The 43,782-nt window shown below is 54.8% G+C and carries 45 protein-coding genes; 3 read left to right on the top strand and 42 right to left on the bottom strand.

The features are described from left to right. Nucleotides 1-86: 86 nt before the first annotated feature. From CCE92_RS11405 to ccpN, 9 genes are all read right to left on the bottom strand, one after another. Nucleotides 87-1,190, bottom strand: a complete 1,104-nt coding sequence (locus CCE92_RS11405) for a Nif3-like dinuclear metal center hexameric protein (RefSeq protein WP_088007986.1) — start codon at nt 1,188-1,190, stop codon at nt 87-89. Then, entirely contained in the window at nt 1,168-1,887 is a 720-nt protein-coding gene (locus tag CCE92_RS11410) for a tRNA (adenine(22)-N(1))-methyltransferase (RefSeq protein WP_088007988.1), read from the bottom strand. Before CCE92_RS11410 ends, CCE92_RS11405 begins: the two co-directional genes overlap by 23 nt. A 67-nt stretch (nt 1,888-1,954) precedes the next feature. Then, entirely contained in the window at nt 1,955-2,347 is a 393-nt protein-coding gene (locus CCE92_RS11415; protein ID WP_241536008.1) for a c-type cytochrome, read from the bottom strand. Between the two features lie 126 nt (nt 2,348-2,473). Further along, complete coding sequence (locus CCE92_RS11420; RefSeq protein WP_088007990.1) at nt 2,474-3,613, bottom strand: acyl-CoA dehydrogenase family protein; 1,140 nt, start codon at nt 3,611-3,613, stop codon at nt 2,474-2,476. A gap of 79 nt (nt 3,614-3,692) precedes the next feature. Beyond that, nucleotides 3,693-4,094 (bottom strand): hypothetical protein, encoded by a 402-nt coding sequence (locus CCE92_RS11425; protein ID WP_088007992.1) that lies wholly within the window; start codon nt 4,092-4,094, stop codon nt 3,693-3,695. Between the two features lie 68 nt (nt 4,095-4,162). After that, nucleotides 4,163-5,389: an RNA polymerase sigma factor RpoD gene (gene rpoD / locus CCE92_RS11430; protein WP_088007994.1), complete on the bottom strand. Its 1,227-nt coding sequence runs from the start codon at nt 5,387-5,389 to the stop codon at nt 4,163-4,165. A 27-nt stretch (nt 5,390-5,416) separates the two neighbouring features. After that, nucleotides 5,417-7,237 (bottom strand): DNA primase, encoded by a 1,821-nt coding sequence (gene dnaG, locus CCE92_RS11435; RefSeq protein WP_088007996.1) that lies wholly within the window; start codon nt 7,235-7,237, stop codon nt 5,417-5,419. 215 nt (nt 7,238-7,452) lie between these two features. Continuing rightward, entirely contained in the window at nt 7,453-8,256 is an 804-nt protein-coding gene (locus CCE92_RS11440) for a pyruvate, water dikinase regulatory protein (protein ID WP_088008064.1), read from the bottom strand. A gap of 15 nt (nt 8,257-8,271) precedes the next feature. Then, on the bottom strand, nt 8,272-8,910 hold the full coding sequence (gene ccpN, locus CCE92_RS11445) for a transcriptional regulator CcpN (RefSeq protein WP_088008065.1): 639 nt from the start codon (nt 8,908-8,910) through the stop codon (nt 8,272-8,274). A gap of 492 nt (nt 8,911-9,402) precedes the next feature. Here ccpN and CCE92_RS11450 point away from each other — a divergent pair, with 492 nt between their 5' ends. Beyond that, nucleotides 9,403-10,785, top strand: a complete 1,383-nt coding sequence (locus CCE92_RS11450) for a glycine--tRNA ligase (RefSeq protein WP_088007998.1) — start codon at nt 9,403-9,405, stop codon at nt 10,783-10,785. Nucleotides 10,786-10,898: 113 nt separating this feature from the next. Here the strand turns inward: CCE92_RS11450 and recO are convergent, their stop codons facing one another. The 21 genes from recO to lepA all read right to left on the bottom strand — a co-directional run bounded on the left by recO (nt 10,899) and on the right by lepA (nt 32,266). Further along, nucleotides 10,899-11,726 carry a DNA repair protein RecO gene (recO, locus tag CCE92_RS11455; protein ID WP_088008000.1) on the bottom strand — a complete coding sequence of 276 codons (828 nt, stop codon included), beginning with the start codon at nt 11,724-11,726 and terminating at the stop codon, nt 10,899-10,901. 9 nt (nt 11,727-11,735) lie between these two features. Further along, complete coding sequence (gene era / locus CCE92_RS11460; protein ID WP_088008002.1) at nt 11,736-12,650, bottom strand: GTPase Era; 915 nt, start codon at nt 12,648-12,650, stop codon at nt 11,736-11,738. Then, entirely contained in the window at nt 12,634-13,044 is a 411-nt protein-coding gene (locus tag CCE92_RS11465; protein WP_088008004.1) for a cytidine deaminase, read from the bottom strand. The genes era and CCE92_RS11465 overlap by 17 nt, the downstream gene beginning before the upstream one ends. Before the next feature lie 15 nt (nt 13,045-13,059). Continuing rightward, nucleotides 13,060-13,419: a diacylglycerol kinase family protein gene (locus CCE92_RS11470; protein ID WP_088008006.1), complete on the bottom strand. Its 360-nt coding sequence runs from the start codon at nt 13,417-13,419 to the stop codon at nt 13,060-13,062. After that, nucleotides 13,406-13,888: an rRNA maturation RNase YbeY gene (ybeY, locus tag CCE92_RS11475; protein ID WP_088008008.1), complete on the bottom strand. Its 483-nt coding sequence runs from the start codon at nt 13,886-13,888 to the stop codon at nt 13,406-13,408. The genes CCE92_RS11470 and ybeY overlap by 14 nt, the downstream gene beginning before the upstream one ends. Nucleotides 13,889-13,904: 16 nt before the next feature. Continuing rightward, the gene (locus tag CCE92_RS11480) at nt 13,905-16,022 is read right to left on the bottom strand and encodes an HD family phosphohydrolase (protein WP_088008010.1); all 2,118 of its coding nucleotides are present in this window, start codon (nt 16,020-16,022) and stop codon (nt 13,905-13,907) included. A gap of 186 nt (nt 16,023-16,208) precedes the next feature. After that, a complete protein-coding gene (locus CCE92_RS11485; protein ID WP_088008012.1) occupies nt 16,209-17,165 on the bottom strand; it encodes a PhoH family protein in 957 nt (318 codons plus the stop codon). Nucleotides 17,166-17,338: 173 nt separating this feature from the next. After that, the gene (locus CCE92_RS11490) at nt 17,339-17,746 is read right to left on the bottom strand and encodes a hypothetical protein (protein WP_088008014.1); all 408 of its coding nucleotides are present in this window, start codon (nt 17,744-17,746) and stop codon (nt 17,339-17,341) included. A 28-nt stretch (nt 17,747-17,774) separates the two neighbouring features. Beyond that, the gene (gene floA, locus CCE92_RS11495; protein WP_088008016.1) at nt 17,775-18,782 is read right to left on the bottom strand and encodes a flotillin-like protein FloA; all 1,008 of its coding nucleotides are present in this window, start codon (nt 18,780-18,782) and stop codon (nt 17,775-17,777) included. After that, on the bottom strand, nt 18,783-19,484 hold the full coding sequence (locus CCE92_RS11500; protein WP_088008018.1) for an NfeD family protein: 702 nt from the start codon (nt 19,482-19,484) through the stop codon (nt 18,783-18,785). Between the two features lie 215 nt (nt 19,485-19,699). Next, nucleotides 19,700-19,873 (bottom strand): 30S ribosomal protein S21, encoded by a 174-nt coding sequence (gene rpsU / locus CCE92_RS11505; RefSeq protein WP_077588846.1) that lies wholly within the window; start codon nt 19,871-19,873, stop codon nt 19,700-19,702. A gap of 99 nt (nt 19,874-19,972) precedes the next feature. Next, nucleotides 19,973-20,641, bottom strand: coding sequence for a deoxyribose-phosphate aldolase (deoC, locus tag CCE92_RS11510; RefSeq protein WP_088008020.1), 669 nt, complete (start codon nt 20,639-20,641; stop codon nt 19,973-19,975). A gap of 29 nt (nt 20,642-20,670) precedes the next feature. Beyond that, entirely contained in the window at nt 20,671-22,005 is a 1,335-nt protein-coding gene (gene mtaB / locus CCE92_RS11515) for a tRNA (N(6)-L-threonylcarbamoyladenosine(37)-C(2))-methylthiotransferase MtaB (RefSeq protein WP_088008022.1), read from the bottom strand. Nucleotides 22,006-22,019: 14 nt separating this feature from the next. Further along, complete coding sequence (locus tag CCE92_RS11520) at nt 22,020-22,757, bottom strand: 16S rRNA (uracil(1498)-N(3))-methyltransferase (RefSeq protein ID WP_088008024.1); 738 nt, start codon at nt 22,755-22,757, stop codon at nt 22,020-22,022. 13 nt (nt 22,758-22,770) lie between these two features. After that, nucleotides 22,771-23,712: a 50S ribosomal protein L11 methyltransferase gene (prmA, locus tag CCE92_RS11525; protein WP_088008026.1), complete on the bottom strand. Its 942-nt coding sequence runs from the start codon at nt 23,710-23,712 to the stop codon at nt 22,771-22,773. Between the two features lie 15 nt (nt 23,713-23,727). Continuing rightward, on the bottom strand, nt 23,728-24,843 hold the full coding sequence (gene dnaJ / locus CCE92_RS11530; protein WP_088008028.1) for a molecular chaperone DnaJ: 1,116 nt from the start codon (nt 24,841-24,843) through the stop codon (nt 23,728-23,730). Between the two features lie 771 nt (nt 24,844-25,614). Then, nucleotides 25,615-27,438 (bottom strand): molecular chaperone DnaK, encoded by a 1,824-nt coding sequence (gene dnaK / locus CCE92_RS11540; protein WP_088008032.1) that lies wholly within the window; start codon nt 27,436-27,438, stop codon nt 25,615-25,617. A 22-nt stretch (nt 27,439-27,460) separates the two neighbouring features. After that, nucleotides 27,461-28,093 (bottom strand): nucleotide exchange factor GrpE, encoded by a 633-nt coding sequence (gene grpE / locus CCE92_RS11545; protein ID WP_088008034.1) that lies wholly within the window; start codon nt 28,091-28,093, stop codon nt 27,461-27,463. 15 nt (nt 28,094-28,108) lie between these two features. Beyond that, nucleotides 28,109-29,143 (bottom strand): heat-inducible transcriptional repressor HrcA, encoded by a 1,035-nt coding sequence (gene hrcA, locus CCE92_RS11550; RefSeq protein ID WP_088008036.1) that lies wholly within the window; start codon nt 29,141-29,143, stop codon nt 28,109-28,111. 90 nt (nt 29,144-29,233) lie between these two features. After that, entirely contained in the window at nt 29,234-30,376 is a 1,143-nt protein-coding gene (gene hemW / locus CCE92_RS11555) for a radical SAM family heme chaperone HemW (RefSeq protein WP_088008038.1), read from the bottom strand. A 60-nt stretch (nt 30,377-30,436) separates the two neighbouring features. Continuing rightward, entirely contained in the window at nt 30,437-32,266 is a 1,830-nt protein-coding gene (gene lepA / locus CCE92_RS11560) for a translation elongation factor 4 (protein WP_088008040.1), read from the bottom strand. Nucleotides 32,267-32,462: 196 nt separating this feature from the next. On the opposite strand from lepA, the gene rpsT reads away from it, so the two are divergent. After that, nucleotides 32,463-32,717 carry a 30S ribosomal protein S20 gene (gene rpsT, locus CCE92_RS11565; RefSeq protein ID WP_088008041.1) on the top strand — a complete coding sequence of 85 codons (255 nt, stop codon included), beginning with the start codon at nt 32,463-32,465 and terminating at the stop codon, nt 32,715-32,717. A gap of 300 nt (nt 32,718-33,017) precedes the next feature. Here rpsT and holA read toward each other — a convergent pair whose 3' ends face one another. Then, nucleotides 33,018-34,034, bottom strand: a complete 1,017-nt coding sequence (gene holA, locus CCE92_RS11570) for a DNA polymerase III subunit delta (RefSeq protein ID WP_088008044.1) — start codon at nt 34,032-34,034, stop codon at nt 33,018-33,020. A 210-nt stretch (nt 34,035-34,244) separates the two neighbouring features. Here holA and CCE92_RS11575 point away from each other — a divergent pair, with 210 nt between their 5' ends. Then, entirely contained in the window at nt 34,245-34,379 is a 135-nt protein-coding gene (locus tag CCE92_RS11575) for a YqzM family protein (RefSeq protein WP_088008046.1), read from the top strand. Nucleotides 34,380-34,409: 30 nt separating this feature from the next. Here CCE92_RS11575 and CCE92_RS11580 read toward each other — a convergent pair whose 3' ends face one another. From CCE92_RS11580 to CCE92_RS11630, 11 genes are all read right to left on the bottom strand, one after another. Then, nucleotides 34,410-36,674 carry a DNA internalization-related competence protein ComEC/Rec2 gene (locus tag CCE92_RS11580; RefSeq protein WP_088008048.1) on the bottom strand — a complete coding sequence of 755 codons (2,265 nt, stop codon included), beginning with the start codon at nt 36,672-36,674 and terminating at the stop codon, nt 34,410-34,412. A gap of 26 nt (nt 36,675-36,700) precedes the next feature. Continuing rightward, complete coding sequence (locus CCE92_RS11585) at nt 36,701-37,261, bottom strand: ComE operon protein 2 (protein WP_088008050.1); 561 nt, start codon at nt 37,259-37,261, stop codon at nt 36,701-36,703. Nucleotides 37,262-37,390: 129 nt separating this feature from the next. After that, the gene (locus CCE92_RS11590) at nt 37,391-38,005 is read right to left on the bottom strand and encodes a ComEA family DNA-binding protein (RefSeq protein ID WP_088008052.1); all 615 of its coding nucleotides are present in this window, start codon (nt 38,003-38,005) and stop codon (nt 37,391-37,393) included. A 73-nt stretch (nt 38,006-38,078) separates the two neighbouring features. Further along, complete coding sequence (locus CCE92_RS11595; protein WP_088008054.1) at nt 38,079-38,801, bottom strand: class I SAM-dependent DNA methyltransferase; 723 nt, start codon at nt 38,799-38,801, stop codon at nt 38,079-38,081. Continuing rightward, a complete protein-coding gene (rsfS, locus tag CCE92_RS11600; protein ID WP_088008056.1) occupies nt 38,798-39,136 on the bottom strand; it encodes a ribosome silencing factor in 339 nt (112 codons plus the stop codon). Before rsfS ends, CCE92_RS11595 begins: the two co-directional genes overlap by 4 nt. Continuing rightward, nucleotides 39,133-39,708 carry a bis(5'-nucleosyl)-tetraphosphatase (symmetrical) YqeK gene (yqeK, locus tag CCE92_RS11605; protein WP_088008057.1) on the bottom strand — a complete coding sequence of 192 codons (576 nt, stop codon included), beginning with the start codon at nt 39,706-39,708 and terminating at the stop codon, nt 39,133-39,135. The genes rsfS and yqeK overlap by 4 nt, the downstream gene beginning before the upstream one ends. Then, a complete protein-coding gene (locus CCE92_RS11610; RefSeq protein WP_088008058.1) occupies nt 39,698-40,264 on the bottom strand; it encodes a nicotinate-nucleotide adenylyltransferase in 567 nt (188 codons plus the stop codon). The genes yqeK and CCE92_RS11610 overlap by 11 nt, the downstream gene beginning before the upstream one ends. Further along, entirely contained in the window at nt 40,261-40,560 is a 300-nt protein-coding gene (gene yhbY, locus CCE92_RS11615) for a ribosome assembly RNA-binding protein YhbY (protein ID WP_088008059.1), read from the bottom strand. The genes CCE92_RS11610 and yhbY overlap by 4 nt, the downstream gene beginning before the upstream one ends. Further along, nucleotides 40,547-41,365 carry a shikimate dehydrogenase gene (locus tag CCE92_RS11620; RefSeq protein ID WP_088008060.1) on the bottom strand — a complete coding sequence of 273 codons (819 nt, stop codon included), beginning with the start codon at nt 41,363-41,365 and terminating at the stop codon, nt 40,547-40,549. Before CCE92_RS11620 ends, yhbY begins: the two co-directional genes overlap by 14 nt. Nucleotides 41,366-41,375: 10 nt before the next feature. Next, a complete protein-coding gene (gene yqeH, locus CCE92_RS11625) occupies nt 41,376-42,479 on the bottom strand; it encodes a ribosome biogenesis GTPase YqeH (RefSeq protein ID WP_088008061.1) in 1,104 nt (367 codons plus the stop codon). Then, nucleotides 42,472-42,996: a YqeG family HAD IIIA-type phosphatase gene (locus tag CCE92_RS11630; protein WP_088008062.1), complete on the bottom strand. Its 525-nt coding sequence runs from the start codon at nt 42,994-42,996 to the stop codon at nt 42,472-42,474. The genes yqeH and CCE92_RS11630 overlap by 8 nt, the downstream gene beginning before the upstream one ends. Between the last annotated feature and the right edge of the window lie 786 nt (nt 42,997-43,782).

Here is a 43,782-nt window from a genome sequence, read left to right on the forward strand (position 1 = left end):
CCGCAGAGTCGAAATGCGGCGCCGCAGAGTCGAAATACAGCTCTAAAGACACCAAAAGCCCGCACTCGAGGCGCGGGCTTTTTCCGTTATCTGAATTGAAATGGTTCTGTACTGATTCCAGATGGGATGAATTCACAGTCCCATATGCCGTTCATCCGGTCGGCGACTCCCTTCTTCATGATCTGCTCGATGTGATGCCCCGGATCCACCACAGACAAACCGAGCGCCTGTGCATCCTGCGCGGTATGGAAATAAAGGTCGCCCGTCACATAGACATCCGCCCCGGCGAATTTAGCAGCGCTGACGAATTTATTGCCATCACCGCCGGAAACAGCCACTTTCCGCACCTTGGCGGAAAGATCGCCGACCACCCGGGCAGCCGGAACATCGAGCTGCCGCTTGACGTGATCCGTAAATTCTCCGAGTGTCATTTCTTTATCCAGCACACCGATCCGTCCGATGCCCATGAATTTCTCCCGGTTGGCCAATGTGAAGATATCATAAGCGGGTTCTTCGTACGGATGAGCAGCGATCATCGCTTTGACGACGCGGTCGGTATCATGCTTCCGAAGGACGACTTCGACTTTCGACTCATGGGTCACTTCAAGCTTTCCAGCTTCTCCGAGATACGGATCGGCTTCTTCCGTAGGCCGGAAGCGTCCGGTGCCGGACAAGGTGTAGCTGCAGAATTCGTAATCGCCGATCGTGCCGGCACCCGCTTTACCGAGCGCTTCCCTCAGCGTTTCCTCGTGGCTTTCCGGCACGAAGACGCCGAGCTTCACGAGTTCTTCTTCGTACGTCGGGACGAGCACTTCCGTTTCTTGCAGCCCAAGGGCATCCGCCAGCAGGTCGTTGACACCGCCTTCCGCTACATCGAGATTCGTATGCGCGGCGTATACAGCGATGTCATGTTTGATCAGTTTTTCCAGCAGTGCGCCTTGCGGCTGGTCGGTCCTGATCGTTTTCGCCGGGCGGAATAAAGGCGGATGGTGACAGATAATCAAATTCGCCCCTTTTTCAATCGCTTCGTCCGCGACCGCCTCATTCACATCAAGCGTCACGAGCACACGCGCCACTTTTTTATTCAGCGTGCCGATCTGCAGGCCGATCGGGTCGTCTTCAAGCGCTAAATATTTCGGCGCCCACTTTTCGAATTGCTCAATGATCTCAAAGCCGTTCGGTGTCTTCATCGTTCAGCACTCCTTCCGCCATACTGATTTTATTTTCGAGCTCACCGCGCCTTCCTTTCAATTCTTCCGTTTCTTCTGCCTTTTCCATAGATTCGAGAATCCGGCGCCACTGCACCAGCTCGTTTTCCCATTTTTTAAAGAACGTTTCATTGCGATTCTTCAGGAGGACCGGCCCGAAAAGCTTCTCGGCCGGTGACAGCGGCTGCTGTGCGCCCCGCTTCAATACAAGGATCTCGTAGATTTTCCCATTCTCATCCAAGATGGCTTCTTCGTCAATGTGCCAGCCATTTTCCTCTGCCCACTCCCGGATCGTCACGGCATGGATATTCGGCTGGAGGATCAGTGTCTCCACGCCGCTCAGACGCGCTGCGCCTTTTTCGAGGATCGTACGGATCAGCGCTCCGCCCATGCCGGCGATCGTCACTGTATCCACCCCGTCGGATGGCTCGATGGCAAAAAGCCCATCCGCCAGCCGGACGGTCACGCGGTCTTCGAGTCCTTCCTCCCGCACTTGTTTCAGCGCCGATTCATACGGCCCTTTCACTACTTCACCTGCTATGGCTTTTTCCGCTTTGTCTGCAGAGACAAGGAAACACGGAAGATAGGCATGATCGCTTCCGATGTCCGCTACCGCTGCACCCGGCGGAACGAACGAAGCCACGGTCTCGAGCCGCTTCGATAATTGTTTTGCATTCATTTTTTATTCCCTCCCAATACAACGGAAAAACCCCCAGTTCCGTCAGAACCGGGGGCGTATACTGTTCCTATTCGAGATTTGCGACCCATTCAGCCATAGCATCGATATGCTCTTCAGGCACGAGTCCGCCAGGCATGATGCCGCGTCCTTCAGCGATGACTTGCGCGATCTCTTCCGGTGCCAATTCAGTCGTGATCAGGTTCGGGCCTGCTCCGCCTGTGTAGTCACCGCCGTGGCAGGATGCACAGTTCGCTTCATAGACTGCGACCGGATCGAAGTCGCCGGCAGCCGCCGGTTCTTCACCTTCAGGTGCTTCTTCTCCTTCAGGCGCTCCTTCTTCCGTGCCTTCTTCTTCAGCTGCCAGCTCTTCCTGAGCTGTATTGCCTTCCAGAGACAGGAAGAAAATGAGACCGATTCCGAATGCCATAATCAGGATATAAGGAATTACTGCATTTTTCAAACGTTATCCCTCCCTCGCTGTTTTCTGCATAAAAAGTACCGTAACCATTCTCAATTGTACTGCATTCCGCAGAAAACGAAAAGGCGTACGGAATAACTTTTACCCGTTTGTGACAAATTGCGGAACTCAGACGCCGATCTGGCGGGCGATGACCATGCGCTGGACTTCAGAGGTCCCCTCGCCGATTTCGAGCAGCTTCGTATCGCGCAAATAGCGTTCCACCTCATACTCTTTCATATAACCGTAGCCGCCGTGGATCTGGATCGCCTGGTTGGCGATATCGGTCGCGATTTCAGACGCGTACAGCTTCGCCATCGACGCCTCTTTCGTGAACGGACGGCCCTGGTCTTTCAGCCACGCCGCTTTGTAGACCATATTACGGGCGAGTTCGATCTTCATCGCCATATCGGCGAGCTTGAACTGCGTGACCTGGAATTCCGACAGCGACTTGCCGAACTGCTTACGCTCTTTCGAATACTGGAGCGCCCGGTTGAAAGCAGCCTGTGCGATACCGACCGCCATAGCTGCGATGCCGATCCGGCCGCCATCGAGCGTGACCAGGAACTGCCGGAAGCCTTCCCCCCGCTTGCCGAGCAGATTCTCCTTCGGCACTCGCACATTTTCCAGCACGAGTTCCGTTGTATTCGACGCGTTGAGTCCCATCTTCTCGTAATTATCGATGATGGTGAACCCTTCCGCGTCGGTCGGCACGATGATCGCTGAGATTTCCTTCTTGCCGTCCTTCATGTCCGTGATCGCTGTCAGAGCCAGGTGTTTCGCATAGCTCGCATTTGTGATGTATACTTTCGAGCCATTGATCACCCAGTCGTCCCCGTCCTCCACGGCACGGGTCTGTGTGCCGCCCGCGTCACTGCCGGCATTCGGTTCCGTCAGACCGAACGCGCCGAACGACTCGCCTGTCGCGATGGGGACGAGGTACTTTTCCTTCTGTTCTTCTGTCCCGAATAAATTCAGCGGCGCGCCGCCGAGGGAAATATGCGCGGAATACGTGATGCCGGTCGAGGCGCATGCACGGCTCAGTTCCTCCGTCACTATCGCGAAACTTGTCGTGTCCGCGCCGGCACCGCCGTATTTTTCCTCGAACGGCAGTCCCATCATCCCCATGTCGGCGAGCTGCCGGAAAATCTCTATCGGGAATTCCTTCGTGCGGTCCCGCTCAATCGCCCCCGGCGCGACCACTTCGTCCGCAAATTCCCGGATCGTCTTTTTGATCATTTCCTGTTCCTGTGTCAAATCGAAATTCATTTGTTCCATCCCCTTAAATTTGAATGCGCTTTCAAATTTTATTATATCGATTATTCTGTCAGAAACTCAACCTAAAACTTCAAAGAAGCCGGCTAATGGCATTTATGGCGATGAGGATAAGCGCCGCTGCGCCGGAAAGCGACAAATACGGCAATCTGAATTTCCTGCCGACTCCGAGCCACAGCAGCGCATTCCCGACAAGGACGGTGACAATCACAAAACCGCTCTCCGTGACAGCAGCTGTCCCGAAGACGCTGACCGCAAGCAGCAAAAGCGCCAGCAAAATAAAACCGGCGTGGCGGATCAGCTGTGCCGGCGATTTCCTTCGGTTCTGCAGCTCCGCTTTTTCCGGATGAAGCGTCCCTGCCTCCCCCTGCTGGTAAAGGGTGATGAGGAAGTCGCAATAATGCGCCGGCAGCAGCTGGTGTTCTTTCCAGAACTGGATTTCATTCAGTATCATCTCTTTCCGCTGTTTCTCCATGCGATCCCCGCTTCCGTTCAGCTAGAACAAAAAAACGCTCTCCCTTCATTTTGGGGAGAGCGCTGTTATCAGTCAAGGAAATCTTTCAGACGCTTGCTTCGGGAAGGATGGCGCAGTTTCCGGAGCGCTTTCGCTTCGATCTGGCGGATGCGTTCGCGCGTCACGCCGAACACTTTGCCCACTTCCTCGAGTGTGCGGGTCCGGCCGTCATCCAGTCCGAAGCGGAGACGGAGTACGTTCTCTTCCCGGTCGGTCAGCGTATCGAGCACATCTTCCAGCTGTTCTTTCAGCAGCTCGTACGCCGCATGGTCCGATGGCGACTGCGCATCCGAATCTTCGATGAAGTCACCGAGATGGGAATCGTCCTCTTCTCCGATCGGTGTTTCAAGTGATACCGGTTCCTGGGCGATCTTCAGGATCTCGCGCACTTTTTCCGCCGGAAGATCCATTTCTTCGCCGATTTCTTCAGGGGAAGGCTCACGCCCGAGGTCCTGCAGCAGCTGCCGCTGGACACGGATCAGTTTGTTGATCGTTTCCACCATGTGCACCGGGATCCGGATGGTCCGGGCCTGGTCGGCGATTGCCCGCGTAATGGCCTGACGGATCCACCATGTGGCGTAGGTACTGAACTTGAATCCTTTCGAATAATCGAATTTCTCGACCGCTTTGATAAGTCCCATATTTCCTTCCTGGATCAGGTCAAGGAACAGCATGCCGCGCCCGACATAGCGCTTGGCGATACTGACAACGAGACGGAGGTTCGCTTCCGCAAGTTTTTTCTTCGCGTTCTCGCCCTGGAAGATGATATCGAGCAGCTCATCTGTCTCTGCTTCGCCTTCATCGATGCGCTTCTGGGCTTCCACACCTTTTTCAATATTCTGCGCGAGCTTGATCTCTTCTTTTGCCGACAAAAGATCCACCCGTCCGATTTCCTTCAAGTACATGCGGACAGGGTCATTGATTTTAACACCCGGCGGCACACTGAGGTCATTCAGATCGAATTTGTCCTCGTCCTGCTTCATCAGCCGGTCGAGGTGCTCTTCGTCGTCCGCTTTCCGCTCCAAGTCGATTCCATGCCCTTCGAGCTGGTCGATGAATTCTTCCACCTGGTCGGATTCCATATCGAAAATGGCAAGTTTTTCAGCGATCTGCTCGTAGCTGAGCTCCCCATTCTTCTTGCCCAGTTCAATCAGTTCTTTTTTCGCCTCGTCCATGTTGGGCTCTGCAAGGTCAGCCCCCTGCTTGGCACCGTTCACTTGGATTTCAGTAGTGGGATTTTCAGATTTCTCAGGCATTGCGCCTTCCTCCTTTAAAAACCGGATTTATGATAAAGATTTCCTAAGCGCAATCACTTCTTGTGCCAGAATCAGCGCCCGCTGGATATCATGCTGTTTTTCAGCTTCTTTCGACTGCTGGATCTTCGTTTTGATTTCCAGTTCGATGCGGTGTTTTTCAAGATGGCGCAGACAGTCGGCCAGCTCCGCCTCCGCTGATTCCGGGTTTATTTCACAGACCGCCGCATCCATGACGAGCTTGCGCAAGTCCGGATCCCCGAGCGTTTCAAGGAACGGGTGGAACCCATTCCCGCTATGGCCGTTCCCCTCCTGGAATCCGCTGAGAAGGACATACAGTGTCCGGTATTCCTCGCTGATGAAGGGGATGGACCGGCCGTCTTCCGTGAAACGGTCCAGCGCTGTTCCATCGGATAGGAGATGGGCCAGCAGCAGCCGTTCCGCACGGCTTAATGAATCCACCTGCCTCTTCGCTCCTGCAGGAGCCTGCTGCCGTGAAGGCGGCGATTGGGGCTTCTGTTTTTGAGGCCCTTGCCGGGTCTCCGTCTTCCGGTACTGCTGAAGGATCGCTTCCTCAGACAGTCCCGTCTCCTGTGAAAGCTGCCGGATATACAAGTCCCGCTCGATCGGTGAGGATCGTCCGGATAAAAGCTGGAGAACTTCATGGATATACTGCAGCAGGTCATTTTCATACTGGAAATTTTTATTGCGTCGCGCGTGCATCATAATGAATGCCAGAAACGCATGGGGTTTGCCGATGATTTGCGTCCGGAAAGCTTCTTCGCCTTGTTCATTTATAAAGTCATCCGGGTCGGTATCCCCCGGAAGGACTGCCACTTCAACTTCGAAATTTTCATCATTCAATAGGACGGCCGCTTTTTTCGCGGCTTCCCAACCTGCACTGTCGCCGTCGAAACAGACGGTCACACTTTTGGCGAACCGCTTCATTTCCCTTACATGGGAGGCTGTCAGCGAAGTCCCCATCGTGGCGACCGCGTTCGGCACTCCGGCTTTCCCGGCGGCGATGACGTCCATGAATCCTTCCAAGAGGACGATGCGCCGATTTTTCCGGATGGCGCCTTTTGCCCGATGGATGTTATAGAGGACTTCGCTTTTCTTGAATATCGGTGATTCCGGACTGTTCAGGTACTTGGCCTCTTCCTTCGAGGAAACGAGCACCCGTCCGGAAAATCCGATGACTTTGCCGGTTTCGTTCTGGAGCGGAAACATGATCCGGCCCCTGAACCTGTCGAATACCGAGTCGCTGCCTTCTTTCCGGATGGCAAGGCCGCTGTCGGAAAGCTCTTCAAGCGTGTAGCCTTTCCGCTGGAGCAGTTTCGATAAGTGCTGCCATTCCGGAACCGCCCAGCCGATCCGGTATTCTGTGATCATTTCCCGCGTAAAGCCACGCTTCTGAAGATAGTCGAGGGCTTCTTCGCCCTGTTCTGTGTTCAGCAGGATATGGTGATAGAGCTCAGCGGCGAATTCGTGCATATCCACCAGCCGCTGGTTTGGCTGTTCCTTCCGGGCGTGGTGGCCGTTTTCGGAATGGCCGGTCTCGATCTCGATTCCGGCTTTTTCGCCGACTTTCGCGACCGCTTCCTGGAACGACAAGTTCTCCAGGTCCATGAGGAACGTAAAGACATTCCCTCCTGCGCCGCAGCCGAAGCAGTGAAAAATCTGCTTGTCGGATGTGACGGAAAATGAAGGTGTGCTTTCTCCGTGGAACGGACAGAGGCCGAACCAGTTGCGCCCCCGTTTTGTCAGCTGTACATACTCCCCGACCACATCCACGATGTCCGTACTCGTACGGACGAGCTCGACTGTCTCTTCAGGAATACGGCTCGACATTTCATCACCATCTTTTTTTCATACTGTATTTTATTTAATTCGAGATAACCGAATAAAACCCTTCTATAACAATTTGTAAATTTGACTGTCGCTGAAGATATCCCGCAAAAACAGTCTATTCTATTCGTTTGCCGCAATGTACCATTATAAAACATCTTTCGGGTGAAAGCCATAAAAAAACACAAGCCCTGCCCGGAAGCAAGGTTGTGCAGCCGTTATTTCCGTTTTGCAAGTATAAGGTTCGCGGTCTCTTCCACAGCCCGGTTGGTTACGTCGATCACTTCGCAGCCGATCCGGTTCGCGACTTGCTCGAAATAATCGATTTCCTCCTGGATCCGCCCGAGCTGTGCGTAATTGGCGTCGTCGCTCAGTCCGAGCGCGATGAGCCGTTCTTTCCGGATATGGTTCAGTTTTTCCGGGGAGATGATCAGCCCGAAACACTTTTCCGGATCCACTTGGAACAGCTCATCCGGCGGCACCACTTCCGGGACGATCGGCACGTTCGCCACTTTCAGCCGCTTGTGCGCCAAGTATTGGGACAGCGGGGTTTTAGATGTCCGCGAGACGCCGACAAGCACGATGTCCGCCATCATGATTCCCCGCGGGTCCCGGCCGTCGTCGTATTTCACCGCGAATTCGATCGCTTCGACCTTTTTGAAGTAATCATCGTCCAGTTTCCGGACCAGCCCCGCTTCCTGCAGCGGCGGGCTTCCGAGCTCATGCTCCAGCCGGTCCATCAGCGGGCCCATCAGGTCGATGGCCGGAACGCTCAGCATCTCGGTTTCTTCCGACAAATAAAGTCTCAGCTGCTTCGATACGAGCGTATACACGATGAACGCCCGCTGCTCGGCGGCGAGTGAAATGATCTTATCGAGCTGGGAGACTGTGTCAATGTAAGGGAAACGCTTCAGGTCCGCATGCTGATCGGCCCTGATGTACTGACTGACGGCGGCTTTCGCCACCAACTCGCCTGTTTCACCGACGGAATCGGAAATGATGAAAACGCGTAACGGTTCCATTGTCATGCAAGCACCTCACAGTTCATGGCTTTCTGATAATGATAAAAAGGCCCGGGTAATGGTCGTTTTTGTAATCCTGCCTGTCACTTTCAGACCGCCGGGGTCTTCCTGGATCACCGGCACGGAGTCGATCTGCTGCTCGATCAGCCGTCCGGCCACTTTGATCAGCGACTCGTTTTTTGTGCAATACGTGATGTTCGGCATGCGGGTCATGACGATATGGACGGGGATCTGGTTCAGTTCCTGCCGCCCGATGCTCGCCCGGAGGAGGTCTTTCCTCGATACGACGCCGGCGAGGTATGAATCGGTGTCGACGACGAAAAGGGTGCCGACATCTTCCAGGAACAATTGGCAGATGGCGTCATAGACGGAAACGCTCTCCCTGATGACGACCGGCATGGACTGGAAGTCCTTCACTTTCATATTGTTCATCGTATCCGCCAATGCCTGGGCGGATTTTTTGCCTGCATAAAAATAGCCGACCCGCGGGCGCGCATCCAGGAATCCGGCCATGGTCAGAATCGCGAGATCCGGTCTGAGTGTCGCCCTGGTGAGGCTGAGGCGGTCGGCGATCTGTTCGCCGGTGATCGGGCCGTTATTTTTGACGATCTGCAATATTTCTTCCTGTCGTTTATTGAGTTCGATCGGACTCACCGCCCCAAAAAAGAGTTTTGCTTCATCCGGCTCTTCATCAACCTCAGTTTTTGTCCTGGAGAATTCTCTCCAGGCGGAGGCTCGGCAGTCTGTCCTGGCAGCTGCCACCGTGACGTCCTGTCGCGCCAGCTGCATGATCCGCTTCCTGTGGATCTTAAATCGAGCGGATGCCTGCCTGTACCGTTTGTTGAAAAGCCCTCAATCTAACTGATTATATACCAGCAAACAGCTAATTGCGATAAAAATTACACCATGCTACAATAATAGCATATGTTCATAGAAGCGATGAAGGACCAATAAGTACGGCCGCCAAAAAGCGAGCGGGGACAGTGAAAGCCCGCACCGGCCTGAAACGGCAGTCTGGAGCTCATCTTTCAATCAAAGCGGGCTGATCCGTCAGCCAATCGGGGTGGAACCGCGGGTGCAACGCATCCGTCCTCGGACATTTTGTCCGTGGGCGGGTGCGATTTTATTTTTATGGAGGGTTTTATTATGACAAAGTCAATGGATACGATCACAGCACTGGCCAAACACCGGGGATTTGTCTTCCCGGGGTCCGAAATCTATGGCGGCTTGGCCAACACGTGGGATTATGGCCCGCTCGGCGTAGAGCTGAAAAATAACATCAAAAAAGCCTGGTGGAAAAAGTTCGTGCAGGAATCGCCTTACAATGTCGGAGTCGACGCGGCGATCCTCATGAATCCGCAAGTCTGGGTCGCTTCCGGCCACGTCGGCAATTTCAATGACCCGATGATCGACTGCAAAAACTGTAAAACCCGGCTCCGGGCCGACAAACTGATCGAAGAGGCGTACAGCGAAAAAGGCGGCGAAATCATCGCGGACGGCCTGCCGTTCGACAAAATGAAGGAACTCATCGACGCGGAGAATATCGATTGCCCGGTCTGCGGCAAGCACGATTTCACGGAAATCCGGCAGTTCAACCTGATGTTCAAGACGTTCCAGGGCGTCACGGAAGAATCATCGAATGAAATTTTCCTCCGTCCGGAGACAGCGCAGGGCATTTTCGTGAACTACAAAAATGTCCAGCGGTCCATGCGCAAAAAATTGCCGTTCGGCATCGCCCAAATCGGCAAAAGCTTCCGCAACGAAATCACGCCCGGAAACTTCACATTCCGGACGCGGGAGTTCGAACAAATGGAGCTTGAATTCTTCTGCAAGCCGGGCGATGACCTTGAATGGTTCAGTTATTGGCGTGAGTATTGCCGGAACTGGCTGCTTTCCCTCGGCATAAAGGAAGACAGCATCCGGCTCCGCGACCATGATGAGGATGAGCTGTCGCACTACTCGAACGCGACAACGGACATCGAGTACAAATTCCCGTTCGGCTGGGGAGAATTGTGGGGCATCGCCGACCGGACGGATTTCGATTTGAAGCGCCACATGGAGCATTCTGGAGACGACTTCTCATACACGGATCCTGAAACGAACGAGAGCTATGTGCCATACTGCATCGAACCGTCTCTCGGAGCCGACCGGGTGACGCTGTCTTTCCTCATCGACGCGTACGATGAAGAAGAACTCGAAGGCGGCGATTCGCGGACCGTTCTCCGCTTCCACCCTGCCATCGCACCGATCAAAGCAGCGGTGCTGCCGCTGTCCAAGAAACTGTCGGAACAAGCGCAGGAAGTATTCTCCGGCCTTGCCAAACATTTCACCGCCGAGTACGACGAATCCCAGTCGATCGGCAAACGGTACCGCCGCCAAGATGAAATCGGCACGCCGTTCTGCGTGACGTACGATTTCGATTCAGTCGACGACGGCCAAGTGACCGTCCGCCACCGCGACTCGATGGAGCAGATCCGTATGCCGATCGCTGAAGTCGCGGATTACATCAGCAAGCACTTGGAATATTAAGCACGAAGAAATTCGCCAGGAAATGGGGAAACCCATGCCCTTTCCGCGGACTGACTGCCAAGCCTCCGCGACCTCCTGAAGCGATTTCTTCAACAAGAAACCCGCCGGGAAGACTAGTCGTCTTCCGGCGGGTTTTTGTGTGCGGGTGTTTCCTGGACCGGTGAATCTTCCGCTGCCGCTTCTTTTGCCGGCAGAAACGCCGGCGTCCGCTCGAGCTGTTCGAGGAACTGGCGCGATTTCAGCCGGATACCGGCCTGTTCTTCATAAACAGTGCGGATGATCGTCTTCAGCAGCTGTTTCGATTCTTTTTTGAGCTTCAGAGAACCGACGCGTTCGATCGGGACGGAATACAGCGTCCGGATCACTTTCACCAGCGCCGGACTGAGGCGGATGATGTACGGATCCACGTGGAAGCACCGATGGCACAGGAACCCGAGCTCCTGGAACGAAAACGCGAACTCCCCTTCGGTGGCGCCGCAGTTCGCGCACTGGTGGAGAGTCGGTGTCAGGCCCGCCACCGGGAGCATCTTCCATTCGACGAACAGTGCGATCGCTTCCGGATCGTACTCCTCTTCGATGGCGTGCAGCGCCTGGAACAGGATTTCATAGATGCCCGGCTGCGGCTCATCCTGTTCGGTCAATTTATCGATCAGTTCGGTGATATAGCTGGCATAAGCGGTCGCCACGATATCTCCCCGCAAATGGCGGTACGATTCGAGGCGGTCGCCATGCTGGAGCGTGCCCATCCCTTTTCCTTTGAATACCGTGAAAGAACCGTGCGTGAACGGCTGCGTCACAGCCGCCAGGCGGCTGGCCGGCTTTTTCGCACCTCTTGCCATCGCTGTGATCTTCCCGGCGTCCCGTGTGAAAAGCGTCACGATTTTATTCGTTTCACCGTACGGACGCGCACGGATTACAATGCCTTCCAGCTGGCTGAGCATGGCATCACCTCAATATTCGTCTTCTCTGAATCCGAAATCCCGCAGGTGGACAGCCTTATTCCGCCAGTCCTTCTGCACCTTCACCCACAATTCGAGGAACACTTTCGAGCCAAGGAGCATCTCGATGTCCCGTCTCGCCCGAGTTCCGATCTCTTTGAGCAAAGCCCCCCGCTTGCCGATGACGATCCCTTTCTGGGAATCGCGCTCGACCATGATCGTCGCCTGGATCCGGACCGTCTCACTGCCTTCTTCACGGGCAATCTTGTCGATCACCACTGCGACGGAATGCGGGATTTCCTCCCGGGTCAAGTGGAGCACCTTTTCGCGCACGAGTTCCGAAATGATGAACCGCTCAGGATGGTCCGTCACTTGGTCCGCCGGGTAATACTGCGGCCCTTCCGGAAGGTATTGCTGGATCTTCGCCAGAAGCTGTTCCACGTTATTCCCTTCGAGCGCCGAAATCGGCACCGCTTCCGCAAAATCGAGCTCTTCCTTGTACATGCTGAGCACTTTCGGCAGCTGATCCGGATGAACTTGATCGATTTTATTCATGACGAGGAAAACCGGAGCTTCCGCGCCTTTCAGCATATCGATGATGAACCGCTCCTGTTTGCCGATCCGTTCTGTGGCGTCGATCATGAACAAGAGGACATCCACTTCACGGAATGTATTCTTCGCCACTTTCAGCATGAAATCCCCTAGTTTGTTTTTCGGCTGATTGATGCCCGGCGTATCGATGAAAACCATCTGGCTGTCCTCGAGCGTCACGACTCCCTGGACCTTGTTGCGCGTCGTCTGCGGCTTATCGCTCATGATGGCGATTTTCTGGCCTACAATGCGGTTCAGGAACGTCGACTTGCCCGCGTTCGGACGGCCGACTATTGAAATAAAACCTGATTTATAGCCGTCACTGCTTCCCTGCATGGTTCAGATCCTCCATTGTGAAAGCTCCGGGAAGGAGGCCGCGGACGGTCGTCTCCTGTACATCGCCTGTCAAATTCGTCAAATAAACCGGCATATCTGCTGGGAAGAATTCCGCCATGACCTGACGGCATGCGCCGCAAGGTGAGACCGGCCCTTCCGTATCCGCGACCACCGCAAGAGCAGTAAAGTCACGGACCCCTTCGGAAATCGCTTTGAAGATCGCGGTCCGCTCCGCGCAGTTCGTCATCGGATAGGAAGCGTTTTCGATGTTGCAGCCCCGATATACGGTTCCGTCTTCCGACAGGAGTGCCGCGCCGACCGGGAATTTCGAATACGGGACATACGCCTGCTGGCGCGCCTGTTTTGATTCTTGAATGAGCTGTTCTTTATTCATCAATTGTCACCTCTACTATAGTGGGAGCCATTTCGGCAGGAAAATCAGTAAACCAATTATAGCACTTGCCACGGCAAATACCAAAACCGCGCCTGCCGCCATGTCCTTCGCTTCACCGGCGATCGGATGGATTTCCGGCGAGGCGAGGTCGACAGCCCGCTCGAGCGCAGTATTCACGAGCTCAAGCGCGATCATACCGCCGATGCAGAGCAGGATGATCAGCCATTCCACGTACGAAAGGCCGGTCAGGACACCGGCCGTTACAGTGAACAGGGCTGCCAGAAAATGAAAGCGGATGTTCTGCTCACGTCGGAGCGCCGCACGGATTCCTTGCGCAGCGAAACGGAAAGAGCGGAAAAATCTATTCGGATCCATGGCCGTCACGCGAAAGGCCGAGAGACGACAAAATCTCCTCTTGCCGCCCGAACATCGCCTGTTCTTCTTCTTCCGTCAAATGATCGTAGCCGAGCAGGTGGAGAAACCCATGCACGGCAAGGAATCCAAGTTCCCTTTCGTAGGAATGCCCGTACTGTGCCGCCTGTTCTTTTGCCCGTTCAACAGAAATGATGATATCGCCGAGCACGCGGACTTCACTTCCGCCGGTAATGGCGACCTCCTGTTCATCAGCTTCTTCGAGCGCGAAGGAAATGACATCCGTCGGTGTATCCTTTCCCCGGTATTCCCGATTGATTTGGCGGATCGCCTCATTCGCGACGAATGTGACGGAAACTTCAGCTTCCCCCGTCTCTTCCGCTTCAGCCGCCCGGGCCAGCACTTTTTGCACAAAGCCGAGTTCATGATCTGAAACTTGGCCAGTCTCATCAAGCAAATCCACTGTAAGCATCTTAATCCCCCTTTCCCTAGTTCTTCGGGTATTCGATCCGCGAATGGAAAATCCCATTGAGCGTTTCACAAAAAACCCGTTTGATCGTTTTCAGTTCATGCAGCGTCAAATCGCAGTCATCAAGCTGACCGTCCTTCACTTTATCTTCCACAATCGCATCCACGAGCGACCGGATCTTATCCGGGGAAGGCTCCTTCATGGAGCGCACTGCCGCTTCCACACTGTCCGCCAGTGAGATGACCGCCGTCTCGCGCGTCTGCGGCTTCGGACCGATATAGCGGTATTCTGCTTCCTGTACGTCCGGATTTTGTTCCATCGCTTTATAATAGAAGAATTTCAGCAGACTGGTGCCGTGATGCTGAGCGGCGATATCGACGATCTCCTGCGGCATCCGGTGCTCCTTGAGCGTCGCCGCCCCATCCGGCGAATGCGCCAGGATGATATCCCGGCTTTTCTCGGGCTTCAGGAAATCATGCGGGTTTTGGATGTTCAGCTGATTCTCAATAAAAAAAGCGGGGTGTTTCGTCTTCCCGATATCATGGTAATAGCTCCCGACTCTCGCCAGAAGGCCATTCGCGCCTATCTCCTCACAGGCGGAATCCGCCAGATTGGCCACCATGACACTGTGATGATAAGTGCCCGGCGTCTCCGTCAGGATTTTCCGGAGAAGAGGATGATTCGGATTGGAAAGTTCGACGAGCCGGAGTGTCGATAAAATGCCGAATGCGGATTCGTAGAACGGCAGAAGGCCGACAGCGAGGGCGCCGGACAAAAGGCCGGACGCCACTGCCGCTCCGATATAAAACAGGACTTCAGGAGCCGCATGCTGGCTTTGATTCACAAGCAGATAAAATCCCACGAACAGGACATTGGCCGCCGAGACAGCCATACTCTTCTGCAGCAGCCGGCCGCCCCGATCCTCAGGCCGCAGGAGATAGATCGCCGCCATGCCGCTGAAAAGGACATACAGCATAATATGAGTCTGCAGAAGTCCCGAAAAACCGCTGGCAAGCATCAGTCCCGCACCCGAGGCGGTGATGGCCGTGATGAGGACGGCCGTCCGTTCTTCTGTCAGCAGGACCGTCAGCATGCCGCTGAGTGCCGCCGGGAAAAGGAAAGCGATGTTGACATCGAATTCCCCTTCCACGAGACTGATCACCTGCATGATGGCGAGGGACAGCAGGAGCACGGTGGCGATGACGAACAAGGAATCAACTTTTTGGCGGTCACTCTTTTTTGTCCGGTTCACCGACAAAAGGACCAGCCAGGTCAGCAGCAGCACAAACAGCAGAAGCCCCGCTTTCGGGAGCAGCGTATCCCGTTCTTCTGTCAGACCGGCCAGTTCAAGCAGCCGGTATACTTCACGGTCGATGACCTGTCCTTCCTGCACCAGCACCTGCCCTTGCAGGATCCGGGTCGGTTCGACAGACAGCCTCGCCTGTTCCCGCTGCGCTTCGGTCAGTTCTTCGTTCACGGTTTCATTCGGGATGATACTTGCCCGGACGATTTCGACCGCAGCCGGAATAATAGCGGAAGGGATGCCGCCGTTTTCACGGATCGACCGTTCAGCGGCATCCCTTGCATTTCCCAAGCCGCTGTCCCGGACCGGCTGTTCAAGTGTCCGGATGACCGTACGCTGGAGTGCTTCACGGACATCGATCAGCGCGGATTCCGGCTGACCCAGCAGCGCGGTCAGCATGTTATCTGTCAGCTTCAGTTCTTCATTCTCTGTTTCCAATTTGCGCAGCTGCTCCTGCAGACTTGAAACTTGCGTGCCGGACACGCCTTTCATCTCGAGATTTTCCGGATCCGGCTCTTTCGCTTCAAGGATGTAGGTGAACAAGGACTCGATGACGGCAGACTGATTGCCTGCCAGCTCTTCTTTGAATGTATAACTCGGCGGAACTGCAGCAGCTGCCTGTTCACGCTCGATTTCCGTCCGGACCGGATCTTCAACCGTCTTCGCAGAACGGATGGTTTCATCCGCCAGCTGGAACTGCTCGACATCATAAGCTTCTTCAGTGAGATGCTGCAGGAAAAAGGCATAGAGCATACTGCCGATCAGCAGACCCATCAGCACGGCAAGCGGACGGTAACCCATTTTCCCAAGCAGTCTCCCCATCATCTGTCCCATTTTCCTCACCTCACATCTTCTTCACTCCATGATAGCAAGTTACTAGCGAAAAAAACATGATGGATTTCGAAAATTTCAAATGATTGGGGATTTTATGTGTCGGAGGGCGCAGCGAAAAAGGCGATAAGCGGAAATCTTCCCGCGTTCATCTGTCAGCCTGAAGGCAGTAAGAAAACCAGTCCTGTTTTAGGACTGGCTATCATACGCCTCAATGATTTTTGCGACAAGCGGATGGCGGACTACATCACCTTGCTCCAGATATTGGAAGTGGATACCCCGGACACCTTTCAGAATGTTTTCGGTGGCCAGGAGACCGGATTCCCCTCCCTTCGGCAGATCGATCTGCGTCTTATCGCCGGTGATCACCATTTTCGAACCGAAACCCATGCGGGTCAAAAACATTTTCATCTGCGCTTTTGTCGTGTTCTGGGACTCATCCAGGATGATGAACGCTTCATCGAGCGTGCGTCCCCGCATGTAGGCGAGCGGCGCGATTTCGATGATGCCGCGTTCGATATAGCGGTTCGTCTGTTCCGTCCCGAGGACGTCATGCAGCGCATCATAAAGCGGGCGGAGATAAGGATCGACCTTTTCTTTCAGATCGCCCGGCAGAAACCCGAGGCTCTCCCCTGCTTCAACCGCCGGACGCGTCAGGATGATGCGTTTCACCTGACCGTTCTTGAGCGCCTGCACCGCCATGACCACCGCCAGATACGTTTTGCCTGTTCCCGCTGGCCCGATTCCGAATACGAGATCATTTCCGCGGATGCTGCGGATGTAATGGCGCTGGCCGATCGTTTTCGCCCGGATCGCTTTGCCATTCGTATTGCGGGCGATTTCTTCATCGTACAGCTCGGCGAAATATTCGATGGTCCCGGCTTTCGCCATCTCGATCGCGGAGATGATATCGCGCTGGTCGATGTTGATTCCTTTACGGATGACTTTCAGCAATTGTTCAATAAGATACTTTCCTTTTTTCTTGTCTTCTTCTTCCCCAATAAACCGCACGACGTCCCCGCGCGTAACGATTTGTATATTAAATGCTTCTTCGATGAGCGTCATATGGCTGTCGGATATTCCAAGCAGCAGCACCGCCTCATTCGGATCATTTACATGTAATTCCAAAGTTTGATTTTCTGTCAATTCATACTCTCCTCGAACTGTAGTCATTATTCTTAACTTTAACATTTAACGTGAAATGCTGTAAAACGAAACTGCCTGTCAGCTGGATTGGTTTTCACGTTTTTCGCTGTCCCTTTGGCTGATATCAACGAGATGTTAAAAGAAGAAAACCGGCTGCAGGCAGCCGGTCCTCATCATCTTCTCGCTTTCGGTTTTGCCAGGATTTCCGCAAGGATGATCCCTTTGCGCACATCGTCCGCTTCAAGCGGGAACAATTCCTGCTTCGTCAAATCACGCCGGTCATCGGACAAGTCCCCGCTCGTCTTCCGCTGCTGGACTTGCCGTGGCGGCCTGCGCCGCTCTGTCTTCATCGGCTGCTGTTCCGAAATCGTTTCCCGGCTGTTATCAAGAAACTTCTTTGCGCCAGGCGGGAGGTCATCCCGATTGAAATCTTTCGTGGCTTCTTCGAAAAAACCTTTTGCGTAATCACCGATCCGTTTTTTCGTCTCCGTCAGGTCGCCGCCGGAATCGTCCGGCCGCTTCGCTTTATTCGCGATTGCGCCGAAAATCGCAATGAGCGCGGCGATAATCAGTCCTTCCATCGCTGTACCCTCCTGTCAATTTGCGGCATCAGCTCTTCTTGACTGGCTGTTCTTCTTTCGGGGCGCCCATCTTACTGATGGAATCGCGCATGCTTGTATCCGCCTGCACATTCCGGTAATTCACATAATCCATGATTCCGATGTTGCCGTTCCGGAGCGCTTCCGCCATCGCCAGCGGCACTTCCGCTTCCGCCTGGACCACGTTCGCCCGCATCTCCTGCGTCTTCGCTTTCATTTCCTGCTCGCCTGCGACAGCCATGGCGCGGCGCTCTTCCGCTTTCGCCTGGGCGATGTTTTTATCAGCCATCGCCTGTTCGGTCTGCAGTTCAGCGCCAATGTTCTTCCCGATGTCCACATCCGCGATATCGATCGACAAGATTTCGAACGCCGTACCCGAATCAAGCCCTTTCGACAGGACCGTCTGGGAAATCATATCCGGATTTTCAAGCACTTTTTTATGATTCGGACTGGACCCGATTGTCGAAACGATCCCTTCGCCGACACGGGCGACTACTGTATCTTCCCCCGCTCCGCCGACGAGCCGGTCGATGTTCGCCCGGACCGTGATCCGCGCCTTCGCTTTCACTTCGATGCCATCCATCGCCACACCGGCGATGAACGGTGTTTCGATCACTTTCGGGTTGACGGACATCTGGACGGCTTCCAGCACGTCCCGGCCGGCGAGGTCGATCGCCGCCGCCCGTTCGAACGACAGGTCGATGTTCGCACGGTGTGCCGCGATGAGGGCATTCACGACCCGGTCCACGTTACCGCCGGCCAGGTAATGGCTTTCCAGCTGGTTGATGGTCAGCGTGAGTCCCGCTTTCGATGCTTTGATGAGCGGATTGACGACGCGCGACGGAATGACCCGGCGCAGCCGCATCCCGATGAGTGTGAAAATGCTGATCTTGACCCCTGCCGCCAACGCTGAAATCCATAAGGCGATCGGCACAAGCGTGAAAAACACGGCCAGCAGGATGAATATCGCAATGATGGCGATAATCAGAATGACTGTGCTCCCGAAAACGAGCTCCATTTACTGTTCCTCCTCTTGTTCAAGTTCCCGCACGACAATCCAGGAACCTTCTGTTTTGACGATTTTCACTTTTTGTCCTTTGGCGATGAACCCGCTTTCCGAAACGGCATCGAGCCGTTCATCCGCCAAAAGAACGGTCCCGGAGGGCCGTAAAGCCGTTGCGGTGACCGCCGACTGGCCGATCAGGTCCGACCGGCGGACGTTCGAGACATAACCGCTTTCCGTGCTGGTGGAATCGCTCAGTATGATCCTGCCGAACAATTTCATTTGCCTGCCAAAAAGTTTCACCAGTACCATCGCTCCTATCAGTGCAATCACTAAAGCAATGAAAACCGAGAGGGCCATCTGCTGAAGGCTGTCTCCTGCCATCAGGACGCTGATCAATATGGCGCCGCCGCCGAGCGATGCCGCGATTCCGCCCGGCAGGAACAGCTCCAGGCCGACCAGCACGAGTCCCGCAATCAGGAAGAAGGCGGAGATGAATCCCGCCGTCCCTTCCGCAAAATGACCGAAATAAAACAGGATCAGGGAAGCGGCGCCTAAAATCCCGGCGACACCGAATCCCGGCGTATACAGTTCGACGATGATTCCAAGTGCCACAGCACTCAGCAGGACCGGAACGATCACCGGATGTGTAAGGAATGCCGAGAGCCGTTCCGTAAAAGGAACGCCGGCATTGAGGAACAGATAAAATTCCGGCATAACGCCACTCCTTCCCCGAGCGGTTTAACTTCTATACGGTCAAAGGAAGGAAAAGTTTCAGTCCCGTCAAAAAAACAGGCTGCCCTTCCTGTATCCCTTCAATGAAAGCGGTTGCATTTTCTTTAGTAAAAAACCGGGCACGAATTTCTTCGCATCCCGGTTTCGCTGTCATTTATTAAATTCCTGGAATTCGATTATGACAGGGCAACAGCAAGTCAGAACTTGCGCTTGCGCGCAGCCTCTGATTTCTTTTTGCGCTTTACGCTTGGTTTTTCGTAGAACTCGCGCTTTCTTACCTCTTGCATTGCTCCTGATTTCGAAACAGTGCGTTTGAAGCGGCGAAGAGCATCTTCAATCGATTCGTTTTTACGAACTACAGTTTTTGACATCTCTTTTTCCCTCCCTCCGAACACACGTTACAGACACGGAAGTTCCGTGTACTCAAGAATTATACCTTATTCTGGTGTACCGGTCAATAGAAAGAGGAGTTAATATCCGGCTTCGCCGGATTCACCTTTGACGATGGCGACACCGGAGCTGGCCCCGATCCGGGTGGCCCCCGCATCCATCATTTTTTTAACGTCTTCCAGGCTTCTCACACCGCCCGACGCCTTGACGCCCAGATCCGGACCGACGGTTTCCCGCATTAGGCGGATATCTTCTTCAGTCGCGCCGCCTGTCGAGAATCCAGTGGACGTCTTCACGAAATCCGCTCCCGCTTCTTTTGCCAGAAGGGAGGCAGTCCGCTTTTCTTCATCATTGAGGAGGGACGTCTCTAAAATCACTTTGACGATTGCGCTGCCTGCAGCCGCCTGGACGACCGCTTCGATATCTTTTTTCACTGTATCCGTGTCGCCGCTTTTCAAAGCCCCGATATTGAGTACCATATCGATTTCGGTCGCCCCGTTTCCGATGGCATCCTTCGTCTCGAATGCTTTCGTTTCAGAGGTCGAGGCGCCGAGCGGAAATCCGATGACCGTGCAGACTTTCACCGGCGAATCTTTCAGGAGCGCATAAGCGGTCTCCACCCACGCCGGGTTGACACAGACAGAAGCAAAGACGTATTCCTTCGCTTCCGCGCAAAGCTTTTCAATCTGTTCTTTTGTGGCTTCCGGCTTCAGAAGCGTATGGTCGATCGCTGCTGCTATGTTCGTCATATTCACTGATTCCTCCGCTATTCGATTAGTTATACGGCTGTTTCTTCGAGAACCCGTACGAATTGCCCTTCGCTGTACGGGTAGCCTGCTTTCGTGATTTTTACACGGACGAGCCTGCCGATCAGCGATTCGTCGCCAGGAACGACGACTTTCAAGTAGTTATCCGTGTATCCCTCAAGCCGGCCGCTTTCGGAATCCCCTTTGAAAGTCTCTTCCGGGATGATCTCCAGCACTTCATCCTCGAACCGGGATGCGTATTCCTTCGCCAGCTGATCATTCAACTCGATGAGGCGGTGGACGCGCTCGTTTTTCACTTCTTCATCCACTTGGTCCTCCATACGGGCTGCCGGTGTTCCGGTCCTTTTGGAGAAGGGGAAGACATGAAGTTCAGAGAACCGGTGATCCCGGATGAAATTATAAGTGTCCATGAATTCCTCTTCCGTTTCTCCCGGGAAGCCCACGATGACGTCGGATGTGATGGCCAAGTCAGGCAGCGCTTCCCGCAGCCGGTTCAGGCGGTCCGCAAAGAAATCCATCGTATACTTCCGGCGCATCCGCTTCAGCACCGTGTCGGAACCCGACTGGATCGGAATGTGCAGGTGACGGACCACGATATTCGAATCGCGCAGGACGTCAATGACTTCATCCGTCAGCTGGCTCGCTTCGATTGACGAAATCCGCAGGCGCTTCAGCCCTTTCACTTGCGATTCAATATCGCGGAGCAGCTGGGCCAGGTTGTAATCCTTGAGGTCTTCGCCATAACCGCCGGTATGGATCCCCGTCAGGACGATTTCAAGGTAACCCGCATCGACGAGCTGCTGTGCCTGACGCACCACTTCTTTCGGATCGCGCGACCGCATCAGTCCGCGTGCCCATGGTATGATGCAGAACGTGCAGAAGTTGTTGCACCCTTCCTGGATTTTCAGGGAAGCGCGCGTGCGGTCCGTGAATGCCGGCACATCAAGTTCTTCATAAACCCGGTTTTTCATGATGTTGCCGACGCCATTGATCGGCTGGCGTTCCGCTTTATACTGCTCGATGTAGCCGAGCATTTTCCGACGGTCCTGTGTGCCGACGACGATGTCGACCCCAGGGATCGCCATGATCTCTGCAGGCGATGTCTGGGCGTAACAGCCGGTCACGCAGATGACCGCGTCCGGATTTTTGCGGATGGCCCGCCGGATGACCTGCCGGCTCTTCTTGTCGCCTGTATTTGTCACTGTGCATGTATTGATGACATAAACATCCGAACGGTGATCGAAATCCGACCGTTCGTAACCCTCTTCTTTGAACAGCTGCCAGATAGCTTCTGTTTCGTAATGATTGACCTTACAGCCTAGTGTATGGAACGCTACTGTCGGCATACGGGCCACCTCTTTCATTCGTATTCATAGGAAATCGCGGCAAGCGCGTATAATGGAGCGGTCTCCGCACGCAGAATGCGCGGGCCGAGCGATGTGAACAGCGCTCCCGCTCTTTCGAGTCCAGTGATTTCCGCCTGGGAAAATCCGCCTTCCGGCCCGAAAACGAGCAGGATGGAACCTTTATCATACACCGATTTGAGTGTGTCGGCAAACCGGGTCCTGTCCGTTTTCCTCGCCTCATCTTCATAAGCGGCGATCACCGCGCCGTATCGGGAAGCGCTTTTCAGCAGTTCCGGAAACGATTCTGGGGTATGTACGTGGGGTATGACGGTCCGGTGCGACTGTTCCGCCGCTTCTTTCACGATTTTCCGGAGCCGTTCCGCCTTTTTCCCCGCTTTCGCCGCATCCCATTTGACGACGGACCGCTCGGCTTCGAACGGGATGAGCCGGTGCATGCCGAGTTCAGTCCCCTTTTGTGCAATTAAATCCAATTTATCGCCTTTCGGAAGACCGCAGGCGATGGCAACATGCAACGGGAGTTCAGGATTCCCGTCCAGTTTCTTGAGAATCCTCACTCCCACCTCCTGGGAGACCGTCCCGAGCTCGGCTTCATAAGCCGTCCCGTCTGCAACCACAACGATCCGGTCGCCAGGCTCGCCCCGCATCACTTTTGCGATATGCCGCGCATCATCGCCTGAAATGATCAGCTCACCATTATCAGGAATCTTCTGGTCAATAAAATAACGCTGCATCTCCGGCCTCCTGTCACTCGGGTTTCCGTGAAATGATCGTGACCCAGTCCTCCATCATCATCACTTCTTCGATAATGAAGCCTGATGCGGTCAGCGCTTCTTTCACATCGTCTTTCTTCGCGCCGATGATTCCGGAAGTGATGTATCTGCCTCCCGCCTTTACAGCGCCAAAGGCATCATCGGTGAACCCGATAATGACCTCGGCCAGGATATTGGCGATGACGACATCACCCTGCTGATCGATTGTATCCAGCAAATTGCCTTGCACCACACGAACCCGGTCCTGTTTTTTATTCAGCGCGACGTTCTCACGGGCGGCGCTCACCGCCACTTCATCGAGGTCCAGCGCGTGGACATCCGCTGCTCCGAGCAGTGCGGCACCTACCGCAAGTACGCCTGAGCCGGTTCCGACATCGATGACCCGATCATCCTGCCGGACCGTCTTTTCGAGCGCCTGAAGGCACATGACCGTCGTCGGATGGGTCCCTGTGCCGAATGCCATTCCAGGATCGAGCTCGATAATGAGTTCATCGCTGGAAACCGGTGTGTAATCTTCCCATGTCGGCACAATGGTGAACCGGCGCGAGATTTTTACAGGGTGGTAATACTTTTTCCAGGCGGTCGCCCATTGCTCTTCATTCACTTCGCTGATTCCGATTTCATTCGCTCCTGCCTGGATGCCGAAAGATTCGAGCTGGCCGATCGCCTGCCGGATCTCTTCGACCGTTTCTCCGATGAAACTCGATTCAGGCAAGTAGGCTTTGACGACGACACCTTCTGCCGGAAATTCGGCGGGATCCAGATCATAGATTTCACCGAACCGGTCGGGATGCTCTTTTGTCAGTTCTTCCGAATCTTCAATCACGACACCGCTCGCACCTGCTTCATGCAGAATATTCGTGACGGCGTCGAGCGCTTCGTGTGTCGTATGGATCGACAGTTCCGACCATTTCAACCGCAAACAGCTCCTTTAGTCACCTTTGATTGTCCGTTTGATTTTCGCGAACAGCGAGCTTCCCTGCTCTTCCGGTATATCGCCGCTGATTTCTGCGAATTCGCGGAGGAGCTGTTTCTGCTTTTCGTTCAGTTTCGACGGGGTCTTCACTTTTACGATGACATGCTGGTCACCGATGCCGTAGCCATGCACGTTCTTTACACCTTTTCCTTTCAGACGGAATCGGGCGCCGCTTTGGGTGCCGGCCGGAATCTTCAGTTTCACTTTGCCGCTGACCGTCGGCACTTCGATTTCATCTCCCAGTGCCGCCTGTGGGAAAGTAATCGGCAGTTCGAGGAAAATATCATCGCCGTCCCGTTTGAACCGTTCATGCGCTCTTACACGGAACACGACATACAAGTCGCCTGGAGGTCCTCCGTTGATGCCCGGTCCGCCCTGGCCGGTGACCCGGAGCTGCTGGCCGTCCTCCACACCTGCAGGAATGACGACTTTGATTTTTTTGTTTTTCACTACCCGGCCATCGCCGTGGCATGTCGGACATTTCTCTTTGATGATCTGGCCGGTCCCTTCACAGTGGTGGCAGACACGCCGATTGACGATCCGCCCGAATGCCGTGTCCTGTGTGACATTGAGCTGACCGGTCCCTTCACAGTACGGGCACCGCTCGGGCTTTGTGCCCGGCTTGGCACCGGATCCGTCACAAGTGCTGCATTCTTCCTCTTTAGGAATTTCGATCTCTTCTTCTTTGCCGAACACCGCATCCATGAAATCGATGTTCATGGCATACTGGAGGTCCTGTCCTTTACGCGGCGCATTCGGGTCGCGCCTTCTCGCTCCGCCGCCGAAAAAGGTGCTGAAAATGTCTTCGAAACCGAATCCTTCGGCACCGCCGAACCCGCCGAATCCCTGGTTCGGATCGGCATGGCCGAATTGGTCATAGTGCGCGCGTTTCTGGTCATCGCTCAATGTTTCGTAAGCATCTTTAACTTCCTTGAAACGGTCTGCGGCATCCGCTTCTTTATTGATATCCGGATGATACTGCTTGGACAGTTTCCGGTAAGCCCTTTTTATTTCTTCTTTAGATGCATCCTTCGACACACCCAGCACTTCATAGTAATCTCGTTTTTCCATTTGTCACACTCCTGCCTTCCAGTCACTAGCTATTGTACACGGAAAATTTTACCCTTGCAAAGACAGCAAGAAAAGCGCGGGCGCCTTGAGCTACTGAAGTTTGAACTTTAAATGAGTAATTTTCGTTACAGTTTATTCCTTGCCAGTTCAGCTCTTACATAAGCTGAAGAAATCGCTTTAGGCTGACGCTTTCCGAGTGGCGGTCCTCGAGCCGCTTCGGCCGCCTTCGCGTCCTGCAGGGTCTCGTCTGGCGAAGAAAGACCCTTGTGCTCCTGCGCCGCTTCGCGTGCTCGTCGCAAATGAGTGGTCAAGATCTTCTTGCCCACTCATTCGCTGATCCCTCCGGAGTCGCCGCCTGTCGCTCCTTCTTCAGCAGTTTGTGCGGTGAAACAGAAAGACACAGTTTGATGAATAAACTGGGTCTCACGACAATGAGGATTTTTGCTGCATCCGCTACCCCGTTCTTGCTGCAACCTCCTCCGGGAAGGAGCGAGCAAACGAAAATACGAGACGCCTACGGGAAAAGCAGTTCAAGTGAGGCCCCGCACGGCGCACAGCGACGGAGGAGGCTCACGAACTGCCCGCGGCAAACGGTTTTGGCTGCGACGAGCTTGCGCAGGAGCAAGCGAGTATTTTCGTAGCGAACGAACAGACCGGAGGTTTTGTAGTCATTAGTAGTAACTTGAATAAGATGCTGGCAAAAATGCTCATTTAGACTCCGGACAGTGAAAAAGCCAAAGCGCATAATCCCGCTTTGACTTTTCCTCCGCCTTACTTGTTGTTATCGTCGTCGTTCACTTCTTCGAAGTCGGCATCCACGACTCCGTCATCCGCCTGGCCGGCATTCCCTGCTTCACCGGCTTGCGCCGCCTGTTCATACGCTTTAGCGGCAATACCCTGCAGAATATTCTGGAGTTCATCGCGTTTTGCGCGGATATCATCGGTCGAATCGGATTCGAGCGCTTTTTTCAGTTCATCGCGCGCGTCCTCCGCCTGTTTCTTCTCTTCGTCCGATACATTTTCTCCAAGATCCTTGATCGTCTTGTCCGTCTGGAAGACGAGCTGGTCCGCTTCGTTGCGGAGCTCCACTTCCTCTTTGCGCTTCGCGTCGGCTTCAGCATTCGCTTCGGCTTCCTGCACCATCCGTTCGATGTCTTCATCGGACAGCGTATTGCTGGACTGGATCGTGATGTTCTGCTCTTTCTGCGTTCCGAGATCCTTCGCTTTGACGTTTACAATCCCGTTTTTATCGATATCGAATGTCACTTCGATCTGCGGCACGCCGCGCGGTGCCGGCGGGATATCGGTCAGCTGGAAACGGCCGAGTGTTTTATTGTCCGCCGCCATCGGGCGCTCACCCTGGAGGACATGGATGTCAACGGCCGGCTGGTTATCCGCCGCAGTCGAGAACGTCTGGGATTTCGATGTCGGGATCGTCGTGTTGCGCTCGATCAGTTTCGTGAACACGCCGCCCATCGTTTCGATACCGAGCGACAGCGGAGTCACGTCGAGAAGGACCACATCTTTCACATCGCCTGTCAGGACCCCGCCCTGAACAGCCGCGCCCATGGCGACGACTTCATCCGGATTGACGCCTTTATGCGGATCCTGTCCGGTCTCTTTTTTGATCGCTTCCTGGACGGCCGGAATCCGTGTGGAACCGCCGACGAGAATGACTTTGTCGAGATCGGACTTCGATACGCCCGCATCTTTCATCGCCTGGCGCGTCGGTCCCATGGTGCGTTCGACCAGGTTCGATGTAAGGTCTTCGAATTTCGCGCGGGAAAGAGTCATTTCCAAGTGAAGCGGTCCTGCTTCGCCCGCTGTGATGAACGGCAGGGAAATCTGTGTACTGGTCACACCCGAAAGGTCTTTTTTCGCTTTCTCCGCCGCATCTTTCAGGCGCTGCATCGCCATTTTATCCTTCGACAGATCGATTCCGTTCTCTTTTTTGAATTCCTGCACGAGGTGGTCGATGATGACCTGGTCGAAGTCGTCGCCGCCAAGCCGGTTATCGCCGGCAGTCGCACGCACTTCGAACACGCCGTCGCCGAGTTCGAGGATCGAAACGTCGAACGTCCCGCCGCCAAGGTCATAGACGAGGATCGTCTGGTCCTGCTCCATTTTGTCCAGACCGTAAGCGAGCGCGGCCGCGGTCGGTTCGTTGATGATCCGTTCCACTTCAAGGCCCGCGATGCGTCCGGCATCTTTCGTCGCCTGGCGCTCCGCATCGTTGAAGTAAGCCGGCACCGTGATGACCGCTTTTTCGACTTTTTCGCCGAGGTATTCTTCCGCGTACCCTTTCAGGTACTGGAGGATCATCGCCGACACTTCCTGCGGCGTGTATTTTTTATCTTCGGCTTCCACTTTGTGGTCGGTGCCCATGTGGCGCTTGATGGAAGTGATCGTATTCGGATTCGTGATGGACTGGCGTTTCGCCACTTCCCCTACCTGGCGCTCGCCGTTCTTGAATGCGACGACGGACGGTGTCGTGCGGTTCCCTTCCGGATTCGGAATTACTTTCGGTTCGCCGCCTTCAAGCACTGCGACACAAGAGTTTGTTGTTCCGAGGTCGATTCCAATAATTTTACTCATTTTCCATTCCTCCATTTACCGGTTATTCGTTGACTTTTACCATTGCCGGGCGAAGCACCCGTCCCTTCAGTGTGTAGCCTTTCTGCAATTCCTGTAGAACCGTTCCCGGCTCTTTCGACTCATCTTTTTCCTGCATGACTGCCTGGTGTACGTTCGGATCGAACGGTTCACCGACCGCCTTCACTTCTTCCAGTCCCTCACGCTTCACAGCTTCAAGAAGTGAATTATGGACCATCCGGACACCTTTCAGGAGCGATTCCGTCTCGTCATTTTTCACATCGACGGCAAGCGCCCGTTCAAAGTTGTCCAGGACAGGGAGAAGATCTGTCAGCAACGCGCGCGAGCGGAATTTCTCCGCTTCGGCCCGGTCTTTGGCGCTCCGGCGCTTAAAGTTCTCGTAATCGGCCAGGAGCCGCAAATACTTATTCTGTTCATTCTCCAGCTCTTCCCGGAGTTTTTCGGTTTCGTCCGGCTGCGCTTCATCGGACAAAGCCTCATCGGCGCCGGCTGTTCCCCCGCCGGCCGTTTCTTCGGCTGCTGCAGGTTCAGTTTGAGTCTCTTCAGCGGATTCCGCCGTTTCTTGTTCAGGCGCCGGCTGGTTTTCGGCTGCCGCTTCTTCTTCGTTTCTGTTTTGTTCTTTCAGATTATCGCCCATCAGTCAGTTCCTCCTTTACGCTCCTCCGCGGATCAGTCGGGTCAATTCCCTGGTGAGATCGCCGCTCAGTGTATCGAGCAGCGTCACGACCCGCTTATAGTCCATTCGTTTCGGTCCGACGATCGCGATCAGTCCCGTCTGTTCTTCACCGACCCGGTAAGACGCCGTAATGACACTGCAGTCTTCCATGGCGGTAAGTGCGTTTTCCGAACCGATCGTCACATGCAGCCCTTCATTGCCGACCGGCAGAATGAGGGGAAGATGCCGCGTCTCATCGATGACGTCCATCAGATTGCGGATTTTTTGGAGATCGTGGAAATCCGGCTGCTTCAGGATATTCAGCTTTCCGCCGTAGAACACTTTTTCCTCGAGCGGACTGACCAGCGTCTCCCGGAACGTCGAGACAAGATCGCCATACCGGTCGAGATGCTGGCGGAGTATGACGGCCGCTTCCTGCTCCAGCCGCCGGTGAAGCTCATGGAGCGCGACACCGGTCAGTTTGTCGTTCAGGATGTTGACCATCTTCTCGATATCCGCCGGATTGATGCCTTCCGGCAGCGGGAATACCCGGTTTTCGACATGCCCGCTATCCGTCACGATGATCGCCACGGCAGTCGAATTCGTCAGCGGGACGATCGAAAACTTCCGCACTGTATGTTTCCGGACATCCGGACCGAGCAGGATCGATGTGTAATTCGTCAGCTCGGACAGCATCATCGCTGAACGCCGGATGATCTCTTCCGTTTCATTCATCCGGTCGCGGAACACCGACTGCAGCTGGACTGCATCTTCCTTCGGAAGTTGCCGCGGCGTCAGCATGTGATCCACATAGTAACGGTAGCCTTTTTCAGACGGAACGCGTCCTGAAGAAGTATGGGTCTTCTCAATGTAGCCCATTTCTTCCAGATCCGCCATTTCGTTCCGTACAGTGGCCGGACTGTACGCGATGTCGGGCCGTTTTGATATATGGCGAGATCCGACCGGCTGAGCTGATTCAATGTAGTCATCAATGATCACTTTCAGGATAAGCAGCTGCCGTTCAGTTAACATGATCATCACCTCTGTTAGCACTCATGCAGCGCGAGTGCTAATACTACATTTAAATTACCAAATTTCATTTTTCCCGTCAATGCTTCCGATTCAATCTCCTAAGAGAAATTCGCTGAACACGTCGTTCCCGACAAAACGGCCGCTGTCTGTCAGCCGTACGAAACCGTCCGAACGTTCCAGGTTCCCTATTGCCAGCAGTTTTTCCAGTTTCTCGCCATAGACGGCATCCAGGCTGACGTTGAATTTCTCACGAAACAGGGTTTCCGAAACGCCTTCATTTTTCCGGAGGCCGAGGAACATTTCCTCTTCCATCTGCTCGGCCGGCGAAACGGCCTGTTCCTGAAGGACCGGCCGCTTCCATTCTTCAAGTGGGGCCATATACTTTTTCAGCGGCCCGTGATTCGAATAGCGGACGCCGTCGACGTAGCCGTGGGAGCCGGCCCCCGCCCCGATGTACTCTTCGTTGTTCCAATAAAGGAGGTTATGCCGCGATTTGCGGCCCGGTTTGGCGAAGTTGCTTATTTCGTACTGGTGCAGGCCGTGCGCCGCCATCCGCTCCATCAGCACCCGGTACATCTCCGCTTCCAGATCCTCTCCCGGTGTCCGGAGCTTCCCTTTCATCAGAAGATTATAAAATACCGTTTTCGGTTCGACGATCAGCGAATAAGCGGAAAAATGAGGGAGCTCATACGAAAATGCCCGATCCAGCGTCTTTTCCCATTGGTCCATCGTCTGTCCGGGCAGTCCGTACATGAGATCCAGCGAGATATTGGTGAATCCCGCTTCGCGCGCTTCCGTGATCGCCCGGTCGACATCCCCATTCCCATGGGTCCTTCCGAGGCGGCCGAGCAAATCTTCGTCAAACGACTGGACCCCCATGCTGAGCCGGTTTACGCCGCCGGCAAACAGGACATCCAGTTTGGCTCGGTTCAGTTCGTCCGGATTCGCCTCCGACGTCCACTCGCAGCCTTCCGCCAAGACGACGTTGCGGCGGACGTGGCCGAGCAGCCGTTCCAGCTGCCCCGGATCGAGCGCGGTCGGTGTGCCGCCGCCAAAGAAAACCGTCTCCATCGGGGAATTGAGCGCGCCGGACGCTTTCCACAAGTCCAGCTCGCGCCCGAGCATTTCGATGTAGCGGTCGACCGGCTGGTTTTCGAAAAAGACTTTATTGAAATCGCAATAGTGACAGATCTGGTGACAGAAAGGGATGTGGATATAAAGTCCTTTCACCATGAGAATCCTTCTTTCCAAATGGAAAAGGAGGCACAGAATCCTGCCTCCTTCCCGCATCGTTTATTTTGATGAATCATCCATCTTCAAAACAGCCATGAACGCTTCCTGCGGCACTTCGACAGATCCGACCTGCTTCATGCGCTTTTTGCCTTCTTTCTGCTTATCGAGCAGTTTCCGCTTCCGGGAAATATCGCCGCCGTAACACTTGGCCAGGACATTTTTCCGGATCGCCGAAATGGTCGAGCGGGCGATGATCTTGTTGCCGATCGCCGCCTGGATCGGCACTTCGAACTGCTGCCGCGGAATGAGCGTCTTCAGCTTTTCGACGATCGCTTTCCCACGTTCGTAGGCGAAATCCTTATGGACGATGAAGCTGAGCGCATCGACTTTTTCGGAATTCAGGAGGATATCCATTTTCGACAGCTTGGATTCCTTATAACCGATCATTTCGTAATCAAAGGAGGCATAGCCTTTCGTGCTCGATTTCAGCTGATCGAAGAAATCAAAGACGATTTCCGACAGCGGGAGCTCATAGACGATACTGACTCTCGTCGTATCGATATAATCCATATTGATGAAGTTCCCCCGCTTGCTCTGGGACAGTTCCATCACGGGACCGACGAAATCATTCGGCACCATCATCGTGGCTTTGACATACGGCTCCTCGACATGGTCGATCTTCTGCGGATCCGGCATCATCGACGGATTATCGACAGTGAGCACTTCGCCGTCCGTCATGTGGACGTGGTAAATGACGCTCGGTGCCGTCGTAATCAGATCGATGCCGAATTCCCGTTCGATCCGCTCCTGGATGATCTCCATATGGAGAAGGCCGAGGAAGCCGCAGCGGTAACCGAAACCGAGCGCCTGGGAGGACTCTGCTTCGAATTGGAGCGCCGCGTCATTCAACTGGAGTTTTTCAAGCGCGTCCCGCATGTCGTTGTATCGGCTGGCATCGATCGGGTACATGCCGCAGAACACCATCGGATTGAGCTGACGGTAGCCCGGCAGCGCTTCTGCCGCCGGGTTCGATGCCAATGTGATCGTATCCCCGACTTTCGTGTCGCTCACATTTTTGATGGCGGCGGTCAGGAATCCGACATCACCGACCGTCAGTTCTTCCCGCTGGGTCGCTTTCGGGGTGAAGACCCCGGCCTCGACGACATCGAATTCTTTGCCGTTCGACATCATCTTGATCCGGTCGCCCGGCTTCAGTCTTCCTTCGACAATCCGGATATAGGCGACGACGCCCCTGTACGGATCGAACATGGAATCGAACACCAGCGCTTTCAGCGGCGCATCGGGATCCCCTTGGGGCGGCGGAACCTTTTCGACGATCTGTTCCAGGATCTCTTCAATGCCGATTCCGGCTTTAGCGGAAGCGAGGACCGCATCGGATGCATCGAGTCCGATGACATCTTCCACTTCCTGGCGGACCCGTTCCGGATCGGCGGCTGGAAGATCGATTTTATTGATGACCGGCAGGATTTCCAGGTCGTTATCGAGCGCCAGATAGACGTTGGCGAGCGTCTGCGCTTCGATGCCCTGCGCGGCATCGACGACAAGAATCGCCCCTTCGCACGCAGCCAGGCTCCGGGAGACTTCATACGTGAAGTCGACATGGCCGGGGGTATCGATGAGATGGAAAATATACGTTTCCCCGTCTTTCGCTGTATAATTGAGCTGAACGGCATTCAGCTTGATCGTAATCCCGCGCTCCCGCTCGAGGTCCATCGAGTCGAGCAGCTGCGCTTTCATTTCCCGGGTCGTCAGCGCTTTCGTCTGTTCGAGAATCCGGTCGGCAAGCGTCGATTTGCCGTGGTCGATGTGCGCAATAATGGAGAAATTGCGGATTTTCTCCTGGCGCTTCTGTCGTTCTTCTCGGTTCATAGCAGTTCACTCCTAGTTTGGCTAAATGAATTATAACAGTGTCCCTATGTTTGGGCAACGCATCCGCCGGAAACGAGGTGTCAAGGGAAACTTCTTTGCGTATATCTATTGCATTCCGGGTGACGGTTTGCTAAAATGATGCTTGTTGCAATGAGAACCAGAGAGTTCGTTCCTTGTAAAATTGGAGGTGAAAGAGTTGCCAAACATTAAATCCGCTATCAAACGCGTCCGCAAGAACCAAGATGCCAACGCGCTTAACACAAAACAGAAGTCCGCAATGCGTTCGACCGTGAAAAAAGCTGAACAGTCACTGGCTGCCGACAGCGAAAACAAACAGGAAACTGTGAAAGCGGCGATCAAACAGCTGGAAAAAGCGGCTGACAAAGGCCTTATCCACAAAAATAAAGCAGCACGCCAAAAGTCACGCCTGATGAAAAAAGTCCAAGGCTGATGACAAAAGCCGGTTCCCGTTAAGGGAGCCGGCTTTTTTGCATGTTCGGGAAATTTCCGAGTCTTTCCACCCGCCGCGAAAACACTCGCTTTCCGCGGGCAGTTCGTGAGCCGCTTCGGCCGCTCCGCGTCCTGCAGGGTCTCACTTGAACTGCTTTCCCGCAGGAGTCTCGCGTTTTCCGCTTACTCGTTCAGCCTGGAGAATTGTCCCTGATAGGTCAAAGTAACTTCCAATCCGAGTGAGCAGCCAGATTCTTCGGGACACCTGAGAACAGCCGAGGCAAAGACGTTTTTAACTCAATCATCGCACAGCGCGCTTCATGAGGAAAAACTCCAGGATCCGTTCGCGTGAGCCGGACTGGCTTTTCAGCTGAAGGTCGATTTCCGCCAGGCTGCGCAGCACATCCAAGAGCTCACTGTCCGTGAACTGGCGCTTGCGCTCGACGAGCAGTTTCACGCGGTACGGGTGGGCTTTCAGCTGCTTCGAAATATTCGGTGCCGAATACCCTTTCTTCAGCAAATAGAAGACTTGGATCATGAAGCGGATCTGCGAAGCGAGCAGCGCGGTCAGCGCGACCGGTTCCTCCTTCTGCTCCAGCAAATCGTAATAGACGGAGAGGGCCCCTTCCACATTCCCGTCCAGGTAGTTCTGCAGCATTTTGAAGGCATCCTGTTCCAGCGTCCTCGGTGTCATCTGTTCAACGAGTCCGCTGGTGATTTCCTCTTCCTCTGAACCGAGGTAAAGGGACATTTTCTCGATTTCCGACGACAGGAGAGTCAAGTTCGTTCCGGCGGTCTCCACGAGCTTTCGGACCGCTTCTTTTCCCATCCGCTTGCCGTACGCTTTCGCTTCCTGTTCCGCCCACACTTCCAAATCCCTGGCGTCCGGGGCTTTCGCTTCAATGAATGTGGTCTGCTTCTTCATCCATTTCGTCACTTTTTTGCGCTCATCGAGTTTTTCGTACGGTGCGATAAAAACGGTCACACTCGTCAGCGGCGGATTTCCTAGCCAGCGTTCCAGCGCCTTAAAATCGTGGTCGATCTTCTCTTTTCCGCGCTCAGCCGCTTTAAGGAAGGAAGCATTTTTGGCGATGATCAGCTTCCGGTCGCTGAAAAACGGCACTGTGTCCGCTTCTTCGATGACGCTTTCCACCGGAGTTTCATCCAGGTCGAACACGCTGTATTCCAGCTCTTCTCCCGACAGTTCAGCTTTCAGGAGTTCGATCGTCTTTTCAGTGAAATGCGCTTCAGGTCCGGCAATCAGATAAACCGGATCGATTTTGCCGCTGCGAATCGATTTCCATGCAGATGTAATCATACTCTCTCTCCTTTCCTTTATTGTACGTTTTTTCAGTTGTTTTTGCAGGGGAAAATGGCCGCCGGCGCACGGATCTTCCATGCTCTGCCCGTCGCCGTTTTCTTTTGACAATATTGTGACTGCCGGGGCAAGCAGCCGGTTTATTGCAGTTTCAAGTGGATTTTCGGTTTTTGTTCACTTATAATGGAAAAGTAATTAGGAGGGACAGCCATGAATGATTTTGAACAGGATGTGCAATCGAAGCGGAATGACTTCAACGATTCCGCGGTCGGATTTGTCGTCGCATTCAGTTTCTTCAGTTTGATTTTTGTGATTGCGACCGTCGTGGATGTTGTCGCGCGGTAAACGGTCACCAATGGAAAAAGTGCCGGCCTGTCATGGGCCGGCACTTTTTTTGCATTCCAGCTTCTCCGCTGAACCGTTCCTGTACACAAGCTCCACGGTGCCGCATTCCGCGGTCGTCCTGAAATCGATCCCGAACTCGTGCAGCCGGCTGGTCACTTCGGCATGCGGGTGTCCGTAGCGATTGTTTTTGCCTGCTGAAATGATTGCCAGTTGCGGCCCTGCGGCTTCCAGGAAAGCTTCGCTTGAAGATGTTTTACTGCCGTGATGGGCGATTTTCAGCACATCTGTCCGCTTCAGGATGCTGCCGTATTTGCGGACGAGCGCTTCTTCACCCGCCGCCTCGATATCGCCGGTGAACAAAAATCCGCTTCCCCCCTGTTCGACGAGAAGAACAAGCGAATCATCATTTCCTGCATACTCACTATCAGCAGGGGCCAAATAACGGAAATGGACGTCTCCTGCCGTCCAGCTGACGCCCTCTCCCATTTCCAGGATTTCAGCTTCCTCCGCCGCCGTAAGGACTTCCGCCATTTCCGCCTCCGCTCTGGAACCCGGCGAAAGATGGATTTGCTCTGCGCGCACCGACTCCAGCACCTCATCCGCTCCTTCTGCGTGATCCGCATCGGCATGGGTCAAGATGAGCGCGTCGAGTTTCGATATTCCCTGCCCCTTCAAATAAGGGATGACGATCTGTCGGCCAACTTCAAATGGTTTCCGCCGTTCCTGAAACGGCTCACCGCCGAACTGGACCGTACCGCCCGCATCGATCAGGTACGTTCCTTGCTGATGCGGCAGCTCGATGAGCGCGCTGTCTCCCTGTCCGACATCAATGAATGACACCTGGAGTGAATCGTCCATATAAGGGAGCGCGGAGAAGATTCCGGCCGGTAAAAGCAGGATGAGCAGCTGCCGTCTTCGGAATCCCCGTTCGGCTGAGATGAAAAACAGCAGGACGCTCCCTAACAAAGCCGCCATCCATCCGGCGGAAGGTCTGCCCGGATTCCACAGCTGATGCGGGATGCCGGCGATCGTTTCCGTAAACGAACCGATCAGTTCCCTGATCGGCACGAACAGTGTAAACAGCAGATCCGCTGCCGGCTGCAGCCCATAGGTCAGCGCGAGAAAAAGAAAATACGCCGGTACGATAAAAGCGGTGTACAGGGGCACAAACAGCAGATTGACGGCGAACGAGGAAATGGATACCTCGTAAAAATGCAAAAGCAAGAGCGGAAAAAGTGCTGTCTGCGTAATGGCGGTGATGCAAAGTGCCGCTTTCCATTTCGGGAGCCCGCCGATCAGGCGGGCGGAGCAGATAAGGGACAGGACGGCACCATATGAAAGCTGGAACCCGATTTGATTCATGGCGTACGGATCCAGCAGCACCGCCGCAATGAACGACGCAAAAAAGACGGAACCCACACTCACCCGTTTTCCGAAAAGCTGCAAAAACAAAACCGCTTCGGCCATCGTGACAGCCCGTGTAACGGACGGGCTGCCGCCGGCGATCACCGCGTATGCCGGCAGGATAAGCGCCAGGAGGAGCCAGGCGGATTCTTTCCGGATGCCGCACCGGATCATCAGCCAGTAAAGCAGACCCGTCAGGATGGCGATATGGAGTCCGGAAATGGCGTACAAGTGTGAAATCCCAAGCGTCCGGAAAGCCATTTCCTCTTCCCTTTCCATCAAGGTCCGGTCTCCGATCAGCAAGGCGAGCGCTTCAGAACGAAGAGGTTCCGGAAATGTGCCGGTTATATGCTTCTTTACGTTCTGCCGCTGCCTGGAAAGGGCCGCACCGATACCGTTTCTTCGGACCGCATAATCGACCGAATCCAGTTCCAGGACATGCGACGCCCCGTTTTGTTTCAAATATGCCGCCATATCGAACGCGTACGGGTGAGGAGGCAGTTCGGGAAGCGCGAAAGTCCCCGCCGCCCGGAACGCATAACAGCAGAGCCGTTCTTCAACGAACCGCTTTTCTTCCGGGGAACCGAGCCGGTACGAGGCGTAAACGCGCCGCCCGTCTTCCAGAGACGCAAATCCTCTTAACGAATCCCCGTCAATCACGGCCCGGTCACTGAATGTGACCATCCCCGAAAAGGGCGCTTCATATGGAAATGAGTCCTCCGTCCGCTCCTGTTGGATCGCATAAGCAGCGAGCAGCGCGAAAAGCATGAAAAGCTGCGTCCGGAACGTTATTTTCTTAAAAATCATCAGCAAAAAAAGCGGCGCAAGAAACACGAGTCCAACCGGTGATTCTTGTGCCGCGTATGTAGCGATGGCGATGCCCGCTGCCAAAAAGAACAGCTGGCTCGGGTTCGGTATCAGCCGAATAATGTATTCACCCGCTCCTCATAATGGGCCAGTGATTCTTCGTCCTCCCCTTTTTCGCGGAGCCGCTCCAGCAGTTCAGTGTACAGGGCCGCTTTTTCATCTCCGAGAAAATCGATTTCCCGTTCATCGAACGGCACATGGATGACTTTCACTCCCGCCTGCTCCAGCAGTTCCACCGCATACGGATGGTTTTTGTAGTCCTTCGCATAATATAAAACGGAAATGCCTGCCTGTATAATCGATTTCGTGCACTGAAGGCACGGAAAGTGGCTGACATACATTTCAGCGCCACTGACAGAAACCCCGTATTTGGCGCACTGCAAAAGCGCGTTCATTTCGGCATGGATGGTCCGTACGCAGTGATTGTCGATGACGTAGCAGCCGTGTTCGGTGCAATGGTCGCCGCCGGAGATGGATCCATTATAGCCGCCGGCCATGATCCGCCGGTCGCGGACGATGGTCGCGCCGACCGCCAAGCGTGTGCATGTGCTCCGCAGTGCCAGGAGGTGGCTCTGCGCCAAAAAAAACTGGTCCCAAGTTATTCGCTTCATCTGATTGCCTCCCGGTGTCGGTGGATTGGACAGAAGCGGCTTCCTCGCCGCATTCATGTCCGGCGGAGTCCGGCAGTGCCGGTTCCGCCTAGTACAAAGTGTAGCAGAGGCGCGCTGTCCGTCAACTTCTCAATGGACGGTGACGGAAGCGGCCAGCTGTTCGAATGTTTTGTCGCCGATGCCCGGCACTTCCTTCAGCTGTTCAGGGTCGCTGAACGGTCCCGATTCTTCACGGTAAGCGATGATCGCTGCCGCTTTTGACGGACCGATGCCCGGCAATTCCATCAGGGCTGCCTCATCTGCCGTGTTGATGTTGACGAGTCCCTCGCCGGGCATGGTCCCGGCAGCTTCCGCCGGGAGCGGCATGGCCGCCTCTTCCCCGACGGCAGGGATATAGAGACTCAGCTCATCTTTCACTTTCATGGCCAGATTGATCGCCCGGCTTTCGGCGTCAGGAAGCAGTCCGCCGGCAAGGCGGATCGCATCCTGGAGGCGGGCGTCCGCCGGCAGCTCGTAAACACCGGGATGGGTGACCCGCCCTTTCAGTTCAATCATGACTGTTTCCGGAACAGGCGGTTCTGCAGGTGGTTCTGGTTGGGGGTTTTGTTCGGCGGCCACGAACGGCTCGGCCGGCAGGACAGGTTCATTGGGGGAAAAGACAGTAAAGGCAAGCACGAGCACAGCGGCTGACGGAATCAGCAGCCAGCCGGTCCGCTGGAGAAGATCTTGTATTTTCAGGGCCATCCCTCATCTCTTCGGGGGAGGCAATCAGTGAAGCTGCTTTCACTATACCTCACCCCCTGCCGCTTTGGAAGCTTTATTTGATGGCTCTGAAAAAGATCCGTTCGTCCAGGTCGCGCGGAGCTTCTCCGGTGAAGCCGCCGCTCACTTCCACTTGCCGGAAACCGGCCTCCTTCAGCGTCCGCACATAAAAATCAGTCGGAAAGGTCCGCTGCCGGTGCTGCTCTTCGAACCGCTCGAACAGCTGCCCCTGGCGGACGAAAAATGTCAGATAGTGGATGACGCTCAGTTCTGCATCACCTTTTTCCGTATGCCAGATATACGCCATATCCTCCCCGTCGTATACGAACGGTCCGTCTGCAAAAACCTCTTCCAATTTATAAACGGAATGCACATCAAAAAACAGCTGTCCTCCTTTATTCAGCGCCCGGTGAATCCCTTCGAATGTCCGGCGCACTTCCTGTTCGCCCGGCAAATAATTCAGGGAATCGATGGCGATCACCGCCGCATCGAAACCAGTGAACGGATGCAATTCGGTCATCGGCACGGCAAACAGCGGAATGGAAAGACCGCGATCGGAAAACCGTCCGCCTGCTACTGAGAGCATTTCTTCGGACAGATCCGTCGCGGTCACTTCAAATCCCTCTTCGGCTAGCAGCGCTGTGAGGACACCGGTGCCCGATGCCGCTTCCAGCAGCCGGCCCCCGCCGGCATGCTGTTTCACCCAGCGCGCATAGTCAAGGTAGGGGATATCCGCCATCAAGTCATCATAGACAGCGGCGAATTTTCCGTACATCATATTTCGATGACCGGCGCTTCCCGCCAGAGCCGTTCCAGATTGTAGAATTCACGCTCATCGTGGTGGAAAACATGGGCGACGACATCCCCGAGATCGATCAGCACCCAGCGGGCCGCGTCGAATCCTTCCACGCTTTTCACGGGTATGCCGTGTTCATTCGCCTGATCGATCACTTCCCGGGCGATCGCCTGCACTTGCCGGTCGGATCCGCCGCTGCAAAGGACGAAGTAGTCGGCCAGCAGCGAAATGCCTTTCATGCTCAACACCACAATATCTTCCGCCCGCTTATCATCTGCCGCATTATAGACGAGCTGGAGTAAATTTTCATTAGTCATTCAGTCACGTTCCTTTCGGGATTTGAATAATAGTCATAACATTCGAGCGAATCCGGGAACACCGGCGCCCCCTTCGAGCGCAGAAACTCGACGGTGTGCCCCACACAGGCGGCGAGCATGGCGTCAAGGCCCTCCTCTTTCTTCTGCCGGAGTTCCTCGACCCCGGAAAATTTCCGGCCCGGTTCTGTCAGGTCGGCAATGTAGATGATTTTCTCGAGATCCGACATCGCGGGTCGCCCGGTCGTGTGGTAGCGGATGGCATTCAAGATATCCGGATCCGTCACCCCGAATTCCCGTTCGGCGATAAATGCCCCGACCGGCGCGTGCCAGAGCTCCGCATGGTAATCAAGGAGCCGGCTGTCCATCCCTTCCGAGACAATGACTTTACGCATCCAGTTGCGGTCTGAAAACTTCGCCACGTCATGGAGAATGGCCGCCGTGTTCGCTTTATCTTCCGGCACCCCGAATTCCTTCGCCAAAACAGCTGCTGCCGACATGACGCCGAGCACATGGGTGAACCGCTTTTCCGGGAGATGCTCTTTCACTTTCTGCAGCATGACACTACGATCCATACAGACGCTCCTTCCGGATATACTGTTCCACTTCAGGCGGCACGAGGTGGCTGAACGGACCGCCATTCCGGATCCGTTCCCGGATGAAAGTCGACGACAGTTCGATGACCGGCGCGTCGATCACAGTGACGGGATACTTTGAAGTGACGCCGTAACCCGGACGTTTGAACCCTGCGAATTCCACCAGCTGAAGCAAATCATCAATTCTGTGCCAAGCGGAAAGCGATTCCATCATATCGCCGCCGATCAGAAAATAAAACCGGCTGTCCGGCTCCCGCTCCGTCAGTGCTTCCATCGTCTCGACCGTATAAGACTTGCCGCCTTTGTCGGTCTCATACCGTTCCACGGCAACACCGGGGCAGCCGCCGGCAGCCAGTTCCGCCATCCGGGCACGCTGGCGCGCATTTGCGGCCGGCGCCTTCTTATGGGGCGGGTCGGCATTCGGCATCAGCCGCACTTCATCGAGACCGAGTGAAAACTTCGCTTCCGCCGCCATCACCATGTGGCCGATGTGCGGAGGACTGAACGTGCCGCCGAGGATTCCGACTTTCTTCATTTGCTCTTCGGCAGTTCGATCTGCCGGTTATTGACCGACTGCTTGTACAGGATCACCGTGTGGCCGATGAGCTGCACCAGCTCGGCGCCTGTTCCGCGCGCCAGTTCTTCCGCCACTTCGTGCTTGTCTTCTTCGTTATTCTGCAGGATGCTGATCTTGATCAGTTCCCGCTTTTCCAATGCATCTTCCAGCTGTTTCAGCATCGTCTCGCTGACGCCGCCTTTTCCGACCTGGAAAATCGGATCGAGATGGTGCGCTTCACTGCGCAAAAATCGTTTCTGTTTACCTGTCAGCATAAGTTCCTCCCAAATTCCTGTTTATGTTGTCGATCATCCCGTCCGTATCCGGCGTGATGCCTGTCCATTCCTCAAACGCGATGGCTCCCTGGTGGACGAACATCCCCACGCCATTCTGCGTCGAGCATCCTCTGTCCTTCGCCTGCCGCAAAAGGGGCGTCTCCAGCGGCGTGTAAATGATGTCGCAGACGGACGCGCCGCTCCTTAAGTTCCCCGTCGCCATGGGCAGCGCGCCGTCTCCCATGCCGGCGGACGTCGTATTGATGATCAGATCGAACTTTCCGAGCTGCTCTTCGGCGTCCCGGACAGTGATCCAGCCCGTTCCGGTGGAACCGGCGAGTTCTTCTGCACGACGGGCGGTCCGGTTGGTGATGGTGATATCCCCGAAGCCGTGCCGTTTAAGCGCGAACGTAATGCCTCGTGCCGCGCCTCCAGCACCCACCATCAGAATCGCCGCGTCCTTCGGGAGGACCGGCAAGGACCGGACAAAGCCGTCCCCGTCCGTATTCGTCCCATACAGCCGGCCGTCTTTGCAGACCACCGTGTTGACGGCGTTCATTGTGATGGCCGCGGGGCTGAGTTCATCCAGCAGCGGGACGATTTCCTGCTTGAACGGCAAGGTGACATTGAACCCGCTCACCCCGAGCCGTTTCATTGCATCCACTGCAAGTTTCAGCTCCCCTGGTTTCACGCGGATCGGGATGAATGACGCATCGATGCCGTGCAGCCGGAACCACTCCTCGTGCATAACAGGCGACAGGCTGTGGGCGATCGGGTCGCCGATCACCGCATACCATTTTTTCATGCTCCTCCTCCTAAATAAGTGACGGCCGCACCATCACTTCAGTTCCTTTCGGCGCATAAGCCGCGACAGTCACATTCGGATGCTGCACCGTGATCCAGCCCAGACCGGAAAACACGATATCCGTTTTGGCATTCTTTACCCGGAATTCCCGCCGCACTAACTCCGGGAAATCCTCTTTCGCTTTCGGTGAAGGCGGTGTCAGCACGTCCCCGAGCTGCCGTTCATAGAGACTGTCCGCATTCTCCAATTTCGTCCGGTGGATGTTCAGGCCGTTCGCGGCATATACCGTGAATGAAGAGCGCTCCCCTTCCATGAAATCAAACCGGGCGAGACCGCCGATGAAAAGCGTCTGTTCCGGATTCAGCTGGAAGACACGCGGTTTGATCTCCTTTTTCGGCATGATCTCTTTCAGATCAGACGCTTCCAAATGATGGGCGAGCTGATGATGATTGATAATACCGGGTGTATCATACAGTGCATGATCATCATCCAGCGGGATTTCGATCATATCGAGTGTTGTGCCTGGGAAATGCGAGGTCGTGATCACATCTTTCTCGCCGCTCACCTGCCGGATGATCCGGTTGATGAACGTCGATTTCCCCACGTTCGTGCTTCCGACGATAAAGACGTCTCCGCCGTCCCTGTACTGCTCGATCGCCGCCATCGCTTCGTCCATGCCGGTCCCTTTATGGGCGCTGACCGTCAGCACATCGACCGGTTTCAGCCCCAGCTTCCCTGCTTCCTTCCGGAGCCATTCCACCAGTTTTTTCGTCTTGACCGATTTCGGCAGAAGGTCCGCCTTGTTTGCGATCAGCAGCACATCATTGCCGCCTGCAAACCGGTGCATTCCGGGAATCCAGCTCCCGTTGAAATCAAAGAGGTCGACGATCTTCACAATCAGCCCTTTCCGGGATCCGATCCCGTTCAGGATCTTCAAAAAATCATCGTCCGTCAGCGGGACGGGCTGAAGCTCGTTGTAATTCTTCAGCCGAAAACAGCGCTGGCAGACCGCTTCTTCCCTATCCAGTGAGGAAGGCGGCGCGTAGCCGGGCGCTTTCGGCTGTTCTGTCTGGATGATGGCGCCGCACCCGATGCAGCGGATTTGTTCACTCATAGTTGTCCTCCCAAGTTACATGGCCTTTGCGTTTCAGCCGTTTCATTATTCTCCGTTCCACGAGCCGATTGAAACGTGTGACGAAGCCGTCCGATTCGGCGACAGGAATCACCAGGATTGTGTGGAGTCCTTTCAAGTTGCCTCCGAAAACGTCCGTCAGCATCTGGTCACCGATCATGACCGCTTCGTGCTTCGGGACACCGAGCATGGCGAGCGCGCGTTTATATGCGCCGCCGAGCGGTTTCCTCGCCCGATGGATGAACGGGATGCCGAGCGGCACTGCGAAGGTGCGGACACGGTCTTCATTGTTATTGGAGACGACGACCACCCGGATCCCCGCATCCTGCATCGATTTGAACCACTCCGCCAGGGCCGGCGTCGCGCCGGGTCTGTCCCATTCGATCAGCGTATTGTCCAAATCGGTGATGATGCCTTTCACTCCGCGCTTCTTCAGCATCTGCGGCGTGATGTCCGTCACTTTGTGTTTATATTCGTTTGGAATGAACAAACGGTACATAGAATTATACAGCTCCTACTCATGGCTTCGTTGCCGTTTCACGTTATTATAGCACATGGACCGGCCCTTCTCCCACCACACCGGCACTTCCGGCGCCATACGGCCGGCGAAAAAAGCGAAAACCGGAAGTGCGATTGGCACTTCCGGTTTTCGTAAGTTGTAAAGAAAGAAGAAATAACCATTTTACTTCCTCAGTTCTGCCCGGTTTCCAGGTGAACCTATCGGTTCAGAAAAGGGGAAACCCGGCCCTTTCCGCAAGGGCCGCAGGATGCGGGTCAGGGGTCCGAAGCGACAGGAAGTCGCGCATTTCGGTCCCCTTCCTCTCGAGACTCCTCACGCGCTGACGCGCGCTCCGGGGTCTCTCCCATCCGTTATTCTGCTGGAGTGGCCGGGTTTCCTTCCCTTTTCTTTCCCTCGCCTTTTCCTGAAGAGAACGGGCGATGAGACAACCGAGTCTGTACCGCCGCACCGGCAGGATGATGCGAAACCGCCGGCCGATGTGAAGTGACGGATCCGGCAAGACGCCTGCGAGCAGCCCCGGCAAAGATATTGCGGGGGCTGTTTGCGACGAGCTGCATAGCAGCGCAGGAGCAGTAAGACGGTCCGAGACCCCGCATGCCGGTGAAAGCCGGCAGAGGAGGCTCGAAAGGAAAAGGACCCGAGAGCGCGGCATCGTGCCGCTCGGGTCCTCTGACCCGCATCCTGCGGGCCCGCGGCAAACGGTTTTAACTGCGACGAGTAACCGCAGGAGCAAGTGTTTTAATGCGACGAGTAACCGCAGGAGCA

The sequence above is a fragment of the Indiicoccus explosivorum genome (assembly GCF_002167005.1).
Classification (GTDB): domain Bacteria; phylum Bacillota; class Bacilli; order Bacillales_A; family Planococcaceae; genus Indiicoccus; species Indiicoccus explosivorum.

Bases quoted from the DNA above. Each gene is read 5' to 3' on its own strand.
- CCE92_RS11405 (WP_088007986.1), bottom strand. From the start codon at position 1,190: ATGAAGACACCGAACGGCTTTGAGATCATTGAGCAATTCGAAAAGTGG.
- CCE92_RS11410 (WP_088007988.1), bottom strand. From the start codon at position 1,887: ATGAATGCAAAACAATTATCGAAGCGGCTCGAGACCGTGGCTTCGTTC.
- CCE92_RS11420 (WP_088007990.1), bottom strand. From the start codon at position 3,613: ATGAATTTCGATTTGACACAGGAACAGGAAATGATCAAAAAGACGATC.
- CCE92_RS11425 (WP_088007992.1), bottom strand. From the start codon at position 4,094: ATGGAGAAACAGCGGAAAGAGATGATACTGAATGAAATCCAGTTCTGG.
- rpoD (WP_088007994.1), bottom strand. From the start codon at position 5,389: ATGCCTGAGAAATCTGAAAATCCCACTACTGAAATCCAAGTGAACGGT.
- dnaG (WP_088007996.1), bottom strand. From the start codon at position 7,237: ATGTCGAGCCGTATTCCTGAAGAGACAGTCGAGCTCGTCCGTACGAGT.
- CCE92_RS11440 (WP_088008064.1), bottom strand. From the start codon at position 8,256: ATGGAACCGTTACGCGTTTTCATCATTTCCGATTCCGTCGGTGAAACA.
- CCE92_RS11450 (WP_088007998.1), top strand. From the start codon at position 9,403: ATGACAAAGTCAATGGATACGATCACAGCACTGGCCAAACACCGGGGA.
- recO (WP_088008000.1), bottom strand. From the start codon at position 11,726: ATGCTCAGCCAGCTGGAAGGCATTGTAATCCGTGCGCGTCCGTACGGT.
- era (WP_088008002.1), bottom strand. From the start codon at position 12,650: ATGCAGGGAAGCAGTGACGGCTATAAATCAGGTTTTATTTCAATAGTC.
- CCE92_RS11465 (WP_088008004.1), bottom strand. From the start codon at position 13,044: ATGAATAAAGAACAGCTCATTCAAGAATCAAAACAGGCGCGCCAGCAG.
- CCE92_RS11470 (WP_088008006.1), bottom strand. From the start codon at position 13,419: ATGGATCCGAATAGATTTTTCCGCTCTTTCCGTTTCGCTGCGCAAGGA.
- ybeY (WP_088008008.1), bottom strand. From the start codon at position 13,888: ATGCTTACAGTGGATTTGCTTGATGAGACTGGCCAAGTTTCAGATCAT.
- CCE92_RS11480 (WP_088008010.1), bottom strand. From the start codon at position 16,022: ATGGGACAGATGATGGGGAGACTGCTTGGGAAAATGGGTTACCGTCCG.
- CCE92_RS11490 (WP_088008014.1), bottom strand. From the start codon at position 17,746: ATGGAAGGACTGATTATCGCCGCGCTCATTGCGATTTTCGGCGCAATC.
- floA (WP_088008016.1), bottom strand. From the start codon at position 18,782: ATGGAGCTCGTTTTCGGGAGCACAGTCATTCTGATTATCGCCATCATT.
- CCE92_RS11500 (WP_088008018.1), bottom strand. From the start codon at position 19,484: ATGCCGGAATTTTATCTGTTCCTCAATGCCGGCGTTCCTTTTACGGAA.
- rpsU (WP_077588846.1), bottom strand. From the start codon at position 19,873: ATGTCAAAAACTGTAGTTCGTAAAAACGAATCGATTGAAGATGCTCTT.
- deoC (WP_088008020.1), bottom strand. From the start codon at position 20,641: ATGACGAACATAGCAGCAGCGATCGACCATACGCTTCTGAAGCCGGAA.
- mtaB (WP_088008022.1), bottom strand. From the start codon at position 22,005: ATGCCGACAGTAGCGTTCCATACACTAGGCTGTAAGGTCAATCATTAC.
- CCE92_RS11520 (WP_088008024.1), bottom strand. From the start codon at position 22,757: ATGCAGCGTTATTTTATTGACCAGAAGATTCCTGATAATGGTGAGCTG.
- dnaJ (WP_088008028.1), bottom strand. From the start codon at position 24,843: ATGGAAAAACGAGATTACTATGAAGTGCTGGGTGTGTCGAAGGATGCA.
- dnaK (WP_088008032.1), bottom strand. From the start codon at position 27,438: ATGAGTAAAATTATTGGAATCGACCTCGGAACAACAAACTCTTGTGTC.
- grpE (WP_088008034.1), bottom strand. From the start codon at position 28,093: ATGGGCGATAATCTGAAAGAACAAAACAGAAACGAAGAAGAAGCGGCA.
- hrcA (WP_088008036.1), bottom strand. From the start codon at position 29,143: ATGTTAACTGAACGGCAGCTGCTTATCCTGAAAGTGATCATTGATGAC.
- hemW (WP_088008038.1), bottom strand. From the start codon at position 30,376: ATGGTGAAAGGACTTTATATCCACATCCCTTTCTGTCACCAGATCTGT.
- lepA (WP_088008040.1), bottom strand. From the start codon at position 32,266: ATGAACCGAGAAGAACGACAGAAGCGCCAGGAGAAAATCCGCAATTTC.
- holA (WP_088008044.1), bottom strand. From the start codon at position 34,034: ATGATTACATCTGCATGGAAATCGATTCGCAGCGGCAAAATCGATCCG.
- CCE92_RS11575 (WP_088008046.1), top strand. From the start codon at position 34,245: ATGAATGATTTTGAACAGGATGTGCAATCGAAGCGGAATGACTTCAAC.
- CCE92_RS11585 (WP_088008050.1), bottom strand. From the start codon at position 37,261: ATGAAGCGAATAACTTGGGACCAGTTTTTTTTGGCGCAGAGCCACCTC.
- CCE92_RS11590 (WP_088008052.1), bottom strand. From the start codon at position 38,005: ATGGCCCTGAAAATACAAGATCTTCTCCAGCGGACCGGCTGGCTGCTG.
- CCE92_RS11595 (WP_088008054.1), bottom strand. From the start codon at position 38,801: ATGATGTACGGAAAATTCGCCGCTGTCTATGATGACTTGATGGCGGAT.
- rsfS (WP_088008056.1), bottom strand. From the start codon at position 39,136: ATGACTAATGAAAATTTACTCCAGCTCGTCTATAATGCGGCAGATGAT.
- yqeK (WP_088008057.1), bottom strand. From the start codon at position 39,708: ATGGATCGTAGTGTCATGCTGCAGAAAGTGAAAGAGCATCTCCCGGAA.
- CCE92_RS11610 (WP_088008058.1), bottom strand. From the start codon at position 40,264: ATGAAGAAAGTCGGAATCCTCGGCGGCACGTTCAGTCCTCCGCACATC.
- yhbY (WP_088008059.1), bottom strand. From the start codon at position 40,560: ATGCTGACAGGTAAACAGAAACGATTTTTGCGCAGTGAAGCGCACCAT.
- CCE92_RS11620 (WP_088008060.1), bottom strand. From the start codon at position 41,365: ATGAAAAAATGGTATGCGGTGATCGGCGACCCGATCGCCCACAGCCTG.
- yqeH (WP_088008061.1), bottom strand. From the start codon at position 42,479: ATGAGTGAACAAATCCGCTGCATCGGGTGCGGCGCCATCATCCAGACA.
- CCE92_RS11630 (WP_088008062.1), bottom strand. From the start codon at position 42,996: ATGTACCGTTTGTTCATTCCAAACGAATATAAACACAAAGTGACGGAC.